The sequence below is a fragment of the uncultured Draconibacterium sp. genome, from assembly GCF_913063105.1.
Classification (GTDB): domain Bacteria; phylum Bacteroidota; class Bacteroidia; order Bacteroidales; family Prolixibacteraceae; genus Draconibacterium.
In genome coordinates, this window is sequence record NZ_CAJXYQ010000002.1 from 403,699 (window position 1) to 445,175 (window position 41,477).

The following is a 41,477-nucleotide window of genomic DNA, read 5'->3' on the forward strand; positions in this document are numbered from 1 at the left end:
AGCCATATCACGCTTTTGGGGTACTCGGCCTGGAGTTATGCCAACAAAGACAAAAAAGACGATGATTTTATAGGTAAAACAATTTTAACCGCACTTTCGGGCGATGCACGTGCTTTGCTCGACTTGGGGAGCAACCGTGGCACACGCATTTTCGGCTTAACGCTCGATGGTAAAAATATTGGAGAAGGAATGCACGGAATTTATTGTCGCCATTTGGGATGCGAACAGAATAATTGCATTGAAGATTGCCGCATTCAGAATTTCAGTGGCTCAGGAATCCGCCTGGAACGTTCGTGGGTATTTTCGGTACGCCGAAATTTGCTGATGTTTAATGGCGAACACGGAATTGACCTGACTGGTGGCTATGATGGCTGGGTTATCGACAACCAGCTAACCGCTAACAAAGGCTACGGACTGTTTGCCCGAGGTAAGGCCAAAGAGGGCATGAGCGAAGAACAAATTAATGACCTGAAGTTTTTTGGAACAGCATCGGTAATGGTAACTGCCAACCGCATTGAATGGAATAAAAAAGGAGGTATCTACCTAAATGGCTCAAACTCCATGCAAATTACGGGTTGTGCCATCGACCATAATTTTGGCCCCGGCTTAAAAATATCAAATGGAACAGCGCACACGGTTTCAGGGAATTTATTCCGCAGCAGTGGCGTTGATGCCAAAGGCGATGAGTGCTCACAAATTTGGCTCGAAAACGTTAAAGGTGCATCGGTAACAGGCAATAGTATTTGGGGCTGGTACAACCGCAAAGAATACAAATTTTCGTACCCATATCCATTTTACGGAATTATTGCAAAGAATTTGAAAGGTTGCGTGATTACACAAAACGCCATGTACCACAGCTCAAGCAAAGAAGGCGTTAGCGACCGCGGAGGAAATGAAAGTTCAATAATAAAGGATAATGCCTATGTTAAGCCTGAAATTGAAGAGACAGAAGGTGGTTTTAGGGTGATAAAATAAATACGATAGTTATGAATAAAACAGTTGTTATACTATTGGCCTTTCTTGCTTGCCAGTTATTTGGAAAAATTGCCGAAGCGCAACAACCAAATGTGTTGTACATACTAACCGACGACCACCGCTACGATGCTGTGCGTGCATTTAACCAGATGTTGCACGGCCGCGATATGAGTGAATTGGGCTATGTGGAATCGCCACAAACCGACCGGCTAACAAAAATGGGAACCACCTTTATAAATACCTATTGCCAGGCACAGGGCTGTGCTCCATCACGTGCGTCTTTGCATTATGGTCGCTATCCGTTTCGCTCGGGCGTTTACGAATTTGAATACCATAACAATAATGCCGGGCACTGTCAGCCTACTTTACCTGAACAAATGGCAGACTTAGGTTACCAAACTTTTCATGTTGGCAAATTGGGCGTTCGTATAAAAACCGTAGAAAACGGTCGGGTAAAACCACATCAGATTTACCAAACCGACATAAAGTTTAAAACCATGCATTTAGACGGATTTACTGCATGGGGAAAGGATAACTTTACCGAAGTTGATGGCAAAAAGCTGGAAGAGCCAATCAGAAATATGAACTTTTTTGTAACGCCTGACGGCAAATTTCAATACAATTCATTTCAACTGGAGAAGGAGCGTCCGGAGTTGGCAGGAAATACTGAAAAAGCTTTTAAAAAGTATGACATCCTTCGTCATTACAACAAAAAGAAACCAAAGAAAATGGATACCGGAATGATTATTTCCGGTGTAAGTTCACGTCCGGCAGGTGAAAACCGCGATGGTTTTTACACTTCTGTTTTAGCTGATTATTTGAAAACTGAAAATGAAAAATTCACTATTGGTTCGCAAACGGTTGATGGTGTAAACCCTTCGAAACCAATATTTATTCATCTGGGTTACGATTTTCCGCATACGCCAGTTTTACCACCGGCCGATTACCGTGCGCGTTTTCAAAAGCATAAATACAAAGTGCCACAATACAGCCAAAAGGAATTTGATTCCATGGCCAAACAAATGCAAAAGCAGGTTGAGGCAGGTTTTTCCGACCATTATTCCGATGAAGAAAAGCAAAAGTTTATTCAGGATTACTACGCCTTTTGTGCGTATGGCGACGATTTGGTGGGCAAGGCAGCCGATGCATTTATCGAATACAGCGAAAAACACAAGCAGGAATGGATGATTATTTATGTGCATGGCGACCACGGCTGGAAATTAAACGACCACGGTTCGGTATCGAAATTCACGCCCTGGGATGTGGATTGCCACAATCCGATTGTTGTGGTTGCGTCGGATAAAAAGCGTTTTCCTGCCGGGAAGGTGGTTACCAATTTTACCGAATTTGTTGATGTGGTACCAACGGCATTGGCAGCAGCCGGAGCGAACCTAAAATCGGATAAATTTGACTATTTAGACGGCTTGGATTTGGCAGCAGTAGCATCGGGCATCGCACCGGTTCGCGATTACGTAATTGGCGAAAGCCATGCGGTTACTGGGCCACGCGCTTTTATTCGTACCAAAGAGTATATATTCTCGATGCAAACCCGCCCCGATAAAACACGAGGAAAAAATATGGAGTGGGCACGTAATGCCACATACGAAGAATTAGACCCTGCTTTGTATCATTTTAGCCAAGACCCGAATGAAGTAAATAACCTGGCCTTTAATGAAGAATACCAGAAAGTCGCTCAGGCAATGAAAGAAAAATTAATAAATATTGTACTTGGCGACAACCGGGTTGAGGTGTGCTGGGGACCCAAAGCTGATGGAACAAAAGTGTACCGCAGCAACTTTGCACCTGGTGCGCATGATTATAAATTAGAGTTGGATTAAACAGATTGAAGCAATCTAAATCATACTGAAACATGAGAGAACTTTTTCTATCAATAACAATACTGTTTAGCCTCCAACTCTCCGCCCAAACCATCTTCGAAGAAAATTTCGATAGCCTGGCAACAGGAACCGATTTAACCACCTTAGGCTACGAACTTTCGCAGAAACCAACATACGACGGAACGGTTACCGTAACGGTTTTTGATGATAGTGGAAACAAAGTTGCAAGAATGCTTGCCAGCCCAAGCGGTTCGGCAGGTATGCAAATAGAAAAAACCATCGATGTTGAAGCACAGGTAATTTATACCTTTGAGATGCTTAGCAAAGGCCCCTACAAAAGGCAACTCAGGGTTTATTCTGAAAATGATGCATTGTTGGCTTCTACTGAAGACTATAAACCATCGACGACTGAAGAAGAAACGCTTTGGAAAAATATGTCGCTTACCTTTCTAAGCGATGCAACTACAACAAAGGTTAAAATAGCCCTCCATCATTATTGGTCGGGCACCATTGATATGGACAGTATAAAAGTGACCAAAATTGGTGAGCCAGGTTCGCAAACATCGTATTACTTAAGCAGCAGCGAAGGCGATGATAGCAACGACGGAACCATAAATAATCCATGGAAATCGCTTGATAAAATCAGCTCGGCATTTCTCTTTCCGGGCGATTCGGTTCTATTTAAACGTGGCGACCGCTTCGATGGACATTTTGTGGTAAATGGCTCCGGAAATGAAGAAAAACCGATTTTGATTACTTCGTATGGCGAGGGTGATTTACCAATCATTACAGGCCAGGTTGGCGAAGCCGGTGGTGGCGATTACCAGGAAGCAATTCTGGTGGAAAACAAAGACAATCTGATTTTTGATGGGCTGGAGATTCAAAACGAACGCATTATTTCGCGGAGCGGAGTTTCCGACACCGATGCTTACGGAATATATGTGAAAAATTCGGGAACCAAAGTGATGAATAACCTGCTGTTCAGAAACATGACTTTTAAAAATGTATTTGCGGCTGAACCTATGCTCAACCCTGAAGATTTTGACAAAATTCAGGTTTCGGGTTTAGCTTTTCATTCAACAAAAAATACCGAAACAGGCAAGGAGAAAAATATAAACGGCATTGAGGTTAAAGATTCCTATTTTGGAAATTTGCAACGCCTTGGAATCAAGTTTTCGCACAGTGGAGGCAACGAGGGAATTGGCAACGACTCCATTAACCGCAACATGAATATTCATATACATAACAACGAATTTTATTACAATGGTGGAACGGGAGTACTTCCCAACGGAACCTATAACTGTTTAATCGAAAACAATATTTTCGACCACCCGGGCGCTGATATTGACCCACGAATGCCGGCTCGTGGAAGCGCCATTTGGAACTACAAAGCCATAAATACCATTATGCAATACAATACTGTAATAAGTGCGAATGGTTATTTAGATTCATACGGAATTCATATTGATAAACACAATAAAAACACCTTTGTACAATACAACTACATGGTGGATTGTATTGGCGGATTTGTTGAAATCCTGGCTAACAATACAAACGCGGTTTACCGTTTTAATGTAAGTGTAAATAGCGGTTACCGCTATTCAAGTGGGGTTTCTACCTGGAAAGCGGGCAGTAGTACCATTTATATTTATTCCGACCGCTGGACTGAAGAAAATCAGGCAGGTTTGATGTTAAGCGATGGGGTTTATGTGTACAATAATACCGTAGTAATGGATTATGCTTTCGAAACCACCTTTAATGTGGATGCCAAAAACATGTTCATTTACAACAATATTTTTTCGTCAACCAACGGTGCAAAAATGGGCTACCTCGAATGCCGGGTAAGAGAAAACGACACGCCATTTACAATGCAAAATAACCTCTACGAGGGCGATGTAAACCCGGCCTGGATTGAATACGATACGAATCCAATTTCTGGAGCTTCGGAGTTTAAAGGGGTAGGCACAGACAAAATGGCCTATTACCTAAACGAAAACAGCGACGCAATTAATGCCGGAGTTGCTATAAGCGGTCCGGTTGTGCCAAATGCCGGTTATGGTGTATTTATAAATATTCCCCCTTACCCAACTGTCGATTTTTACGGAAATGCCATCGACCTTTCGTCGGGCACCCCAAATATTGGTGCATGTAATACCAAAGACGGAATTGTGGGCTTAAATTCAATAATTGAAGATGATTACGATTGGTTGATTTATCCCAAGCCGGCTGATTCAAGCATCCATTTTGTTCACAAAGGAGACATATTTGGTGAAATGCAAATTTCGCTTGTAAACCTTAAAGGACAGGTTGTACAAACCGAACTCAAAAAACTCTTAGTTAACCAAAACGAATTTAATTTACAGTTGAACACGAACCTCCAAAACGGAATTTATATTGTGAATATTCGCGGCAATGAAAGAGCTTATAGCAGGCGAATCCTCTGGCACAAATAGAAGTGAAGGAAAGAATAAAGAATAAAAAAACGAACATAGTACTTATGCAAAACCTGAAAATAAATATGGAACTGTGTATGCACTGCGACATTTGCATCACAGTTTGTGCAAAAGTAAATGCCATCTCGAAAGTGAATAACGTTTATGTGCTCGATAACAACAAATGTGAAAAATGTGGAGCCTGCGTAAACATGTGTGTTGTGCAGGCTATTGAGGAGGTTTAGGTTGATTATGCCTCCTCCTGTAATGGTTTTTGATTGTTGAGTATTTGTTTAAAATAATAATATGTTTTATAGCATAAGGATTCAATGTAAAGAGATGATTTTTTTTTAAAAGTTTGTGTCTCTTTAATTAACAACCAAATAATTAATGTAAACTCATTTTTATTTTAATTGCTATGAAATTAAATACTTTAATTCTCTTATTGTTACTTGTCAATATTGCCAACGCACAAGTAAAGAAAGAATATCTTAATTATGATTACTTTAATCACTCATATCAATACCTGAACAAAGATTATAGTATAACGATTCAAGATTCAGTATTTCAACGATTTGTAAAAGAATTTAAATTTATACCCGAAAGAATTAAATCTTATAACGATTCACTATCTGTAATTCTTTGCGGTGAATTTGGAAATTGGGATCAGGTACGAATAGCCAAACATCGGATAACATTTTCCTGGCAAAGATTAGGCTATATTTTGTGGATGAGTGCAGAAGAATCCGAAGAATTTGGTAGACACCAGTCTTTCATTCATCCTTACAGCCTGTATAAACATATTATATATCAGGAAGATAAGTGGAGTTCAGACACAAAACGGCTAATTAGAAACCTACGAGATGAAGTAGCAGCAGTAACTAACATCCAAGAGATTGATAAATTGGAGACAAAAGAGCTTTTAAAATTATCACTCATCCATAGTCCTGACCGAATTAAAGATTATGCTAAATTTAAAAGTGAGAATTCACAATGTACAGGGAAAGGTTGTGGTAGAGAAGATTGTTGTAAATAGAAAAGTTAAAGCTAAATTTTTATGAAAAATATTTAAACTTAATATTGTCAATCCTTAAACAAATAATCGTTGAATTTTATTAATTAATAAGCACCTATTCAACGGTTTTTTGTTTACATCCTTTTTCCCTTTTTTGCCTTTGTTGTCATATTTTTTATAAGTGTATTTGCTGAATTTATAACAGATATAGATTGAGGTGAATATAAATCAATAAAATGCCACAAAGCAGTGGTTTTGTGCGCTTACAGGAGAGTTTCCCAAAGAAGAAAAGCTGGTGTTTCCATGCAAATATGGATTTTGGGAATATCGGCCGTGGCGAAATGAGGCCGATACAGTTTTGATTATTCGGGGTTTGAAAAATACTGATTTAGCAAAATAGGAGAGTGAGCAATTTGATTTATCAAAATTAATTCTATCAAAAGTACTAATGCAAAACCTGGAAATAAATATGGAACTGTGTATGCACTGCGACATTTGCATCACAGTTTGTGCAAAAGTTCATGCCATTACAAAAGTGAATATCGTTTATGTACTCGATAACGACAAATGCGACAAATGTGGAGCCTGTGTAAACATGTGTGTTGTGCAGGCTATTGAGGAGGTTTAGGTTGATTACAACAACTTCTGAACGGGCCTGTTCGCTTTGCTCGTGTGCTAATGGTTTAGGTAGTAGTATTTCATGGTCTCAGAGCCATGGGTTTTCTATTTGTTGCAGCAGCTTAATTGGCCCAACTCAAGTTTATACACCCCTATTTTAAGGCTAAAAGCCCACTTTTAAGACAGGTTTTTAGCCTTATCTTGCGTTGATTTAAAACCTAATCGTATGCTAAATTTTTTGATAAAAAAACGCAAGCAAATCTTATTATCTAATGTCGTTTTCAAGTGTGGCAGTCGTTACACAACTAAACTCATACAAACATTGTCATTCTGTGCATTGCGAGGAATCTGTTCCAATTTTCAAAACAATAAAAACAAAAAATATGAATACAAAAATACCACTAATTCTATCCTTACTTATACTGAGTTCGTTGTTCACCACAAATGCGCAACAATTCTGGAAAGACAAACAAGTGTACACCGTAGGTACGCAAGCTCACGCCTGCACGCATTATATTTACGCCGATGTATCATCCGCATTGGAAGGTGATTATAAAGCATCGCCGTATTATAAAGATCTTGCCGGTGACTGGAAGTTTCACTGGGCCGAAACGGTGGCAGAAAAACCCGAAGATTTTTACTTGCCAAGGTATACCGTTGATGATTGGAAAACGATTCCTGTTCCTGCTTGTTGGGAACGTCATGGTTACGGTGTTCCTTCGCACCGTGGGTTGGGAATGCGTGTTAAAGAGGAAAGTATATTAATTCCTGCAGTGCCGGAAGAGGACAATCATGTGGGAAGCTACCGAACATCTTTTACGGTTCCTGAGGGTTGGAAAGACCGACAAACTTTGCTTCATTTTAATGGCGTATCAAGTGCCTTTTACCTTTGGATAAACGGTGAATTGGTGGGTTATGATGAGGATGCCATGACCAGCTCGGTTTTTGATATTTCCAAATATCTGAAAGAGGGTGAAAATACCTTGGCAGTGCAGGTTTACCGTTGGACAACAGGCAGCTACCTCGAATCGGGCGATACCTGGACTTTTAGCGGAATTTTCAGGGATGTGTTTTTACAAAGTCGTCCCCTGGTTCAAATCAAGGATTTTTTCCTTACCTCCGATTTGGATGAAACTTACACCAATGCCTCGTTTAACGCCAAAATTAAACTCAACAATTTTAGTCAGGCGGTTCCTAAAAACTATGCTGTGGCTGTTGCTATTTATGACGATGCCGGTAAGCTGGTTTCCGAATCGGGCAACAAAAGCCCCAAAGTAGGTTGGCGCATGGGAAACCTGGGAGCAGAAACCATACTTGAATATTCAACAAATATTGAAGGCCCCAAACTCTGGTCGGCTGAATTTCCTAATTTGTATACGGTTGTATTGACTTTATTCGATGCGGATGGAAAAACAGTGGAGGTAACACAAAGCCAGTTTGGTTTTCGTAAAGTAGAAATTAAAGATTTACAAGTCCACATCAACGGGAAGCCCATAAAAATTAAGGGCGCCAATCGCGGCGAATCGCACCCTGAAACCGGGAAAACCCTGAGTGAAGCATCCATGATTCAGGACATTGTTTTAATGAAACAAAACAACTTTAACGCGGTGCGGTCCAGTCATCACCCAAACGACCCTCGCTGGTATGCGCTGTGTGATAAATACGGTTTGTATGTAATGGATGAGGCGCTGGAATCGCCCGATTATTTTATACGCGGAAATGGCTTGCCCGGAAGCGATATCAGTTGGATGGGTGCAGCTTTAGATCGTGTGGTAGCCATGGTGGAGCGTTCTAAAAATCACCCTTCCATTATTTTTTGGTCCTTGGGAAATGAATCGGGTTTTGGGCAAAATTTTGCGTTGATGAGCGATTACATTCGCCGCTTCGACCCAACACGCCCCATTTCGTACGACGGCCGCGAGACCGATTGCTGGGAGGTGAAAGACTATTTTGATATGAACAGTTCGATGTATCCGTTTATTGAAGATGACCCGGAGCAAAAGCACTGGAAATTATTGACATTTTGGGCCGAACCAAAATATGAAAAGCCCTACATTATGATAGAGTACGCCCATGCGCAAGGTAACGCAATGGGTAACTTTGCCGAGTATTGGCGTGTGGTTGAACGAAATCCTTCGTTTGTAGGTGGATACATCTGGGACTGGGTAAACCAAACCTATAATACCGAAATGCCTGACGGACGAATCCGCCAAAGTCATAAACTGGACTACCACAAGGTAGACACGATGGCAGCAGGCAAAAACTTCTCAAAATATAAGTACACCGGTAACGAATGTGCCAAAGGAGCAGTTTTTGCCGACCGTACAGAGAAACCGTTTATGCCCGAACTAAAAAAAGCGCAGCAGTACATTGCCATTTCTGCTGATGAAAGTAAAAACAACCTGTTTCGCATTAAAAACAATTACTATTTCACAAGCCTCAACGATTTTGTTGGAAGCTGGATCATACGTATGGATGGTGTTCAGGTAAAACAAGGAGAAATTCCGGCACTCAACTTAAATCCAAATGAATCGGGAAAATTTGAAGTTCAGTTCCCGAAGTTTAAAGAAGATTCGGAATATACAATTGATTTTAGCTATCGTTTAAAAGAAGATAAGCTATGGGCTGATGCAGGCCATGAAGTTGCCAAAGAGCAAATTGTGTTGCAGAACCGGACGACTTCAGAAGATACAGGCAAAGGAATAGTTGCATTAACTGAAAACGATAAAACCATTAAGGTTGAAGGAAAAGGTTTTGTTGTAAGCTTCGATAAATCATCAGGTACAATTAGCTCCATATTGTCTGGCGGAAATGAACTGATTGCGCAGGATGGAGAGGTGAAAGGTCCGAAATTAAATGTATATCGTTCACCCGTCGAGAACGACAATAAGGATTATAAAATGAGTTGGTTTAAAGCTTCGTTAAATAACTTAAACGAGAAAACAGTTTCGGTAAAAGCGTCACAGCCTGAAGCATCGAAAGTTAGCGTTGCTGTTAGTAAAGAATTTGTTTCTGATTCAGGACGTTTTATACACGAATGTATGTACGAGATTGGCGGTAACGGCAGTGTAAAAATCGATAACAAGGTAATCCCAACAGGTTTTGATGATTTATTGTCGCTGCCACGCGTGGGCTTAAAGTTGGGTTTGGTTGAAGGATTGGAAAAGGTACAATGGTATGGCCGCGGACCCCACGAAAACTATCCCGATAGAAATGAATCGGCACATCTGGGAATATACGAATCAACTGCAAGCGAAATGTTTGTACCGTATGTGGTACCTCAGGAATGTGGCGGACGTTCGGATACACGTTGGTTAAAGTTGGGATTTAAAAACGAAAAGAAACCGGTAGTTCACATCCAATCGGATAAGCCTTTCCAGTTTTCGGCTTTGCATTACGATGCTACCGATATGGACAAAGCCAGCCGACCTTCTTTTATGAACCCCAGAAAAGAAACGATTTTATGTGTCGACGCTGAGATTTTAGGGCTTGGAAATGCAAGTTGCGGACCACCTCCGTTAAGCCGGTATCTGCTTCCCGTAAAAGAATACGCATTTAGTTTTACAATAAAAGTGGTACAAGAATAAATACATAACAACCGGTTAAGTCGGCCACCGAGGCGTAAGGAAAAGGTTTCATTTCTTATCATAGTTTAAGGATTTTCGAGAATATGCACGATACCTTTGTACTGGATATTTACCAGACATGAGATATGAAAAGAAAAGACTTTATGCTTAAAATGCTGGCAGCTTTGCCTGCAACCTCAATTGCTATGAATTTAACTGAATTAAAAACACTCGCCGGCTCGTTGGAAGCTACCCCAAAAATGCCGGTACTTTTTTTGGGACATGGCAGCCCCATGAATGCCATCGAAGAAAACAAATTTGTACAGGGATTTCGAAAAATATCGAATGGCATCGAGAGTCCAAAGGCAATTTTGTGTATTTCAGCGCATTGGGAAACGCAGGGGACAAAGGTTACGGCCATGCAAAATCCACGAACTATTCACGACTTTGGAGGTTTCCCTAAAACCTTGTATGAAGTGCAGTACCCGGCACCTGGTAATCCGCAGCTGGCGAAAGAAGTTAGCGAAATCAGCAAAACTTCTGGCATACAACTGGATGAGAGTTGGGGCCTCGATCATGGTGCATGGTCGGTAATAAAACACATGTACCCCCAAGCTGATGTTCCTGTAATTCAGCTGAGCCTTGATTACGCCAAAACACCACAGCAACACTACGAACTGGCAAAGGAATTGACACCGCTTCGTTCAAAAGGCATTTTAATTGTGGGCAGCGGAAATCTGGTGCACAACCTGGGGGCAATCGACTGGCGCAAATTAAACGAATCTTACGCTTTTGACTGGGCAAAAGAGGCCAGTGCAAAAATGAACCGCTTTATTTTAAATGGTGATCACCAGAATCTAATTGCTTACAAAAAACACGGTAAGGCTTTTGAATTGGCCATTCCAACGCCCGAACATTATTTGCCTTTGTTGTATGTACTGGCATTACAGCAAAAAAACGAAACAGTATACCTTTTTAATGATGAGCCACTTGGTGGTTCGTTAACAATGACTTCGGTTCGGATTGGTTAATAATTAGCGGCTATTTGATGGCCAATTATCCTGAAATAGCTCGCTTTAGTGAAGTAGAATTGGTAACCTTTTATAAACGATTAAAAATAAACACGATATTAATTCTATATTTAGAAGATGAATTCTGGCATCAGAAAATATCGTTTTATGGATGGTTTAAACCATGAGTTTGAACTGCTTGACTTGGGCGAGCGTTTTGAAGAAAAAAGTGCCCTGATGACTGTGCCTCACCGTGCCCAGTTCTACCATATTATTTGGATTGAAAAAGGGAAGGGGACACATTATGTGGATTTTGATCCCATTGAGCTGGAAGATAATATGGTGATTTTTATTCCGTACAACAGTGTAAATCAATTTGATAAAAACGGAACCTACAAGGGCAGGGCTATTATTTTTACCGACGATTTTTTCTCGAAAAACGAACAGGATAACCGCTTTCTTCGCTCAAGTATTTTGTTTAGCGATCTTTACCCAACAGGTATTGTGCGGGTTAATCCACAGTTTTCTGATTTACAGGTGTTTCTGAATGCCATAGAAACCGAATTTTTAAAAGAATACGATCGTGCCCAGTTTCAGATTTTGCATAACATGTTGCATATTTTTTTGTTGCAAGCCGAACGAGAATTACGCAAACAGGGGCATAAAGAACTAAAACCAAGTATAAACCTTGATTATGTTATTCTTTTTAAAGATTTACTGGAGCAAAACTACAGAAAAGAAAAGTCAGTTAATAAATATGCCGCTGATTTGAGTATTTCGGATAAGCAACTGCACAAAGCCACAAAAGCCTTGTTTGATAAAACACCCAAACAGGTAATTGATGAGCGCGTGTTGTTGGAAGCCAAACGACTTGTGGTACACACTGCCTTAAGTATTAAAGAAATTGCCTACGAGTTGGGTTATGACGAGCCAACAAATTTTATCAAATATTTCAGAAAACACACTGGGGTAACGCCTTCTGAGTTTCGCGCTTCCTTCTAATTGCTCCTGTTAACTTGTTTTTTTATCAGTGTTTTGATTGTGCAATGCCGCATGCCCGGGAGAAATCTACCTTACTTGGGCGTAAATTTACCTTTCGCAGATTTTCATTTCCCTTCATTTTTGCATGGTAGAATTTTAGTAACAACAAAATAAATTATCACCATGCAAAAATTAGTATTAACAGTAATTATTCTTGCCACCGTTTTTGCGGCTCTGGCAAACAAAAGCGAAACAGTAATGGAAAAATCAAACAAACAAAAGGTAGCCGAACTTTTAAAAGCGATTGAAACCGGAGCCAAAGCGCCCGTCGCCTACATTAATCACGAAAAGTATATTCAACACAACCAGGCAGTGGCCGACGGCTTGGCTGGTTTTGGCAGTGTAATGGGGCAGCTGCATGAGGCAGCAGCAGCTAATCCGGCGCTAACACCCAAGGTAAACACCGTGCGTATTTTTGAAGATGGCAATTATGTAATTGCTCATACCGAATACAATTTCTTCGGACCAAAAATAGGTTTCGATATTTTTCGTTTTGAAAATGGTTTAATTGTGGAACACTGGGATAACCTGCAGGAAATTGCAACAGAAACAGCATCGGGGCGCACACAAACCGACGGCCCAACAGAAGTGGCAGACCTTAATAAAACAGCAGTAAACAAGCAGTTGGTAGAAAACTTGGTAAATGATGTGTTTTTGGGTGCTGCCCCTGAAAAAATTACCGACTACATATCAACCGAAAAATACGACCAACACAACCCGGGAGTAAAAGATGGTTTGGCTGGTTTAGGCGAAGCGTTAAAGGCATTGGCTGAGGCCGGAACTCAAATGGTTTTTGAAAAAAATCACCTTGTTTTGGGCGAAGGGAACTTTGTGTTGTCGGTATCAGAGGGAGTATTTATGAAAGAGAAAGTTTCATTTTACGACCTTTTCAGAATTGAAAACGGCAAGGTGGTGGAACACTGGGATACCATTGAGAAAATTCTACCTGCCTCGGAAGCCAAAAACAGCAACGGAAAATTTAACTTTTAAGATCAACTCAGTGCTCCGGCAACAAACTCACCCCGTAATTGTATTGCGGGGTGAATGCTGAAGCCTAAGAATAATAAAATGAAACGAGCAGGTAAAACTTTACACCCGAATGGATTAGACCAGCAAATATTAAACATATATTGCATGTATTTGAAATACAGAAGGTTAACTTAATTATGTTCAGATGAAAAAAGTGTTGAGGTTTTTAAAAGAAGCAGAAGTTCAGTACCTGGCCACCATTGGGCTGGATGGAAAACCCAAAGTACGTCCTTTTCAGTTTATGTTTGAAAACGATGGAAAACTTTGGTTTTGTACCGGAAACACAAAAGCGGTTTACAACGAATTGCAAAAGCAACCTTATGTTGAGTTTTGCGCATCAGGCCAAGGAATGTCGTGGATGCGCCTGAAGGCCAAAGTGGTTTTTGCAGACGATTTAGCCATAAAAGCCAAAGTTTTAGAACACAGTACGTTGGTAAAGAGCATTTACAAAACTCCCGATAATCCTTCTTTTGAGGTTTTTTATTTAGCCGAAGCAACAGCAAGCATTTCTGCAATTGGAAAAAGCCCCGAAATCGTTCATTTGTAGCATAGTTGTTACCTTTCGCCCCCTTAATTAGCCGGCAAACAACCCCGCTTTGGGTAGGTAGTTTAATCTATATTTGTTTTTTATGATAACGGTTTTGTGCTACGGACAAATAGGCATGTGCCAACTTAGCACAAGCAATTAAATACCTAATGTGAAAGATATGTGTAGAATGAAGAATGTAATTTTTTGGAGCCTGCTGTTGGTGGCGCAAATGAGTTGGGCGCAGAATGCAGAAAAGCTAATGTTATACCGCACCGATTTTAAGGCTATTTCAGGAGATAATACGGTTTCGGTAACCAGTTACGAAAAAAATAACAAGCATTTTGTTTATGCCGGTGGTTTTAACGACATCGATGTATATGAATTAAACGATGCCGGTGAGCTAACACCTGTCAGTTCGCATGAAATGTACAAGAAAAAAGGGCCTGCGAGAGGAATGGTTGCCGACCGGATTAAGGGTACCGATTTTCTTTTTGTGGCCAACAAGTTTGGCGATGCCATCGAGGTTTTTAAAATTCTTGACTCAGGAGCGCTCCAAAATGTGTTTAAGGTTTTTGATACCGAAGAGACTCACATTGGTATTAGTATTACGCTTCAGGTCGTTCACATGAAAGAGGCTTCGTACCTTTTTGCAGGCGGACTGGAAGAAACCCCGGGTTTGTCGTGCTTCAAAATTCACGACGACGGAAAACTTACACACGTGCAATCGGTAAAGGATGACGAAAAAATTCATACCGATGGTATTATCGGGATGTTTACCCACAAAATTGATGGGAAAACCTATCTGTACACCGGTGGCTTTCAGGATAACGGTTTAAGCAGTTTTAGAGTTTTTGACAATGGAAAATTTAAAAACCTGAATAACATCAGCGATAATACCACCGACCGCTTTCTAACCGGAGCCTATCCGGTAACCGGCGTTAAGATGGGCGAGAATTATTATGTGATAGCTGGCCACAGGCATCATAAATATTATACACGAAAAGGTTTTATCAAAAAAACAGATTTTGTTTACCATGGCGATGCAGTAAGTGTTTTTAAGGTGAACAAAAAAGGCGAACTTGTTCCGCATTCGGTTTTAAAAGACGATGAAAGCACCAAACTCGCCGGACAAACGCGGATTGAAATTGTTTCGTCGGGTGATGAAGAGACAATTTTAGCAGTAGGTACACGCGATGATGCAAGTATTCAGCTGTGCCGGTTAAACAAAGACGGAATTCTTAGTCCTGTAAGCTACCTTGAAACCGGTTATTCCATTTATTACGGACTGAGGTCGCATAAAATTGGTAACAAAAATTTTCTCCTGGCAGGCTCTAATCGAATGGATATGAAAAGAATTGTTGCCTACGAGCTAAAGCCTGAAGAGTTAAATTACTCGGGAAAAGTTTTACGGCATGTGGTGAGCTTTAAATTAAAAAAAGACGCCAATTCAAAATTAGTGAAAGAAGCTTTGGCTGCTTTTGAAAACTTTAAAAATGAAATACCTGAAATTAGCCGTATGGAGTGGGGATTTAACGACAGTACCGAAGGCCTGAGTAAGGGTTTTGACTGCTGTTTTACTATCAGCTTTAACGATATGCACGGGCGCGAAAAATATGTTTTTCATGAGGCGCATTTGCTTGCCGGAAAGAAAATTGTGCCATTGCTTGATGATGTTTTTGTAATGGATTACTGGACGGGTAATTAATTGTTTCGGTTTTTTTTTAGAGAATAGGAAATCGTTGGGCAGGCGTGATGCTAAAAACTTATTGTTTTTAACGCACCTGCCTTTTTTTTGCTTTTAAGCAACCGTAAAAACTTATTTCCGATTTTAAAAAACAGTTACCCGAACAAGCAAAATACAAATCAGGAAAAATAAAACATTCTCTCCCCCGAATTTGCCGATAAATAACCCCAGTAAAACAATCGTGTTTGGCTTATTTTTGAAGGACATTAAATGAACTTTTTGTTATGAATTTGAAAATCACTTGCAGTATTATTTTTATGCTTTTTTCGCTTTTTAGCTGGGCACAGCCTACATTCAAACCCGGACAAGACCCTAAGCCTGAAAGTAAAAAATGGGTTGCGGTAAATTATTTATCTGACGAATTTGAGGGCCAGATTCCCGATTTGGAAAAATGGCAGATTGAGCCAATTGGCAACGACTGGGTGTGGGACGGAAGGCCCCCGGCATTGTTTAAAGCCGAAAATGTAAAAGTAAAAAGCGGAAAGCTTCAGGTAACTGTGGGTAAGCTGGATGAGGTGCTTGAAAAGAACGGTAAAATATTTACACATCAGGGCGGCATTGTTCGGTCGATAAAACCCGGAAACGTTGGTATGTATTTCGAATGTAAAATGAAGGCCAATGCTACCGTAATGTCATCAACATTTTGGTTAATGACAAAATACGACTGTTACAAAAAACTGGAAACTGATATTCAGGAATGTGTTGGCCGAACTACCGAACTTACGCACAGTTGGGCACAAGGCTGGGATAGCATTTTTCACTCAAATGCTATTCACCGACCAACCGAGTGTGTTGAAAAACTGCAGCTTCAGGATGCTGTAAAACTTGCCGTGCCGAACCACCAAAAATTTTATGTGTATGCAGCCTGGTGGAAATCGCCCCATGAAATTCAGTTTTTTCTCGATGGTGAATATCAATACTCCATTAATCCGAAAGTAGAGTGGGATATGCCCGCCTTTATTCATATGGCCATTGAAACGTACGACTGGAATCCGATACCTGCTGAAGGAGGACTGGTTGAAAGCGGTACGCACGAGCAACGAACAACACTGTACGAGTGGGTGCGTACCTGGAAACTCGAATAAGATAATTTTTAAGAAATATCAGTCCTGCGATACATCCTTCAGCCGCTGTAATACATTTGTTTGTGGCTGAATTAAACTGAATTTCGTTTGGGGATACTACTCAGGTAATTTTCGCTTAAATGCTCCATGGCGTGCTCAATCCTTGCCACAGCTGCTTGCTTATCCCGAGGGAATTTGGCGTCAAAAGCTACCGTGTTAAGCGCATGAATACCCATGTAGTCTGTTTCAATATCAATTAACTCTATCAATTTTTTTTGTTCTTCGAGCACTTCCTGCTCGGTGGCAGGAGTAAAATTTCCGTTTACAACTTCATTGGCCAATTCGCTTTCACCGAAAGCTCCCAGTGTGGTGGGAACTACGCCTTTGGGTTTGGTTGCATTAATAATTTTGGCCGTTTCAATGGCATTCTCAATTCCTTTTCCGCTACCGGCAGCCCCATACATAAAGCCAAACATATAGCTTATTCCAGCCTTGTTAAGCCGTTGCAGCTGGGCGTAAGCTTCTTCCTGCGAAAAACCCTTCTTCATAAACTGAAGTGTTTGTGCATGACCGGTTTCAACACCAACCCATAAATCGCTAATCTTTAAACGTTTTAATTCTGCAAGCTCATCATCGGTCTTTCCTTTAATATTGTTGATTGATGCATACATGCTAATTGTTTCAATTTCAGGAAAGTATCGGATGATTAATTCGGCAATTGGCTTTAATCTTCCGGCCGAAAGAACAAAAGCATCGCCATTTACAAGAAATATGCGTTTAACATTTTTGTAAAGTTGGCGCGCTTCCTGAAGGTCTTTTTCTACCTGTTCTAATTTTTCCATTGAAAAACGAACGTCGCGGTACATGGTGCAAAATGTACATTTGTTATGTGCGCATCCTACAGTTACTTGTAAAAGTGGGGTGTTTGCCTCGTAGGGCGGCCTGTATATGGGTCCTGTAAATTTCATTTCTTGTATTTTTCTAAAAGAACTTCAGTTGCTTTAATCAGTTGCTCAATTTCGGTTTGCTTGTATGCAGCCGGATGGGCTTTTGCATAATTTCCGCTGTCGTTGTCAAAGTATTGTCCACTCCTGGCCATATGCTCTTTGGCCGTTGCCAGTTCATACAAAATATCGGCACCTTTATTGGCAGCCGACCACGATCGGCCAAAGGCTTCCTGTACCATTTTAGTATTTAGTAACGAACCCGGGTTTACGGCTATAACAGTAGTGTTTTTAAGTTGGCCGGCCAAATAAAAACTCCACATGGTTAAAGCGAGCTTGCTCATGGCATAGGTCGTGTTATCAGGTAAAGGCACTGTTCCGGCTAAAGCATCATAGGAAATGGCCGATTGTGCAGCCGAACTCAGGTTGATAATTCTAGACCCGATGGTAATACCCAATACAGGAAGCAGGCGTTTGGTAAGTAGAAAAGGGGCAAGGTAATTAACCACAAATCGCATATCCAAACCATCCTTGTTACTTTGAACCGGACTTTTATAAACCCCTGCATTGTTGATTAGTACATCCAGCCGCGGAATGCGTTCGGCTATTTCTGTGGCCAATTGATTTACTGCATCAAAATCAGACAAGTCGGCAACAAAACCATTTACCGCCTCGTTGCCCGATACCTTTTTTACTTCCAAAATTGCTTCCTTCAGTTTTTTGGGGTTTCTTCCGTGAAGGTGCACCGAGTGGCCATTGGTGGCCAGTTGAATAGCTGCCAGCTTACCAATGCCATCAGTACTTCCGCTTATAAAAATTTGTTTTTGCATAGCTGTTTTTAAATGAAGAATTTTAAATGGGCTTGCGTCCTTTTTTTCCTATAACTATGTGCTTAATTAATTTGGTACGTACCGGTAGTTCGAATGTAAATAATACAAGCTGTATCATTATTGTTCGACAGTACATGATACGATTTCTTCTCAGAACTAAACAGACTGCCCGGTGTCATTGCGCTTGTTTTTTCCAACCCGGGATGATGGTATTGTGGTTCACCTTTAATAATAACAGCTCTAAAAGGAGCATCATTTGTAATTATTTTACCCGAAAAACCAGGTGGAAGAAACAAAAAGGTACCATTTAATTCGTTGGCCTGAAGTTCTCCCCATAAAAAGGCAACTTTTGTTCCTTTGCCACTGCCTGTTCCAATAAACCTTAGTTGACTTTCTTCTACCCAAACAATATTTGATTGGTCAAGGTTGAGTGGCCGTTCTCCCGAATCAAAATGCTCATCCTCAGGATGTACAAGGTAGGGGCCTTCGTCAATTTCAACATAAGCCAGGGTATTAGCTCCCAAGGCTGCTGTAACGTGTACTTCGCCTTTGGGTTGGGTCCAGAACGAGCCAGCCGGCATCCACATATTTGCGGCTTGCGAGTCGTCGTTATGAATAAATCCCTGGATTACAATACCGCGGTACGATACATTGTGAATGTGCGGTGGCGATTTAAACCCTTCGCTGGGCTTTAGTAAAAAGCCTGTAGCTTCAGTTCCGTTTCTGTCGCCCCATAGCGTGCCGGCTTTTGGTGCCAAATCACCACGTTTCGGGTTTAAGTGTGTCCACTCTACCTCGGTTGCCAGTTTTATATGGTAAGTGGGGGTGATGCTATTCGCAGCTTCCACCGGGGTACTGGTTGTTTGTGCAGCAGCCATTATGCTGCAAGCAAGTATAAGTGCAATGATGTACAAAGCAATTTTTTTATGCATGTTTTTAAACTAATGTAATTACTTCTTCTTCCGGCAATCTTGATTTTGGCGTTTTATCAGGAGTGTTAAAGTCTGTTTCTTTACGGTAGCCCAACGAAACAACGCCAACGGCCGTAAAACCTTTTTCGCGCAATCCAAACTCTTCATCAATTTGCTTCATATCTAAACCTTCCATTGGCAGGGCATCAATACCTAATGCAGCAACACCAAGTAATAAATTTCCCATGTTCATGTACACTTGTTTTTCCATCCAATGCTGCAGGTCTTTGTAGTCGTATCGGTGCATATTGGCAAAAATATTTCGTGCACCAAACACCATTTGTTTTATTTCTTCGTTAGGGTAGCGGCCATCTTTTTCTTCCTGATCCAGCAGGTGCAACATATAATTTTGGTCGGCATCGGTTCGGGCACAAAAAACAATAACATGCGATGCATCTTTAACTTTAGCTTCATTAAACTGGTAAAAACCCTGGGTGCCTTTGGTAATTCTTTCTTTTCCTTCGTTTGTGCTGGCAATAATAAAATGCCAGGGCTGAATGTTGGTACTCGATGGACTCATGCGAAGCAAGCTTTTTACCTGCTTAAAATCTTCATTGCTAATTTTTTTTGTTGAATCAAATTCTTTTGTAGAATAACGCCAGTTTAAAATTTCAGTAATATTCATTTCGTTCTATTAAAATTTGTAATAATTCTGTTTTTAGCCTTTAATTGCTTTCACGAGTTTTTTTACAAATGCTTTTGCATTAAAAACTATGCGACAAAACTAAGCTGAATATCTTTGATGTAATTGTATTTAAATTGGTTCTTGTGGTATTTGTATTGTAATTAAGGCATTGTTCGGCTGAAAATGCTCGTAAAATTTATGAAATATTAAAATGAATGTTAGTTTTGTGAAGTTTTGTGTAATAAAAATACAATGATAACAAGAGCGATTGAAAATTTTTTGGAGGTACATGTTGAGGATTTTGTAGAATGGGAAAAGCGCCCATACAAAAACAACTTTTTTGAAATTGTATATGTTGAAAAGGGAGCCGGCACGCAGTGTATTAATCAACATCAGTTTGAATACCGGGAGGGAAATATATTTCTGCTGCCTCCGCTTGATTGTCATTCATTTAATATAAGTGAGCCATCACGTTTTTATTTTATTCGTTTTACCGATCATTATTTTTTGAGCAATAAGCATTTGGCCGATTACAATAATTGGTTTGACAAAATAACCTACATACTTGCAAATTACAACCGGATACCCGGCGACATAATTGCCTCCGACCGCGAGCGCCAGTTTATAATCAGCAACATTAATTTTATTTACCAGGAATATTTACTGGCCGACAGTTATTCGGAGTCGGTTATAGCAGGCGCAATCGCTTCTATTTTAAATATTTTGGCCCGAAGTATTGAAAAACGCTATGTGGAACAGGCTGGAGAAACGGATAATCGTTTTGGGGAAATTATTCGCTTTGTAAATACTCATATTGTTGATAATGAAAAGCTTCGTATCCCTTTTTTAGCAGATATGTTTGGCGTTTCCAAAACCTATTTTTCTTCGTATTTTAAAAAACAGGCCGGCGTCAGCCTTGCTGATTATATTTTAAAATCAAAACTTAAAATTGTAGAAACGAAAGTGCTGCACACCGATTTAAGCATAAAGGAAATTGCTTATCAAATGAATTTTACAGACAGTAGTCATTTGGCCCGTTCGTTTAAAAAAGCATATGGAATGACTATTCGTGAATTTAAGCAAAGCGGAAAGATTCATTGCGCCTAAAGCAATGTTCTTTATCAGCTTAAGGGTTAAGGTTGTTAGGTATAGTTATTGAAAATCAGTGCGTAATGGTTTGTTCGCAATCTCTTTTTAGTTAAAACAGATTTCCGGATGAAATTAGTGCATAAAAAATCCTAACTCTTTTATTCAAAAAGTTAGGATAATTTGGTGCCCAGTAAAGGACGATGTTGTGTTTTATTATGCTCTTAAAATCAGAAGGTTATAGACCACTGAAAATTTTGTTCTCGGTAAAGTCTCTTCTAAATTTCAATAAAGTTATATCTGGAATAAAATAAGGAAAAAGTAAGAAATATAATGTTATTCTGCCTATGTATATCTAGATAACTCTTTGAATATGCCTGATAAATAGAAATACCCCTGGTTTAGCAGGGATGCTTTTTCACCTAACTAAATTAGGATCTCTATGAAAAAAACTGGTTACAAGATCTTTGTGCTTGTAACAAATGCTTATACGAATAATGAAGTAGGATTGTTTTACGGAGGATTGATAATATTTCATAATGGCAAACATGCAAAGCAGAGGATATTTTAATGATCGTTCCTTCATTCATAAAGACAGCTAAATTATAGAGGAAGAAATTTTTATTTACTATCAAGAACAATACTCCACCACGTGAAATTTGCTTTCAAAGGATTCTAAGGAAACTAAGAATGCTTATTCCATAAGAAAAAATAATAGGGCCAAAAGAACAATTAGCTCAAGTATTTTAGTGCGAAGACGTCATGTGATGGTAAAAAAGCTTAACAATAAATAGCATTTATATTTATCATATTTCCCGATGTGTTATAAAACATATTTTATAACTATCATTAATTCAGTTGAATAGCCTCTGGTTTTAACAAAACCAATTTTTGTTAGGATGGTTTTTGGATTTGTTTCTATAATTGGTCAACCAATTTTAGGTAACTGGTCAACCAATTAAAAAGTGGGTTGAATTTTTAACAATTTGAACCACATGTTACCAGCAAAACTAAGAAACTATGAATATACTAGAGAATTTTAAAACCATAGAAGTTGAAAGCCCGGTAGATAAAATTATAAAGCAGATTCGTAATTCAATCGTGTCAGGGCAATTAAAACCTGGTGATAAATTACCCTCGGAAAGAAAACTTTCAGAATCATTTGGTATTGGACGAACATACGTCCGCGACGCCATAAAAAAGCTCGAATTTTATGGTATTCTTAAAACACTTCCTCAAAGTGGAACAATCGTTTCGGGCGCCGATATTTCTGCAATGGAAGGATTAATTGCAGATGTTATTAAACTGAGCGAAAATGATTTTTTCCATTTGGTGGAAACACGAGTGGTGATGGAAACCTACGCCTGTGGGCAAGCCGCAATCCGCCGTTCATCGCGCGATATTGCCGATTTAGAAGAAAAACTCGACGAATATAAACAACGCGTAGATGCCAATTTACCCGGTGTTAAGGAAGACTTCAATTTTCATCTTAAAATAGCAGAGGCCAGCCAGAATATGGTAATTAAATCCCTCATGCTGATTTTAATTCCAGATATTCTTGAGATTTACCGGAAATTAAATGTGTGTGGCGAAGGCCGATTCTATAAATCATTTGATGAGCATAAAGTAATTCTCGACTGCATTATTAAACAAGATTCCCGGGGAGCTGAAGAAGCCATGCGCATTCACTTAAAAGATGTGGCAGAATTTAGTTTGTCGTACAAAGGAGAAGAGTAATTAATCAAAGTATAAATGTGTTAAGGAGCTTCACTTTTAAGCTCTCTGAACTAAAATCTTTAATAAATTATGGAAACTAAGAATACTAGCTAAAATCAAAAATCTAAGTAAAAAAGGGATTAAACAAAAAAGGAAAGGCTTAAGAAGCCAATCCTTTCATGAACCACGGTAATAACTTTAACAATGATAAAATGAACTTGCAGGTAACACTATCATAAACAAAGTAAACACCGCGCTCTACAAATATAATCTATTGTATTAAACGAATTCTTAAAATTTTTAAAAATCAAATTAAATGAAAAAATTCTTAAGCCTAACAGTTGTTTTATTGGCTTTTGTAATAGGGGCTTCGGCTCAAGCTCAGCTCACGGGTAACATTATTGATGAAGGAACTAATGAAGCCTTAATAGGAGCAACTGTAGTAGAAAAGGGAACCTCAAACGGAACCATTACCGATATTGATGGGAATTTTACGCTTACTACACAAAGTGAATCGGGAACAGTAGTGGTTTCTTTTATTGGTTATGTAACTCAGGAAATTGAATTTTCGGGTGCTTCTACCATAAATGTAAGTATGAAAGCCGATGTTACCGGCCTCGATGAGGTGGTGGTAGTTGGATACGGGGTTCAGAAGAAATCGCACCTTACAGGAGCTATTTCGAAACTGGAAAATGAAAATATGGAGCAAGTAGCAGTGGCTCGTGTTGACGATGCCCTGATTGGTAAAATCTCGGGTGTTAACATTCAGGCTACCGATGGTGGAGCCGGTACTGCACCTACCATCCGTATTCGTGGAACAGGTTCAATCAGTGGTAGTTCAGACCCATTAATTGTGGTTGACGGTATTGTGGTTGACTCGGATTACCTGGGTAACCTTGATATGAACGATGTGGCTTCGTTTGAAGTGTTGAAAGATGCTGCCTCGGCTGCAATTTACGGTTCAAGGGGAGCAAATGGTGTAATTATGATTACATCGAAACAAGGTAAAGAAGGAAAAACCAAATTTAACTTCAACTCTTATTATGGTTTTAAAGAAGCGCACCAAAGCGATGCTTATTACTTTACTGTAGCCGAAACTGCTGCTGCCGAGTTAGCTGCTACCGGCGAACTTTCAGCTAAAACCCAATACAAACAAATGATTGGTACCGACCGCGATTGGCAAGATGTTATTTTTGACGGGGGTACAATTCAGAACTACTCGTTTAGCGCAAGAGGCGGAAGCGAGAACACAAAATTCAGTACTTCGTTAAATTATTTGAATGACGAAGGTGTGCTTTTAACCGATGGATACGAAAAGTATAGTTTAAAGCTGAAACTGGATACCAAGGTGAATAAATTTAAGATGGGTGTAAACTTATCACCATCTTACTCGAACCGCAGAAGATTTGATGGCTCTACGCACGATATCCTGCGTCAAACACCATGGTTGCCGCTATATCACGACGAAACATCTATTCAATATGTTGATAGAAACACTTATCCGGATGTGCAGGTAGGCGATTATGCCAATCAGCGTCATTTCGATAATTATATGCTGAATGGCTCGGAAGTAGATATTAGTAATACTTCAAACGTGAACCCTGCAGCAAAAGTTTTGGAACGCGATTACACCTACAAAAAATTTAAAATGTACGGTGTGGCGTATGCACAATACGATATAACCAAAGACTTAAACTTTAAAGCATCTTTTGGTGGCGATTTCCAAAATACCGACATAAGAAGATGGCAAGGACCATTGGCCCACAGAAACGGTGCTGACAATACGCAGCTTTACGAATCGACCCAGAACAGAATTCACCTGGTTAACGATAACTTCTTTAGTTTCGACAAAAGAGTTGGTGACCACGATATCAGTGCTATCCTGGGTATGTCGGTTGAAACATGGGATACTGAATTTGCAAGCATTAATGCAACCGATTATACATTCGATTACATCCAGAATATTAGTGCAGCAGGTACTATTAGTGCAGCCGAATCGGGTAAATACGAAGAGCGTTTATTATCGTTTACCAGTAGGGTAAATTATGCTTACAAAGACAAATATTTAGCTTCGGCAAGTTTCCGTCGCGATGGTAGCTCACGTTTTGGGTCTGATACTAAATACGGTAACTTCACTGCTTTTTCGGTAGGTTGGAGACTTTCTGAAGAAGATTTCCTGAAAGACAGCGAAGCAATTAATAGTTTAAAACTTCGCTTTAGCTACGGGGTAACCGGTAACAATGCAATTGATGCCGGTACAGTTTACGAAGAGCATTATCCGTATTTGGCCTTGTTAGAAACTTCTACAGCTGTTGTTAACGGTTCGTTGGTAACAGGTTTTAATGCCTTAAACATTGCAAACCCTGATTTGGGTTGGGAAAAATCAGTTGAATTTAACCCGGGCCTTGATTTTATGTTGTGGGATGGTTTGCTTTCAGGTTCATTTGAATACTATAATAGAACCAGCGATAACTTAATTCTGGAAAACCCTGTTTCAACAACTACCGGTTTCGATGCTGCACTTATTAACAGAGGTGAAGTAGAGAATAGCGGTTTTGAAGTTGAATTACGCTCTACTGTTGATATTACAAAAGACTTTAGCTGGAGCGGAGCAATAATGGCTTCTAAAAACGAAAACAAATTGAACGATTTTGCTGAGTCTAACGGTCAAATTCAAAGTGTTGACTCGAAAAGGGCAGCAGAATGGATTAACCTGGAAGGCCTGCCAATTTCATCATTCTACGGTTGGGTAGTTGACAGAGATATTCCACTGGAATATTTGAATAATCCTTACCACCCGGTAGGTGGTGAAGCACAAGATGTTTACGTTAAAGATTTAAATGGCGACGGTATTATCGACGATGAAGATAAAGCTGTTTTAGGAAATCCATATCCGGAATTAATTTGGAGTTTCTCGAACGATTTCAAGTTTAAAAACTTCGATTTTAGCTTTATGTTCCAGGGGTCGCACGGTGCCGAGGTAAGAAACATGGGAGACCAGTATATTTTTAACCACTTTAACAGCAGCCAGGATTTTGACCCGGCAATAACGCCTGACCAGGAATTTATTAAGCAGAAGATATTTACAAACGATATCATTCAGGATGCTTCTTACATTGCATTACGAAATGTAAATTTTGGCTACACATTCGGTAAAAACTTGTTGCAAAGAACTTTTATTGAAAAAGCAAGAGTGTATGTATCGGCACAAAATTTACTGTACTTCACAGCCGACGATTATACCGGTTTCAACCCTGAGTCTATTGATGATACCTCTCCAACAACCTATGGTTACCAGAGAGCAGGTTCTCCAATTGCTAAAACAATAAGTTTTGGTGTAAACATTGATTTTTAATCTTAAAAATTATGAGAGACATGATAAAATATATAAGCAAAATAGCAGTGCTTCTGATAATAATAGTATTCACTGCGTGTGAGGACACATTTTTGAGCCCGGACCCAACAGGTGTTATAACATCTTCGAACTTCTTTTCAAACGATACCGAATTGGAAGCAGCCATTCTAAATATGTACGATGGAATTCAGGGGGTCAACTCAACAAGTACCAGCGACAACCATGGTATAATGTACGAGTTTTATATCACTGAAATGAGAAGTGATAACACCGAAACAAAAAGTAGCGAAGGTGAGGATGCTCAGTTTGAAAGCTTTACTGTGGAAGCAACAAATGGTAGAGTATCAGATTATTACGATAGCTACTACAATATTATTTACAGGGCAAATCTGGTTTTAGAAAATCTGGATGTAGCATCTGAAGAAGCTGTGGGTGCCTTTGAAGGCGAAGCGAAGTTTGTTAGAGCTTATGCTTATTTTAACCTGGTGCGCTTGTTTGGCGATGTGCCTCTGGTACAAAGTGTAATCAGCCCTGCTGATGCAGAAACAGCTTACACCAGAGTGGCTACTTCGGCTATCTACGATGTAATTGAATCAGACTTGCAAACGGCAATTGCCAATCTCGATAATACCTATAAAGGAAGAGCATCGAAAGCTGCAGCCCAGGCCTTATTGGCAAAAGTATACTTAACGCAAGGCGAAAATTATAGCGAAGCACAGAGTTTGTGTGAAAATGTAATGTCAAGCGGTTTTTCGTTGGAAACTAATTTTAAAGATGTATTCTTTAATGAATTAAATGACGAAATTATTTTTGCTGTAGAGTACCTTGGCGACCTTACCGATGATAGTCAGAACTTTTCGGCTGAATGGCTGAATGCAGTGGGTAGAACCAGTGGTGTGAACTATGTTACTGCCAATGCCCGCCAGGCTTTAGATGCAATGGGTGGAGATAGAACTATGTATTCTTACCGCCAGGATGTGAAGCAATACGAAAAGTACCAGGTGGTTAAATATATTCCTAACGGAGACAGTAATTTAGGAATTGACGCCACCTCAAGTGACCCGCAAAAAGCTGGTAACGACTGGATTATTTTACGCTATGCTGATGTATTGTTAATGCACGTTGAAGCCATTATGGCAGGTGCTGCCGAAACTTCAAGTTCTTCAGCTATCAACTCTTTTATGCAGGTTCGTAACAGGGCCGGTATTACCGACAATGTAACAACAATTACCAAAGAAGATTTATTAAACGAACGCAGAGTAGAGTTGGCTTTTGAAAATCACAGACTGTTTGATTTGATTCGTTTTGGAATGGCTGAACAAGTATTATCAGCGTTTTCTAACGAAACAGGTGGAAGTTTCTCGGCAACAGACTTATTGTTACCAATTCCTCAGCGGGAAATTAACCTGAGCAACGGATTGCTAACGCAAAATCCCGGTTACTAAGATTTGTTTAACAATTAACTTGATTTAAAATGAAGAATAACATTATAAATACAAAAATAAATCAAAGCTCTGTTTGGAAGTTGATGGTCTTGGTATTGGCAATTTCTTTTACAGCTTGCGATTTCGCGTATGATTTGCCCGAAGCAAATTCAAAACCAGATGAAACACCACCAAGTGCATATTTTACCTATGCACAAGGACAAGGTACGGCTGAAGAATGGAAAGATTATACTTTCTCAAATTTATCAAATAGTGCCACCGATTACTCGTGGGATTTTGGAGATGGAAGCACTTCAACGGATAAGGATGGTAAAAATACTTACCCCGGAGAAGGAACTTATACGGTAACTTTAACCGCATCGGATAAACTGGGTGTAACCAGTACCTATTCTGAAACAATTGAAGTTGTTGAACCCGAAGAACCGGAAGCAATTATTCCGGTGATTCTGGAGCCTAGTTTCGAAGATTTGACTTTGCCTGATGGCACAGGAGATGGAAGAGACTCGTGGAGAAACGACTTTGGTGGCGTAATTCAAATTACCAGTAGCCCTGTTTACGATGGTTCGCAAGCAGCCAAGTTTCCTTCAGCCGGAGATAGGGTAGGTTACCAGGATGGTATTGAAGTTTCGCCAAATACCGATTATATTCTTACCTATTACTATACCATGAAGAGTGGCACAGGTAACCTAACCGTTAGGGTTTTAGGCGGAACAATCTCTGATTTGTCAGAAGTTGCAGGCGCAACATTAGGCGAGCACGTTGGTACTGATACCTCTGATGCAGATACCTATGTTCAGGTTGCAATTCCATTTAACACCGGAACCAACGGAAGCATTGCCATACTTATCACAAACGAAGGTGTGGAGTGCCGTGCTGATATGTTTGAAATTACAGTAGCAGAGCAAAACTAATAGTAAATGCTTAAAGCGGTTAAAAATATAGTTTTCATGCTCTTTGGCTTGTTTATAGCTATAACGGTGCTAAGCTGTCAGGATTCATCGGATGATATTTTGGAGACAGAAACACCCGAAGAAGAGCAAAACTATCTTTTACCCGATATTGATTTAAGCCACTGGAAAGTAACACTTCCGATTGGTAATCCAACGGAAGTGTTACCTCCTGAAATTCTGAATTATGCAACCAACGAGACTTTAAAGCCTTTTATGTACAACGATTCTATTGAAGGAGCCATTGTGTTTTATACCTATCCCGGGGCATCAACCGCCAATTCCTCCTACTCACGAACCGAGTTGAGAGAGTTAATGAATCCGGCAGATTACGGTAAAACCAATTGGACTTTTGCAGAAGGAGGATACATGAAAGGAACTTTGGCAATGGCTGATATTTCTACAAATGATTCAGGAAATTATGACCGGGCTATTATCATGCAAATTCATGGCCGCTTAACCGATGAGCAGCGCGATTTAATTGGAGCAAAGGATAACAATGCTCCTCCTATTTTAAAAATTTACTGGACTTTTGGAAACGTTAGAGTTAAAACAAAAGTGCTGAAAAACCTGGACGCATCCTACGAAGAACTGCTTCAAACCGATGCCTGGGGCGATGATGAAGGATTTACCTTTTCAGAATCTGTTGGCTTCGACAAATTTACCCTGGAAGTAAAAGTTTCCGACGGTAGAATGGAAGTGGTTTTAAATGGAAAAGAATCGGTTGTTTATGATGATATCCATATTGAAAAATGGAGTGTGTTTGAAAATTATTTTAAGGCAGGAAATTATTTGGTTTCATTGGATGAGAGCGCCTATTCAAAAGTAAAATACTTTGACTTGGAAGTGAAGCATGATTAAATAATTTTTTGTTGAATAGAAATGAAATTTTAGATAGGGTTTACCATAACCCAGGTTATTAGTTTAGTTAGTTTTAGTTAGTTAGATTCGAAAGGGGACGGTTGGTCCCGTCCCCTTTTCTAATCTAAATCAATTGTAGAATGAACTCACGAAGAACATTTATAACAACAACTTCTCTTGCTTCTGCAGCGTTTCTTACCGGCATTAATGGTGCCCTTGCTGCAGGTTTTTCGCCTGTGCAAACGAAGCGCAACATTTACATTTTTTCGAAGCACTTGCAATGGCTCGATTACAATGGAATGGCTAAAACAGCGTGCGAAGTGGGTTTTGATGGAATTGATTTAACCGTTCGTCCGAAAGGACATGTGTTGCCCGAGCGTGTTAAGGATGATTTGCCGCTTGCAATTGAGGCAATAAAAAGTGCCGGCTTATTGGCCAACCGAATGACAACCGCAATTACCGATGCCGAAGATGCGCGAACAATTGATATTCTGGAAACAGCAGCCAAACTCGGTGTAAAACATTATCGCTTAGGTTGGTTGGCTTATAACAAAGAACTTTCAATTATACAGAATATAAAGGTTTTTAATACAAAACTGAAAAAGCTGGCTGAATTAAATAAAAAACTGGGTTTAACAGCGGCTTATCAGAACCATGCGGGAGTTATGGCAGGTGGCCCCGTTTGGGATATGGGTTTAATGCTCGACGAAATTGACCCAACCCTGGTTGGAATTCGTTACGACATCAGGCATGCAACAGTTGAAGGAGGTACAGCATGGCCATTGGGAATGAAATTTATTGCAGACAAAATCAACAGCTTCGATATAAAAGATTTTTACTGGAAAGAAAACAATGGCGAGTGGAAACCCAACAATGTTCCGCTTGGCAAAGGCATGGTTGATTTTAACCAATACTTTGAAATGATTAAAAGCCATAGCATAAAAGGAGATTTTACATTGCATCTCGAATATCCGATTGGCGGTGCTGAAAAAGGTGCCGGCAAACTCAGCTGCGCTCCCGAGGATGTAATTGCTGCCATGAAACAAGATTTGAATTATTTAAAAAAACAGGTACAAACGCTTTAGTTTAATGAAAAAAATAATCTACATCATACTATTTTTCTTACCGCTTGGTTTGTTTGCACAAGCAGAAATGGTACCATTTGGTCATGTTCCAACGGATAAGGAAATTATTGATTTGCTGGATGTGGAGCACTACCCCGAACTACAAGCCATACAAAACTCTTTTAACAGCGGAAAACAAGAACAGGCTCTTGAGGAGCTTACACAATATTTTAAAGAACGATTCTCGGAACGTTATTTTTTCGATTGGAAAAACTTTGAACAGCGTTTTAGCGAATACAATACTTTGTATTCAGGTAGAGAAGTTTTTCACCGCAGGGAAGCTTACCGTCATTTGGATTTATACCCTGCAGCTACACAATGGAAGATAGGTTTTAAAAACTTAAAAGGCGAAACGGTAACATCGTACCCATACCGCCATCTTGCCCGCCAGCACAAAGCTGATGATATTGCTTTTATGTATCATTACACCGGCAACAAAAAATATTTGGATTATATTCCGGAGCAGGCAACCTCCTTAAACGCTTCTTTTAACAACAATCAATTTGAAATTATTGAGGATGGCAATGGTGTTTACGAAGTGTATCGCGTAGGCAACCGGGTGTACAACTGGCTAATGGTGCACCAGATTCTGTTGGCTTCCGATGAATATTCGGTAAGGCAACAAATGGAAATGATTCGTACCTTCCTGCACAGCGCGGCAAAAATGTATCACCATAATGCAGCGTATCACGAGGGAAACCATCAAACCCGCGGAATGAGCGCCCTGGCCATGCTTTCCTTTTTATTCCCCGAAATTAAGGGGGCCGACCTTTGGCAGCATCGCTCGCTGGCTCGTTTAGAGGAGCATCTTGAAAAGGAAATTTATGCCGATGGTTTTCAGTTTGAGCGCACGGTGCACTACCACATTGCCGATATTGAAAACTATTTCTATCCCTACCAGTTGGCAAAAATAGGAGGGGTAGAGCTAAAACCCATTTGGGACCAGCGCATTAGCGGTTTATTTGACGTGTTGCTGAAAATTGCATTGCCCAACGGAAACGCTCCGGTTTTGCAAGACGACACCCGCGAACCCTGGGCCGATTTTAATAAAATTGACAATACCATGGCAAAAGGCGCTTTACTTTTCGGAAAGCCCTCGTATAAATATTTTGCTTCATCAAAGGTGGCTTCAAACGACTATTGGTTTTTTAAAACCGAACAATTGGAGCGTTTAAAAGAAATTAAAGAAGAGGCGCCCGAAATAGGCTCGTGTACATTGCCCGAAACAGGATATTACATGATGCGCAATGGCTGGGATGAGAATGATGTGTATCTGATTGTGAGCGCCGGATTTACACCTGAAAAACCCGCCCACCAGCATGCCGATATGTTGGGTATTGGTGCCTACGCTTTTGGAAATATGATTTTGCCCAATTACCAGGTGAGGTATTACCTGGAAGATTTTCCGGCTTTTAAAAACTCGTGGGTAAAAAATGTGGCATTGCTCGATTCTATTCCGCAAGGGCGCGAGTGGAAAGGCAATAAAGGGGGCAGTGGCTTTGGCGAGTGGTTGGGAATTCCTGAACCTGAAGTGTTGGCATGGAAGACATCCGATGATTTCGACTTTTTTGCAGGAAGCCACAACGGCTACGAAAAAGAAAATACAAGATATTACCGCTCGGTAATTTTTATAAAAGATGGTTTTTGGTTAGTACGCGATTATTTTGTTGGCGAGGGACAACACTCGGCTCAACAGGTTTGGCAAGGGCATTACGAAATGGAAAAGAAAAACCTACACGCCCGTTCTGTTTTTCCGAACAGTGCTGGTTTAGAGGTGATTCAACTGGCCGGCGAAGTGGACAACATTCAAAAAGCATCGGCGCGTAGCAAAGGCCGGCTTGTTTTTAATAAGGAATTTCAGAATAAAACCTCCTGGACAACCTTGCTTTACCCCTTTAAAAACTTTGAAGTACGTTTAATGATTGACGATTACAACAACTTTAAAGCCGACGAGTGGCAAGTGCTTAACAACGAAAACAGCCCGATAAAAACCGATGCTGCACAACAAATTTTTAAGAATAACAACTATCTGCTAATTGATGTTTCAGAAGCAGAATTGAACGATAAAAATATAAAGGTTTCAGCTAAAACTGACCTTTGGGTTAAGGCTGCTGAAAATGGATTAGAAATAACAAACTGTGGTATTCAAACTGTTGAGATAAATAACAAGAGTGTAAAACCCGGAGAAACCATAAAACAATAATGAGCAAAACAAAAACAAATAAAAGTTTATTGCAAAAACTTATTGCCCTGGTGCTTTCGTTTGGTCCCGGCATTTTTGCCATTGGTTATACCATCGGTACCGGTAGCGTTACATCAATGATTGTTGCCGGAAGTTCGTTTGGTATGCAGTTGCTTTGGGTATTGTTGCTAAGTTGTATTTTTTCCGGTGTGCTTATTTTTTCTTACGGACAGTATGCTTTGGTTACCGGCGAAACCGCCTTGTTTGGTTTTAAAAATCACCTGAAGGCAGGTAAGCTAATTGCCATTCTCATTATTGTCGGAATATCATTCGGGCAATGGAACTCGCTAACCGGAATTTTAGGAATTTCTGCCAATATGATTTTTGAAATACTGGCCATCTATTTTCCGGCAATCAGCAATTCCGAATACGAAATTGTACTGGGTGTTGCCATCGTAATTATAATAGCTTTTTATGCTTTGCTGATGGTGGGTAAATACACTTTCTTCGAAAAAATTCTGGTGATTTTTGTGAGCATTATGGGGCTTTCGTTTATCGCCTCATTGTTTTTTGTGTTTCCGCAACCTGCCGAAATTATCGAGGGTTTGCTTCCGTCAATTCCCCATGTGGAAGGCGGAAAAATGCTGACAGCTGCTTTTGTGGGAACAACCATGGCTTCGGCCACGTTCTTATCCCGCCCACTTTTTGTAAAAGGTAAAGGCTGGACAATTAAGGACCTGAAAAAGCAAAAAAACGACTCGATAACCGCAGCTGTGCTGGTTTTTGTTATCAGTGGTTCGATTATGGCCGTAGCTTGCGGTGCACTTTTTCACGAGGGCAAAGTAGTTACGAAAGTACTCGACATGGTTAATACCCTGGAACCTGTTGCAGGCCGTTTTGCACTTACCATTTTTGTTTTCGGAACATTGAGTGCAGGGCTTTCATCAATTTTTCCATGCCTGATGATTGCACCTTTGTTGCTGGCTGATTACCAGGAGGGAAAACTCGATACCAATTCAAAACAATTCAGAATAGTTACTGCAATTGCAGCTTTGGTTGCCTTGTGGGTGCCCATTGCAGGGCAAAACCCAATTCAGGCACAAATTTTAACCCAGGTATTTAATGTGTTTGTATTGCCGCTTGTTATAATCGGAATAATAATTCTGGCAAACAGTAAAAAACGTATGGGAGAATATAAGTTAAGTTGGGCGGTAAATGCCGGTTTGGGGTTGGCGCTAATTTTTTCACTGGTAATTTCCTGGAACGGGGCAGTGGCAGTTTTAAATTATTTATAGAAAAGAGCAAATGATAAAATATTTCAAGATATTATTTCTTTTAATTGTGGCAGCTACACAAGCTCATGCCGAAGTGTACAGGGTTAGTTCAGAAAACGAACTGGATGCCGCAGTGGCAAAGGTAATTCCTGGCGATACCGTTTTGTTGGCTTCGGGCAACTGGAACGATGTGGAGTTGGAATTTAAAGGCGACGGAACAGAACTTTCGCCAATTGTTTTTGCTGCCGAAACCCTGGGGCAAACTATTTTTACCGGCAACAGCCGCATCGAAATTAGTGGCTCGTGGCTGGTGGTACGCGATTTTATTTTCCGCGATGGCGATATCAGCAGCAGCGGGCATATTGTTGCTTTCCGCACAGGAACTTCAGAGCTGGCGCACAACTGCCGCTTAACCAATGTAACCATCGAAAATTACAATCCTGCCAATGGCAATGTCGATACCAAATATGTTTCGTTGTACGGAACCCACAACCGTGTCGACCATTGCAGTTTCTCCGGAAAAACAAACTCGGGCGCAACCTTTGTGGTTTGGCTCGATGCTACACCCGATTACCATTTAATTGACCACAATTATTTTGGGCCACGTCAGGATTTGGGCGAAAACGGTGGCGAAACCATTCGCATCGGAACCAGCGACTGGGAAAGCTACAATTCGAACTGTACGGTTGAATACAACGTGTTTGAAGAGTGCGATGGCGAGATTGAAATTATTTCAAATAAATCCGTAGGCAACCACTATCGTTACAATACTTTTAGCAACTGCGAGGGAACATTAACATTACGCCATGGTTCGGATTGCTGGGTGTACGGTAACTTCTTTTTCGGCGATGGGCAAAAACGAAGCGGAGGTGTTCGTATTATTGGCCCGGGGCACCGTGTGTATAATAACTACATGGAAAACCTTGCCGGAGATGGTTATCGTGCAGCCATTTGTTTAATGAATGGTGTGCCCAATTCGCCGGCAAATCGCTACCGCCAGGTTGATGATGCAAAAGTTGGCTTTAATACCATTGTAAATTGCAAAGAACCGTTTATGATTGGCGCCGGAGCAAACGATGAATTGTCGCTGGCACCCATAAATTCGTTCATCGAAGACAACCTGGTTGTTTCGCAGCAGGGACGCGATTTGGTAGATGTAGACGAAGATAGCAATGCTGATGGTGTTACCTGGAAAGGAATTTATACTGATGCTGAAACTATTGGAATTACTGCCGATGGTTTTATTCAAACCGAACTGCCAATGGTTTTAAGTGGTGCCATGCAAACGCCCGCTGCTGAGAATCCGGTAATTGGAGCGGCCGTACCGGGTGTTTTCGATACGCTTTCGGTTGATATTGACGGACAAACGCGTCCCGAAACAGCAAAAGATGCTGGTTGCGACCAGCTTTCGGATGAGGCAAAAACCATTCAACCCTTAACAAAATCTGATGTTGGAGCCGATTACGATGTACCAACGTATTCTGAAATAATTAAAGCGGCGAAACCAAAAATTTGGCTGTCGCAGGGGATTTTAAAAGTCAATTTTGAAAACGAAAAAGAACGCACGTTGTCGATGTTTACAATAGACGGAAAATTACTCGCACAAAGCAGTGTCTATGCACAAAACGTTACAAAGTCGGTTACAAATTTTCCGAGGATTTTTATTGTTGAAATTCGTGATGTGCAAAATCGTTATGCAGTAAAACTTATTAGATAAAATGAAAAGAAGACTTACATATAGTTTTTTATTATTTGCAGTTGTTTTGTTTTCGTGCCAGCCAAAAGAGGTAGTGCAGGAAAACACGGGTTTTCCAAAATTAATTCTGCAAAAAGCGGCTGTGCCGGCTTTGGTTGATGGGATAGAAAAATACCCCATGCTTCAAACTTCCTTTGCTCAGGCAAAAGAAACTGCCGATAAAGGAATCGAGGCCGGAATTACTGTTCCTTTCCCGAAAGACCCGGGTGGTGGCTATACCCACGAAAAGCATAAGCTTAATTACATTGAAATGTACAATGCAGGGGTGGTTTATCAACTTACCGGCGACGAAAAATATGCCGTTTTTGTTCGCGATATGCTGAATGAATATGCTACGCTTTACCCAACTTTGGGCATTCACCCAATGAAAAAGAATCAATCTCCCGGGAAGCTGTTTTGGCAGGGCTTAAACGAGTCGGTTTGGCTGGTGTACACCATTCAGGCTTACGATTGTATTTATGAATTTCTTTCAGCAGAAGAACAAGCAAACATTGAAGAAAACCTGTTCAAAAAAGTAGTTGAGTTTTTTACGGTTGAAGACAAGTATTCGTTCGACCGTGTGCACAACCACGGAACATGGGCCGTAGCTGGTGTTGGAATGACCGGAATGGTTTTGGGCGATTCCTTGCTGGTTCAAAAAGCATTGTATTCAACCAAACTCGATGGCTCTGGCGGTTTCTTAAAACAAATCGACGAACTGTTTTCGCCCGATGGTTATTATGCTGAAGGGCCATATTACCAGCGTTATGCATTAATGCCGTTTATTGTTTTTGCGCAGGCTTTGGACAATAATTTACCCGAATTAAAAATATTTGAATATAAAAATGGTTTGTTGCCCAAAGCGGTTACTACGGTTTTGCAGCTTACCATTGCCGATGGAAAATTCTACCCCATAAACGATGCCATTAAGGAAAAATCGTGGATGACACCCGAATTAATTTTCGGAACCGATATTGTGTACAAACTAACAGGAAACAACAAGCTTTTAAATGTGGCCGAATACCACGGAAAAGTAATGTTGAGTGCCGAAGGTTTAGCCGTAGCCAAAGCAATTGCTGAGGGCAAAACCGAAAGGTTTGAACGTGTACCGATGCTAATTTCTGATGGTGCCAATGGCGATAAAGGAGGTTTAGCATTGCTTCGAATGGGCGACAGCGAAAACCAGACATCGGTGCTGTTTAAATTTGCCTCGCAGGGAATGGGCCACGGGCATTTCGACCGTCTGGGGATTTCACTTTACAACAAAGGCGAAGAAATTATTCCCGATTATGGTGCGGCACGTTTTCTTAACGTAGCAGCTAAAGAGGGTGGACGTTACCTGCCCGAAAATAAAACCTGGGCAAAACACACCATTGCGCACAATGCACTGGTGTTAAACGAGCAGTCGCATTTTGCCGGTAAACTAAAAGCTGCCGAAGAAAACGACCCCGTTTTAGTGTTTGCCGACCTGGAGAATCCTGCTGTACAAATTGTTTCGGCCACCGACGAAAATTGTTATGATGGAGCAAGCCTGAACCGCACTGTGGCCATGCTTCAGGTGGAGGGCAGAACTTACGTAATCGACCTGAATAATGTTAAAAACGAAAGCAGTGCCATGCTTGATTTGCCGGTTTATTTTAACGGTCAAATTCTTAGCGCAAACTTCGATTATACAAGATTAAACCAATATAAAGTTTTGGGAACAGACCAGGGCTACCAGCATTTAATTGTTGATGCAACAGCCCAAAATTTGCCGGCAACCGCCAGCCTAACCTGGATGCAAGGCAATGGTTTTTATACGGTTTCAACCTTAGCTGATGCGAACACCGAATGCTTTATTACCCGCCTTGGTGCCAACGACCCCGATTATAATCTGCGCCACCAAATGGGAATGGTATTTCGTTTCCCGAAAGCAAAAAATAAAAAGCTGCTAACGGTTTACGAAATGCATGGCGATTACAACCCGGCCAGCGAGGCGGTTTTAAATTCCGAAGGCTCGGTTAAAAGCCTGCAATTAATTGAGGGCGACGATGAAAAAGTGGCCATTCTGTTGCAACTAAAAAATGAAAAAACAATACAACTCTTGCTCGATTTAAAATTTGCCGATTCCGTAACGAATACGGTACAAATTAATGGCGAGACCTTGAGTTGGGACAAAAATTATAAAGTATCAATTAAATAAAATAACAAATTATGGCAAGCGAAAAATTTATTAAAAACAGCGAGAATTGGGAAGAACTTGGTGGTGGAGTATCACGTCAGTTCCAGGGTTGGGACAACCAGATTATGATGGTGAAAGTAAAGTTTGAAAAAGGTGCAGAAGGTGCGCCACATCAACACTTTCATACGCAGGCAACCTATTGTGCTGCCGGTAAGTTCGAATTCGTTATCGATGGCGAAAAAAGCATCATCGAGGCAGGTGAAGGCGTTTACATTGCACCAAACCTACTGCACAGCGCCGTGTGTTTAGAGGCAGGTATATTAATCGATGTATTTAGTCCGGTTCGCGAAGATTTCCTTGACGGAAGCGGTGTTTCGTATTTCGGAGATAAAAAATAAGAAAGACTAATAGATTCTGAAATTCAAGATTGTTAGACAAAAAAGTCTAATAGTCTCAAAATCTAATAATATGAAACGAGCATGTAAAAAAATTACACCCAAGTGTATAATTAAAATACTGCGAGTTCCATACTATACCTTTAAAAACAAACAATTTTAATAGTATGAAATTAAAAGGATTACGCTGGTGGATTATCGGGCTTATTGGCCTGGCAACCATCATAAATTATATCGACCGAAGTGCTTTGGCAATTATGTGGCCAAGTATTTCAGAAGACCTGGGAATGACCAAAAACGACTATGCTTTAATACTTAATGTATTTATGATTGCGTATGCAGTGGGGCAGTCGGTTTCCGGAAAACTATTTGATAAAATAGGAACCCGCATGGGATACGTTGTGGTGATTATTGTTTGGGGCTTGTCTTCATTCTTCCATTCAATGGCACGCGGCCTGTTGTCGTTTAGTTTCTTACGTGTTACTTTGGGTTTAGGCGAGGCCGGCAACTGGCCGGGAGCTGCTAAAAGTAATGCCGAATGGTTTCCGATTAAAGAACGTGCAATTGCACAGGGAATTTTTAATGCAGGAGCATCAGTAGGGTCTGTTATTGCTCCTCCGCTAATTGCTGTATTATGGGCAGCTTTTGGCTGGAAAATTACCTTTATGTTTGTCGGTTCGTTTGGCCTGCTTTGGTTAATTCCGTGGTTGTTGATAAACCGCGCCGGAGTTGATAAACACCCTTGGTTAACCGACCTGGAACGTGATTACATAAAAAAAGGTCAGCACAAATCAGAACAAAAAAGCGACTCAAAAGGAAAAAGCATTGGTCAGATTCTTTCATACAAAGAATCGTGGGCAGTGTTAATCGGGCGTTTCTTCTTAGAGCCAATCTGGTGGTTGTTTGTTGGTTGGATGCCATTGTATTTGGCTGATGTTTACGGGTTTAATGTAAAAGAAATTGGCTTCTTTGCCTGGGTGCCTTATGTAGGAGCCGCAATTGGAAGTATTGCCGGTGGCTGGTTTTCAGGCAATTTAATGAGTAAAGGAAATTCGGTTAACCGTTCGCGTAAAACAACCATTGTAATTGGTGGTGTAATTATGTTTTTAGGATTGATTGCAACGGTGATGTTTGCCGATTCTGCTGAAAAATTTGTGGCAATTGTTGCCTTTGTTCTTTTCGGTTTCCAGTTTGCTATTAGCAACGTGCAAACTATCCCAAGCGATTTATTCAGCGGAAAATCGGTTGGCTCATTGGCCGGACTTGGTGGTTCAGTAGGTGTATTCTCAGTTATTGTGATGAACTTCCTGGTACCAAAAGTGGTAGACGCATTTGGTTACAACCCGATTTTTGCAACCATCGGAATTTTTGTCCCGCTGGGCGTATTGGCGATTTTCTTCTTTGCCAAAAAAATTCAGTCGGTAGAAGAAGCTTAGTAGTAGAAAATAGAAATAGATTTTAGGATTAGAAAATGGTTTCATCCCTCAAATTAAAGACTGATGAAGCTTGAAATAAAAACATTAAAAATATAGAGATTATGAGTTCAAAGGTAGCAGTTATTACAGGAGCAACAGGCGGTATTGGTTTTGCAGTGGCAAAACAATTAGGAAAAGATGGGTATACTGTAGTGTTAAATGGTATTGAAGACGAAGCCGGCGCTGAAAGAGTAAAAGAGCTGGCGGCAGAAGGAATTACAGCAGAGTACTATGGCTTTGATATGACCGACTCGGCAGCGGTAACCGAGAATATTACAAAAATTGGTGAAAAGTATGGAAAAATTGATGCACTGATTAACAATACAGGAGGTATTGGCGTAAGAGCTCGTTTTGAAGAAATGACCGATGAGCAATACAAGTTTGTTATGGCTCTTAATTTAGATTCGGTTTTTTATGCTTCAAGAGCAGCTATCCCTTTCCTTAAAAAGGGTGAAAATGCATCGATTATTAATTACACCTCGAATGCTGCCTGGAATGGAGCAGGACCAGGTGCCGGTATTTATTCAGCTTCAAAAGGTGGCGTGCAATCAATTACGCGTGCCTTGGCTAAAGATTTGGCAGAATATGGAATCAGAGTAAATGCTGTATCGCCGGGTACCATCGATACTCCTTTCCACGCGCAAATTAAAGCAACTAAACCAGAAGTTTTTGCTTCATGGAAAAACAGTGTGCTATTAGGACGCTTAGGTGAGCCGGAAGAAGTTTCGGGTGTTATTTCTTTCTTATTAAGCGATGCTGCCTCTTTCATTACTGCTGAAACCATTCAGATTGGTGGTGGACAGGCTCTGGGAATTTAATTGGCAATTGAAATTTCAGGTGGTTTATTTCCAAAACCATCTTTCGCATAGTTTAGTTTGACTAGTTAGTTTCAACAGCCGGATACATCAAAAATCTTCTGACATAAAGTTGTGTATTCGGCTGTTTTTTTTAAATGAAATTAGTGGATGGCTCTTAGTCATTTATCTTATGTTTTCTGTAAATAAAAAAAACAAAATCATGGCAAAAATGAACATCAAACCAGCCTCGGAATGTACCTACGATTGTATTTCATTGGGTGAAGTAATGTTAAGGCTGGACCCGGGTGAGGGGAGGATTAGAACAACACGTCAGTTTCGTGCCTGGGAAGGCGGTGGCGAATACAATGTATCGCGCGGCCTGAGAAGGTGTTTTGGAAAGAAAACAGCAATTATTACAGCGCTGGCAGATAATGAAGTTGGCGCTTTGGTTGAAGATTTTATGCTGCAAGGCGGCCTTGATACCCAGTTTGTAAAATGGGTGCCTTACGATGGTTGTGGGCGAACAATTCGCAACGGGCTGAATTTTACCGAACGTGGTTTTGGTATCCGTGGTGCCAAAGGTGTTTCCGACCGTGGTAATACAGCTGCGTCACAACTAAAACCGGGCGATATTGACTGGGAATACATTTTCGGAACACTTGGTGTACGCTGGATGCACACGGGTGGTATTTT

The 41,477-nt window shown here is 40.5% G+C and carries 31 protein-coding genes and 1 pseudogene (1 of these 32 running past the window's edge); 28 read left to right on the forward strand and 4 right to left on the reverse strand.

Features of this window, described 5'->3' with window-relative positions; all coding sequences use genetic code 11:
- The 13 genes from QZ574_RS03105 to QZ574_RS03165 all read left to right on the forward strand — a co-directional run.
- Positions 1-975, forward strand: partial view of a right-handed parallel beta-helix repeat-containing protein gene (locus QZ574_RS03105; RefSeq protein ID WP_297086671.1) — the 3' portion only. It extends 228 nt beyond the left edge of the window; only the last 975 of its 1,203 coding nucleotides appear in the window; its start codon lies off the left edge, out of view; the stop codon is at positions 973-975.
- Between the two features lie 11 nt (positions 976-986).
- A complete protein-coding gene (locus QZ574_RS03110) occupies positions 987-2,813 on the forward strand; it encodes a sulfatase-like hydrolase/transferase (protein ID WP_297086673.1) in 1,827 nt (608 codons plus the stop codon).
- 32 nt (positions 2,814-2,845) lie between these two features.
- Positions 2,846-5,266, forward strand: a complete 2,421-nt coding sequence (locus QZ574_RS03115) for a T9SS type A sorting domain-containing protein (protein WP_297086676.1) — start codon at positions 2,846-2,848, stop codon at positions 5,264-5,266.
- A gap of 44 nt (positions 5,267-5,310) precedes the next feature.
- The gene (locus QZ574_RS03120) at positions 5,311-5,490 is read left to right on the forward strand and encodes a 4Fe-4S binding protein (RefSeq protein WP_297086677.1); all 180 of its coding nucleotides are present in this window, start codon (positions 5,311-5,313) and stop codon (positions 5,488-5,490) included.
- A gap of 173 nt (positions 5,491-5,663) precedes the next feature.
- Positions 5,664-6,281 carry a hypothetical protein gene (locus tag QZ574_RS03125; RefSeq protein ID WP_297086679.1) on the forward strand — a complete coding sequence of 206 codons (618 nt, stop codon included), beginning with the start codon at positions 5,664-5,666 and terminating at the stop codon, positions 6,279-6,281.
- A 427-nt stretch (positions 6,282-6,708) separates the two neighbouring features.
- Positions 6,709-6,888 (forward strand): 4Fe-4S binding protein, encoded by a 180-nt coding sequence (locus tag QZ574_RS03130; protein ID WP_297086682.1) that lies wholly within the window; start codon positions 6,709-6,711, stop codon positions 6,886-6,888.
- Positions 6,889-7,261: 373 nt separating this feature from the next.
- On the forward strand, positions 7,262-10,465 hold the full coding sequence (locus QZ574_RS03135) for a glycoside hydrolase family 2 TIM barrel-domain containing protein (protein WP_297086684.1): 3,204 nt from the start codon (positions 7,262-7,264) through the stop codon (positions 10,463-10,465).
- 125 nt (positions 10,466-10,590) lie between these two features.
- Entirely contained in the window at positions 10,591-11,475 is an 885-nt protein-coding gene (gene ygiD, locus QZ574_RS03140) for a 4,5-DOPA dioxygenase extradiol (protein WP_297086686.1), read from the forward strand.
- A 147-nt stretch (positions 11,476-11,622) separates the two neighbouring features.
- Complete coding sequence (locus tag QZ574_RS03145; RefSeq protein ID WP_297086688.1) at positions 11,623-12,456, forward strand: helix-turn-helix transcriptional regulator; 834 nt, start codon at positions 11,623-11,625, stop codon at positions 12,454-12,456.
- Positions 12,457-12,618: 162 nt separating this feature from the next.
- The gene (locus tag QZ574_RS03150) at positions 12,619-13,485 is read left to right on the forward strand and encodes a hypothetical protein (RefSeq protein WP_297086690.1); all 867 of its coding nucleotides are present in this window, start codon (positions 12,619-12,621) and stop codon (positions 13,483-13,485) included.
- 184 nt (positions 13,486-13,669) lie between these two features.
- Complete coding sequence (locus QZ574_RS03155; RefSeq protein ID WP_297086692.1) at positions 13,670-14,071, forward strand: pyridoxamine 5'-phosphate oxidase family protein; 402 nt, start codon at positions 13,670-13,672, stop codon at positions 14,069-14,071.
- Positions 14,072-14,240: 169 nt separating this feature from the next.
- Positions 14,241-15,758: a Dabb family protein gene (locus QZ574_RS03160; RefSeq protein ID WP_297086693.1), complete on the forward strand. Its 1,518-nt coding sequence runs from the start codon at positions 14,241-14,243 to the stop codon at positions 15,756-15,758.
- 263 nt (positions 15,759-16,021) lie between these two features.
- The gene (locus QZ574_RS03165) at positions 16,022-16,882 is read left to right on the forward strand and encodes a hypothetical protein (RefSeq protein WP_297086695.1); all 861 of its coding nucleotides are present in this window, start codon (positions 16,022-16,024) and stop codon (positions 16,880-16,882) included.
- A 71-nt stretch (positions 16,883-16,953) separates the two neighbouring features.
- Here the strand turns inward: QZ574_RS03165 and QZ574_RS03170 are convergent, their stop codons facing one another.
- The 4 genes from QZ574_RS03170 to nfsB all read right to left on the reverse strand — a co-directional run bounded on the left by QZ574_RS03170 (position 16,954) and on the right by nfsB (position 20,231).
- The gene (locus QZ574_RS03170; protein WP_297086697.1) at positions 16,954-17,829 is read right to left on the reverse strand and encodes a radical SAM protein; all 876 of its coding nucleotides are present in this window, start codon (positions 17,827-17,829) and stop codon (positions 16,954-16,956) included.
- On the reverse strand, positions 17,826-18,635 hold the full coding sequence (locus QZ574_RS03175) for an SDR family NAD(P)-dependent oxidoreductase (RefSeq protein ID WP_297086698.1): 810 nt from the start codon (positions 18,633-18,635) through the stop codon (positions 17,826-17,828). Before QZ574_RS03175 ends, QZ574_RS03170 begins: the two co-directional genes overlap by 4 nt.
- Positions 18,636-18,697: 62 nt before the next feature.
- Positions 18,698-19,567, reverse strand: a complete 870-nt coding sequence (locus tag QZ574_RS03180; protein WP_297086699.1) for a DUF4437 domain-containing protein — start codon at positions 19,565-19,567, stop codon at positions 18,698-18,700.
- Between the two features lie 4 nt (positions 19,568-19,571).
- Complete coding sequence (gene nfsB / locus QZ574_RS03185; protein ID WP_297086701.1) at positions 19,572-20,231, reverse strand: oxygen-insensitive NAD(P)H nitroreductase; 660 nt, start codon at positions 20,229-20,231, stop codon at positions 19,572-19,574.
- 252 nt (positions 20,232-20,483) lie between these two features.
- Here nfsB and QZ574_RS03190 point away from each other — a divergent pair, with 252 nt between their 5' ends.
- The 15 genes and pseudogenes from QZ574_RS03190 to QZ574_RS03260 form a co-directional block, all read left to right on the forward strand.
- Entirely contained in the window at positions 20,484-21,338 is an 855-nt protein-coding gene (locus QZ574_RS03190) for an AraC family transcriptional regulator (protein WP_297086703.1), read from the forward strand.
- A 999-nt stretch (positions 21,339-22,337) separates the two neighbouring features.
- Entirely contained in the window at positions 22,338-23,054 is a 717-nt protein-coding gene (locus tag QZ574_RS03195) for a FadR/GntR family transcriptional regulator (RefSeq protein ID WP_297086705.1), read from the forward strand.
- Positions 23,055-23,349: 295 nt separating this feature from the next.
- Positions 23,350-26,388, forward strand: coding sequence for a TonB-dependent receptor (locus QZ574_RS03200; protein WP_297086707.1), 3,039 nt, complete (start codon positions 23,350-23,352; stop codon positions 26,386-26,388).
- A 20-nt stretch (positions 26,389-26,408) separates the two neighbouring features.
- Positions 26,409-27,833: a RagB/SusD family nutrient uptake outer membrane protein gene (locus QZ574_RS03205; RefSeq protein WP_297086710.1), complete on the forward strand. Its 1,425-nt coding sequence runs from the start codon at positions 26,409-26,411 to the stop codon at positions 27,831-27,833.
- 29 nt (positions 27,834-27,862) lie between these two features.
- Positions 27,863-28,744 (forward strand): PKD domain-containing protein, encoded by an 882-nt coding sequence (locus QZ574_RS03210; protein ID WP_297086711.1) that lies wholly within the window; start codon positions 27,863-27,865, stop codon positions 28,742-28,744.
- A 36-nt stretch (positions 28,745-28,780) separates the two neighbouring features.
- Entirely contained in the window at positions 28,781-29,641 is an 861-nt protein-coding gene (locus QZ574_RS03215; RefSeq protein WP_297086713.1) for a polysaccharide lyase family 7 protein, read from the forward strand.
- A 140-nt stretch (positions 29,642-29,781) separates the two neighbouring features.
- Entirely contained in the window at positions 29,782-30,726 is a 945-nt protein-coding gene (locus QZ574_RS03220; RefSeq protein WP_297086714.1) for a TIM barrel protein, read from the forward strand.
- 4 nt (positions 30,727-30,730) lie between these two features.
- Positions 30,731-32,968, forward strand: a complete 2,238-nt coding sequence (locus QZ574_RS03225; protein ID WP_297086716.1) for a heparinase II/III family protein — start codon at positions 30,731-30,733, stop codon at positions 32,966-32,968.
- Positions 32,968-34,242 carry an Nramp family divalent metal transporter gene (locus QZ574_RS03230; RefSeq protein ID WP_297086718.1) on the forward strand — a complete coding sequence of 425 codons (1,275 nt, stop codon included), beginning with the start codon at positions 32,968-32,970 and terminating at the stop codon, positions 34,240-34,242. Before QZ574_RS03225 ends, QZ574_RS03230 begins: the two co-directional genes overlap by 1 nt.
- A gap of 10 nt (positions 34,243-34,252) precedes the next feature.
- The gene (locus tag QZ574_RS03235; RefSeq protein ID WP_297086719.1) at positions 34,253-35,938 is read left to right on the forward strand and encodes a polysaccharide lyase 6 family protein; all 1,686 of its coding nucleotides are present in this window, start codon (positions 34,253-34,255) and stop codon (positions 35,936-35,938) included.
- 1 nt (position 35,939) lies between these two features.
- Positions 35,940-38,138, forward strand: coding sequence for an alginate lyase family protein (locus QZ574_RS03240; RefSeq protein WP_297086721.1), 2,199 nt, complete (start codon positions 35,940-35,942; stop codon positions 38,136-38,138).
- Between the two features lie 11 nt (positions 38,139-38,149).
- Positions 38,150-38,515: a cupin domain-containing protein gene (locus QZ574_RS03245; RefSeq protein WP_297086722.1), complete on the forward strand. Its 366-nt coding sequence runs from the start codon at positions 38,150-38,152 to the stop codon at positions 38,513-38,515.
- Between the two features lie 164 nt (positions 38,516-38,679).
- Complete coding sequence (locus QZ574_RS03250; protein WP_297086725.1) at positions 38,680-39,948, forward strand: MFS transporter; 1,269 nt, start codon at positions 38,680-38,682, stop codon at positions 39,946-39,948.
- 101 nt (positions 39,949-40,049) lie between these two features.
- On the forward strand, positions 40,050-40,805 hold the full coding sequence (locus tag QZ574_RS03255) for an SDR family NAD(P)-dependent oxidoreductase (RefSeq protein WP_297086727.1): 756 nt from the start codon (positions 40,050-40,052) through the stop codon (positions 40,803-40,805).
- 208 nt (positions 40,806-41,013) lie between these two features.
- Positions 41,014-41,477: pseudogene (locus QZ574_RS03260) on the forward strand (sugar kinase); the annotation flags it as partial.

Bases quoted from the DNA above. Each gene is read 5' to 3' on its own strand.
- QZ574_RS03110 (WP_297086673.1), top strand. From the start codon at position 987: ATGAATAAAACAGTTGTTATACTATTGGCCTTTCTTGCTTGCCAGTTA.
- QZ574_RS03115 (WP_297086676.1), top strand. From the start codon at position 2,846: ATGAGAGAACTTTTTCTATCAATAACAATACTGTTTAGCCTCCAACTC.
- QZ574_RS03120 (WP_297086677.1), top strand. From the start codon at position 5,311: ATGCAAAACCTGAAAATAAATATGGAACTGTGTATGCACTGCGACATT.
- QZ574_RS03125 (WP_297086679.1), top strand. From the start codon at position 5,664: ATGAAATTAAATACTTTAATTCTCTTATTGTTACTTGTCAATATTGCC.
- QZ574_RS03130 (WP_297086682.1), top strand. From the start codon at position 6,709: ATGCAAAACCTGGAAATAAATATGGAACTGTGTATGCACTGCGACATT.
- QZ574_RS03135 (WP_297086684.1), top strand. From the start codon at position 7,262: ATGAATACAAAAATACCACTAATTCTATCCTTACTTATACTGAGTTCG.
- ygiD (WP_297086686.1), top strand. From the start codon at position 10,591: ATGAAAAGAAAAGACTTTATGCTTAAAATGCTGGCAGCTTTGCCTGCA.
- QZ574_RS03145 (WP_297086688.1), top strand. From the start codon at position 11,623: ATGGATGGTTTAAACCATGAGTTTGAACTGCTTGACTTGGGCGAGCGT.
- QZ574_RS03150 (WP_297086690.1), top strand. From the start codon at position 12,619: ATGCAAAAATTAGTATTAACAGTAATTATTCTTGCCACCGTTTTTGCG.
- QZ574_RS03155 (WP_297086692.1), top strand. From the start codon at position 13,670: ATGAAAAAAGTGTTGAGGTTTTTAAAAGAAGCAGAAGTTCAGTACCTG.
- QZ574_RS03160 (WP_297086693.1), top strand. From the start codon at position 14,241: ATGAAGAATGTAATTTTTTGGAGCCTGCTGTTGGTGGCGCAAATGAGT.
- QZ574_RS03165 (WP_297086695.1), top strand. From the start codon at position 16,022: ATGAATTTGAAAATCACTTGCAGTATTATTTTTATGCTTTTTTCGCTT.
- QZ574_RS03170 (WP_297086697.1), bottom strand. From the start codon at position 17,829: ATGAAATTTACAGGACCCATATACAGGCCGCCCTACGAGGCAAACACC.
- QZ574_RS03175 (WP_297086698.1), bottom strand. From the start codon at position 18,635: ATGCAAAAACAAATTTTTATAAGCGGAAGTACTGATGGCATTGGTAAG.
- QZ574_RS03180 (WP_297086699.1), bottom strand. From the start codon at position 19,567: ATGCATAAAAAAATTGCTTTGTACATCATTGCACTTATACTTGCTTGC.
- nfsB (WP_297086701.1), bottom strand. From the start codon at position 20,231: ATGAATATTACTGAAATTTTAAACTGGCGTTATTCTACAAAAGAATTT.
- QZ574_RS03190 (WP_297086703.1), top strand. From the start codon at position 20,484: ATGATAACAAGAGCGATTGAAAATTTTTTGGAGGTACATGTTGAGGAT.
- QZ574_RS03195 (WP_297086705.1), top strand. From the start codon at position 22,338: ATGAATATACTAGAGAATTTTAAAACCATAGAAGTTGAAAGCCCGGTA.
- QZ574_RS03200 (WP_297086707.1), top strand. From the start codon at position 23,350: ATGAAAAAATTCTTAAGCCTAACAGTTGTTTTATTGGCTTTTGTAATA.
- QZ574_RS03205 (WP_297086710.1), top strand. From the start codon at position 26,409: ATGATAAAATATATAAGCAAAATAGCAGTGCTTCTGATAATAATAGTA.
- QZ574_RS03210 (WP_297086711.1), top strand. From the start codon at position 27,863: ATGAAGAATAACATTATAAATACAAAAATAAATCAAAGCTCTGTTTGG.
- QZ574_RS03215 (WP_297086713.1), top strand. From the start codon at position 28,781: ATGCTCTTTGGCTTGTTTATAGCTATAACGGTGCTAAGCTGTCAGGAT.
- QZ574_RS03220 (WP_297086714.1), top strand. From the start codon at position 29,782: ATGAACTCACGAAGAACATTTATAACAACAACTTCTCTTGCTTCTGCA.
- QZ574_RS03225 (WP_297086716.1), top strand. From the start codon at position 30,731: ATGAAAAAAATAATCTACATCATACTATTTTTCTTACCGCTTGGTTTG.
- QZ574_RS03230 (WP_297086718.1), top strand. From the start codon at position 32,968: ATGAGCAAAACAAAAACAAATAAAAGTTTATTGCAAAAACTTATTGCC.
- QZ574_RS03235 (WP_297086719.1), top strand. From the start codon at position 34,253: ATGATAAAATATTTCAAGATATTATTTCTTTTAATTGTGGCAGCTACA.
- QZ574_RS03240 (WP_297086721.1), top strand. From the start codon at position 35,940: ATGAAAAGAAGACTTACATATAGTTTTTTATTATTTGCAGTTGTTTTG.
- QZ574_RS03245 (WP_297086722.1), top strand. From the start codon at position 38,150: ATGGCAAGCGAAAAATTTATTAAAAACAGCGAGAATTGGGAAGAACTT.
- QZ574_RS03250 (WP_297086725.1), top strand. From the start codon at position 38,680: ATGAAATTAAAAGGATTACGCTGGTGGATTATCGGGCTTATTGGCCTG.
- QZ574_RS03255 (WP_297086727.1), top strand. From the start codon at position 40,050: ATGAGTTCAAAGGTAGCAGTTATTACAGGAGCAACAGGCGGTATTGGT.